This window comes from Vicinamibacterales bacterium, assembly GCA_035699745.1.
Classification (GTDB): domain Bacteria; phylum Acidobacteriota; class Vicinamibacteria; order Vicinamibacterales; family 2-12-FULL-66-21; genus JAICSD01.
Genome location: DASSPH010000110.1, coordinates 57,672 through 112,877, shown reverse-complemented (window position 1 = coordinate 112,877; position 55,206 = coordinate 57,672). Strand labels below are relative to the sequence as shown.

The window sequence follows — 55,206 nt, the reverse complement described above, 5'->3', positions numbered from 1 at the left end:
GTACGCGGACGCGAAGTCCGCGAGCACGCCGTCCAGGTCGAATCCGATGCGCAGGGACATGCGTCAGTGCCGCGGCGCGGCTACGCCGGCGTTGCGGCGCCCGAGACGCGCAGGTGCCCCTGGTTCTCGAGGAACCAGCGGTAGGTGGCGGCGATCCCGTCGCCGAGCGCGATGCGATGGCGCCAGCCCAGGGCGTGAAGGCGCGAAACGTCGAGCAGCTTGCGCGGCATGCCGTCCGGCTTCGAGGTGTCGAAGCGCAGCGTCGCTTCGGGATGGATGATGTCCCGCAGCAGCTCGCTCAGCTCGCGGATGCTGACGTCCTCACCGGTGCCGACGTTGACGTGCCCCTCTTCGTCGTAGCGCTCCATCAGCAGGACGCAGGCGTCGGCGAGGTCGTCGACGTGCAGGAACTCGCGCCGCGGCGTGCCGGTGCCCCACACCACCACCTCGCGCACGCCCGCGGCCCGGGCCTCGTGGAACTTGCGCATCATCGCCGGCAGCACGTGCGCGGTCGCGAGATCGAAGTTGTCGTTGGGCCCGTAGAGGTTGGTGGGCATCGCCGAGATGAAGCGGGACCCGTACTGCCGCCGGTATGCCTGGCACAGCTTGATGCCGGCGATCTTGGCAATCGCGTACGACTCGTTGGTCGGCTCGAGCGCGCCGGTCAGGAGCTGCGCCTCGGTCATCGGCTGCGCGCAGTCTCGGGGGTAGATGCAGGAGCTGCCGAGATACAGCAGCTTCTTCACGCCGAACAGGTGCGCCGCATGCACCACGGTGGCGTGGATCAGCATGTTGTCGTAGATGAATTCCGCGGGACGCGTCGAGTTGGCGAGGATGCCGCCGACCGTGCCGGCCGCCAGATAGACGTACTCCGGGCGATTCGCCTTGAACCAGTAGTTGACCGCGGCCTGATCGCGCAGGTCGAGCTGCTCGCGCGTCGCGGTCAGAATCTCGACCGCACCGGATCCGCGCTCGAGGCGCCGGACGATCGCCGAGCCCGCAAGCCCGCGATGCCCGGCGACGTACACCCTCGGGGGGCCGGACATTACCCTCTGGCGATCTCGTCGTAGAGAAACGCCGACGCGATGATGCCGCCGTGGAAGTTGCCGAGGTCGAGCTTCTCGTTCGGGGCATGCGCGTTCTCGTCCGGCAGACCGACGCCGAACAGCACCGACGGCAGGCCCAGAATCTCCGAGAACGTCGCGACCACCGGAATCGAGCCGCCTTCGCGGTTGAACACCGGCGCCTTCCCGAAGCCCTTCTCGATCGCGCGGCCGGCCGCCTGGACGAACCGGTTGTCGAAGTCGGTCATCCACGGCTTGCCGCCGTGCATGCGCGTGACCTTCACCTCGACCGTCCTGGGGGCGACCTTCCTGACGTAGTCCTCGAACAGCTGCGCGATCTTGTCGGGGTCCTGGTTCGGCACCAGGCGCATGCTGACCTTCGCCATCGCCACGGCCGGGATGACCGTCTTGGCGCCCTCGCCGGTGAAGCCGGCCAGGATGCCGTTGACTTCGAACGTGGGGCGGGCCCAGACGCGCTCGAGCGTCGAGTACCCGGTCTCCCCCCACAGCTTCGGCGCGCCGAGCTCTTTGGCGTAGCGCTTCTCGTTGAACGGCAGCCGCTTCCACTGCTCCCGCTCCTCCTCGCGCAGCTCGCGCACGTCGTCATAGAAGCCGGGAATCTTGATGCGGCCGCTCTTGTCCTTCATCTGGGCGAGGATGCCGGCGAGCACGAAGGCGGGATTGGCGACCGCGCCGCCGAACGATCCGGAGTGGAGATCCGATTTCGTGCCCCGCAGATCCACCTGCATGTACACGAGGCCGCGCAGCCCGTAGCAGATCGACGGAATGCCGCGATCGAACATCGGCGAGTCCGAGATGACGACGACGTCGGCGCCGAGCTCGTCCTTGTGTTCCTTGACGAAGTCGTCGAGGTTCTTGGAGCCGACTTCTTCCTCCCCCTCGAGAATGATCTTGATGTTCACCGGGAGCCGGCCGTTCTGCTTCAAGTGCGCCTCGATTGCCTTGAAGTGCATGAACACCTGCCCCTTGTCGTCGGCCGATCCGCGGGCGTAGATCTCGCCGTCGCGGATCGTCGCCTCGAACGGCGGCGACTCCCAGAGATCGACCGGATCCACCGGCTGCACGTCGTAGTGGCCGTAGAAGAGAATCGTCGGCGCTCCCGCGGCGCCCAGCCAGTCGCCGTACACCACGGGGAAGCCCGGCGTCTCGATCAGCCGCACGTTCTGCATCCCGATGCGCCGCATCTCGTCGGCCGACCACTCCGCGCACCGTTTCACGTCGGCGGCGTGCTGGGGAAGCGCGCTGATGCTGGGAATGGCCAGGTACGCCTTCAGCTCGTCGACGTACTTGTCCCGGTTCGTGTTGATGTAATCAATCACGTTGTTCATGACCTGACGATTCTACTTCTCAACCGGGAGATCCTCGCGATCGCCCCATTCTTTCCACGATCCGGTGTAGTTGCGGACGCGCGGATATCCGAGCAGCCGCAGGGCGAGGTAGCCGTGCGCCGCGCGGTACCCCCCCTGGCAGTAGGTGATGACTTCCTTGTCCGGCGTCACCCCCGCCTGCTCGTACATCGCGCGCAGTTCGGCAGCCGGTTTGAACGCACCGTCGGCGCCCAGGTTGCGCGTCCACTCGACGTGCACCGCGCCGGGGATGCGGCCGCCGCGCTTCGCGCGCACGGCGCTGCCGTCGTACTCCCCGTCGGTGCGCGTGTCGAGCAGGACGACATCCGGATTGCCGAGGCGGGTGTGGACGTCGCGCCACGTGGCAATCGCGTGCGGCTGCGGCGTCCCGGCCCAGGTGCTCTTCGGCGGCGCGGCCGCGTCGCGGGTGACCGGCAGCCCGGCACGGCGCCACGCGCCGAAGCCCCCGTCCAGCACCTGCACGCGCGGATGGCCGAAATACTCGAGGAACCAGAACGCCCGCGCCGCGCGGATCCCCGACTGCTCGTCGTAGACGACCACCGGCGTGTCGCAGGTGACGCCGCGCAGGTTGAACAGGTGGTCGATCATCCACATGAACGCCTTCAGCGGCGCGGGATCCGTGTCGATGAGCGACACGCCCCACAGATCCAGATGCACGGCGCCGGGAATGTGCGCCGCGGCAAAGTCCTCGGGCGGCCGCAGGTCGATCACCAGGGGAGGCGTGGAGCCCTGCTGCGCGCCGGCGAGCGCCGCCGGCGTGGTCAGCAACTCTTCATTGGCATATCCCTTCATGCGTGACAGAGTACAAGAGCCGGCTTGACGGGAGCATCTTTACGCTGCAAAGTAGATCGGTGGACGTCCCCCGCGCGCTGGATCAGATCGCCGCCATCCACGAGCAGATGGCCAAAGGCGAGGTATATCGTGGCTATCGCTCGCTGCCCGTCGCCGCTTCGGGAGCGATCGGCTATCTCGCGGCCTGGCTGCAGCCGGCCACGATCGGGCCGGCGGATCCGGTCGGATTCGTCTGGTACTGGTCGGCGGTCGCGACTGCCGCGGCGCTCGTCGGCTCGAGCGAGATCCTCTACGCCTACGCGATGGAGGACGACACCGCGGCGCGGCGTCAGACCCGCCGCGTGATCGGCCAGTTCATGCCGAGCCTGGCGGGCGGGGCGCTCATCGGCTTCTGCTTCACGCAGCTGAGCGTGTCGCTGGTGCCGCTGCTGCCGGGGTTGTGGGCGTTCTGCTTCGGCCTCGGCGCGTTCGCGTCGCGGCCGTACCTGCCCAAGGCGACCGGCTGGGTCGCGTTGTTCTATTACGCGGCCGGCTTCGTCCTGCTGTGGACGGCCGGCGGCCCCGAGCCTCTGTCGGGCTGGGGGGTCGGCGGCACGTTCGGCACGGGACAGCTCCTGGCCGCGCTGGTACTCTGGTGGAATCTGGAACGGAAGTAACGATGCCCAGGAAACATCCCCCTCGCGACGAACCGGGGCGATTCGCCTACGAAGGTCTCGACCGCGTGCTGCACGAAAAGGCGCGGCTCGGGATCATGACGTCGCTGGTGACGCGCGCCGAAGGCGCCGTGTTCAACGAACTGAAGCGCCTCTGCGCGCTCACCGACGGCAATCTGAGCCGGCACCTCGACGTGCTGCAGGACGCGGGACTGGTCGAGGCATGGCGCGGATCGGAAGGCGGGCGGCCGCAGACGCTCTACCGGCTCACCACCGAGGGACGCGGCCGATTCGTCGCGTACCTCGAAGAGCTCGAGCAGGTAGTCAGAGACGCGCTGCCGAAGGCCGCCAGACGGCCCGAGCGCGCCCCCGATCTCCCGCCGGGCTTCCAGCCCGCTTGAATTTGGAAATTTGGAAATTTGGGAATTTGGAAATCCAGATTTCCAAATTTCCAAATTCCCAGATTTCCAAATCCTACCGGGCCCGGCCGTCGTCTCGGAGCTTCGCGAGGTGGGCGCGGACGCTGTCCGCCGCGGCGTCGCGCAGCGTTTCGGGCAGCGCCGGATACACGCGGCGCACGATCTCGTCCACGGTTCGCGCGCCCTCCAGCATCGCTTTCAGGATCTGCTGCTCGCGCGCCCGGCGATGTGCGACGTACTCGTCGATCAGCGCCAGCGGATCGTCGACGACGGGGCCGTGTCCGGGCAGGAGCCGCCGCGGCGCCAGATCGCGGATGCGCTGCAGCGACGCGAGATACGCGCGGAGGTCCCCTCCCTTGCGTGCCGGAATCACGATCGTGCCCCCCATCCGCGCCAGATCACCGCAGTAGACCTCCCCCGCGTCGCGATCGTAGAAGCACAGATGATCCGGTGAGTGGCCCGGCGTGGGGACGATCTCGAGCTGGCCGTCTCCCGCGGGCACCGGCGGGCCCGGCGCGTCGATCACCAGGAGCTTGCGCCAGCGCTCGCGCAGCGCCGGCAGCCCGCTGACGTGGTCAGGATGCCAGTGCGTGATGAGCACCCGCGCGAGCGGGGCGCCGTCGAGCGCGGCCGCGACCGCCGCGATGTGCTCCGGCCGTCCGGTGCCCGCGTCGACCAGCGCGGGCTCGCCGCCAGGAATGAGCCAGGTGTTGTTCCCCGTCGGCCCGGTCCACTCGGACGCGTTGCCGGCGGGGATCAGAATGGGCACTCAGAAAGAGTACTTCAGGCGGACGTAGGCGAAGTCACTGTCGGCGAAACGGCCGATGTTGTCGGTCCCCTCGCCGGCGAACGCGCCGATCGAGCCCTCGAGCGCCACGTTGTCCCGCAAGTTGGCCCGCGCGATGGCGCGGACGAAGGCCGCGCCGCTGGTCGGATTGTAGACCCCGAACAGCCGTCCTTCGTACTTCTGCCGGGCGAACGTGCGGTCGGCGGAGACGATCAGCGACACGTCCGTGCGCGAGTCGGGTGCCGCGTCGTCGCTCTCGCGGTGCAGGAGCACCTGGCCGCTGATGCGATACTCCCCCGCTTTGCGGTCCACGCCGCCGCCCGCATCGAACGACGAACCGGTCGGCGCAGGGCCCGGGGCCTGCGGCTGGAACGCGTCGCGCGTGAATGCGGCGGCCTCGCCGCGGACCGCCCACGCGCCAAACACCGTCTCGAAATCGCCGCCGAGCATCGTGAAACGGGGATAGACGCGCTCGACCGTCAGCGGGTCGGCGGCGGCATAGATGCCGAACGGGCGGAATCCTCTGTACGCAGACACCGACCAGTCGACGCGGCCGGAAGTGAAGTTCGCACGGACGCCGCCCTGTGCGTTGCCGGCGGTGCGTTCTGGTGCTCGCTCGGTGAAAGGGACCCCAGGTCCGATCGCAAACGGCGACGTCGGTTCGTCGAGCCGATCGAAGCGGCCGCGGCGGAAGAACGGCACGTACACGCCTTCCACCGACGCGCGCTCGCCGGCATACACCGTCGCGCGCACCAGCGGGACGGCGAGGCGCGCCTCGCCGCGCCCCTCGAAGAAAAAGCGCGAGACGTCCAGCGGATTCACCACGTCGGTCGGCTGCAGCTCGTCGAGCCGCCCCCAGACGACACGGCCGAAGCCGGCGGTGACGTCGACCCGACGCGTCCGCAGTGTCGCGGTCAACTCGTGCGCTTCGGCAGCCGCGTCGCGTACCGCCGCGCCATCGCGGCCGGCAAGCAGCCCTTCCACGAACCCTGACGCGACCAGCCGAACTCGCGACCCGGCGTCGACCTTCTCTTCCGCGAAGATCCGGGCGCGCAGCTCGGTGGCATCCCGGTTGGGCAGGCGATCGGCGAACAGCGAGACGTAGCCGGCCGGCGCCGGCTGCGCGTAGACGGCGCTCGTCGCTGCCGACAGGCAGGCGACGATCAGCGGCCACCGAATCATGCGGCCAGCCTGGGGCGGATGCGGCGCAGCGCGTCGGCGCCAAAGACGCGCGGCAGCAGCTTGATCGTCGCCGGCAGGATGAACACCTCGGCGAGGAACGCGACCGCCATCGTCAGCCCCAGCAGCCCGCCGAACCACGCCGTCGGCTTGTATTCCGACAGCAGCAGCACGCCGAACCCGAGGCTGTTGATGATCGCCGTCGTCAGCGACGCCCGTCCTTCGTGAACCGTCGCCGCTTCGATCGCTGCGTCCGTCGAGGCGCCGGCCGCCACCTCACGGCGGTAACGGTTGATGAAGTGAATCGTGTCGTCGTCCACCACGCCGAGCGCGACGCTCGCCACCATGACGGTGGCGATGTTCATCGAGATGCCGAGATAGCCCATCACTCCGAGCACGGCGAGCACCGGCAGCACGTTGGGGGCGATCGTCAGCAGCCCGAACCGCGCCGATCGGAAGACGATGAAGATCACCGCGAACACGGTGAAGAACGCGGTCCCGAAGCTGGAGATCTGCGAGACGACGAGGTAGTGATCCAGCGTGCTGAACAGGCGTCCGGAACCTGTGGTGGTGGCCTTCACGCCGGTGCCGGCGAAGGTACGGGCCGCGAGCGCGTCGCTCTTCTCGATCAGCTCGAGGACGGTGTCGGAGCTCATCGAGCGCAGCTTCACGTCGATTTGGGCGCGCGAGAAATCGGACGCCAGCACGCGGTCCAGCTCGCGGCGTCCTTCGTCGCCGAGCGCGAACACGAAGAGCTCCTGGGCCACCGTCGCCCGGTCGGAGGGAATCACGCTCGCCGCCGCGTCTCCGCCGCGCAGCTCCATGTTGACGCGCTTCACGTAGTCGGCGGCGGATCGGACCTTCTTCACGTTCGGGAACTGCCGCAGCTCCCCGGCGAGCCGGTCCATCCGCTGCAGGTTGGCGGGATCGGACAGCGATTCCGCCGGCCCTTCGAGCAGGATCTGGAAGCTGTAGATGCCCGAGAGCTGATCGTCGATCACCCGCGCCGACTGCCCGAGCGGGTGGTTCCGGCTGAAGAAGTTGATGTGATTCGTGTCGACGCGCAGCTGGCGCATCCCGAGGGAGGCGACGATGAGCAGCACCGCCGTCACGGCCAGCACCCGCCCCGGGTGGGCGGTCGAGAAGCGGGCGATCCCGCGCATCGGTCCGATCAGGTATCGCTCGTGCGGCGTCTCCCGCACTTCCGGCTTCATCAGGCTGAGCACGGTCGGCACGAACACGATCGAGATCATGAAGTCCACCATGATGCCGATCGCGGAGCCGACGCCGAACGAGCGGACCGCGACGACGTTGCTGGTGGCAAGGGAGAGCATCCCGAGCGCGGTGGTGCCGCTCGCGCCGAGAAGCGGCGCGGCGAGGTGCGCGACCGTGGCCTTGAACGCCTCTTCCGCCGATCCGCGCCGCCGCTCCTCGTCCCAGTGCTGCATGATGTGCACGTCGTCGGCAATGGCGAGCACCACGATGAGCGGCACCAGCATGCTGGCGAGGACGTTGTAGGTGTAGCCGAGCAGCGAGTAGAGGCCGAGCGTCCAGAGCACGCTGATGCCGACGGCGACGATCGTCAGCAGCATCTTGCGCCACGAGCGGAACGAGAGGAACACCGCGATCAGCGTGATCAGGAAGATCGGCGGCGTGAAGGTCCGCTGGTTCGCGAGGGTGATGCGGTTGTAGGTTTCGCTGATCTCGAGGCTGCCGTTGTAATACGCGGCCACGCCCGCCGGCAGCCTGGGATCGACCAGCTCGTGAATGCGCTGGATCACGCCGCCGCGGACCTCGTCGATGCGCCGCTCGTCGAAGCTGACGACCAGCGCCGTCACCGTGCCGTCATCCGACACCAGATCGCCGCGGAGCAGATCGTCCTTCATGGCCCGGCGCCGGACGTCGTCAGGCGTCTGCTCGCGGGTGCCGTCGATCAGGCGCCGGACGTCGAGGCCGCTGTCGCCGCCGGCCTCCGTCGCTTCGACGGTGGTCGCGGTGGCGAGGCTGGCGACGCGCTCGACGGTGTCGACGCGCTCGATGTCGCCGGTCACCCGGCGGATGAAGTCGAGGGTGTCGCGCGAGAAGAGGCGATCCGCCGACTCGGCCTTCAGCGCCACGATCAGCGTGCGGCTGCCGCCGAACTCATCGCGGAACCGCTCGTAATCGCGATAGACCGGATCGCTGGCGGCGAACCAGGCGCTGATGTCGTTGTCGATGTGGGTGATGTTCGCGCGCGGCGCGGACGCGATCGCGCCAAGCACGACGACGGCCGAAAGCTGGAACCGCCAGCGCCAGAGGAACTCGGCGAGGCGGCGGCTCATCTGGCGGCGCCTTCCAGCTCGCGGCGGCTGAAGGCGTTCTCGTTCAATCCGGTGTTGTAGGCAATCCTGTCGACGGCGAGCTCGGTGCGGGTCCGGTCGAGATCGTTGGTCATGACGGACGCCAGCACGGTCCAGATGCCCTGGATCTGCTCGAGGCGCCCGACGGCATAGACCTTCTGCTTTTCGTTACGCCGGTTGTAGACGTCGGCCTGGACGACGACGAAGCTGTCCTTCAGGACGAGCGAGACGACGCGCGGGAACTCCACCGAGGCGTCCTTCCGCTTCGATTCCAGGCGATACGCCGGACGCGGAGGGCCGCCGGCAGGCGCCGTCCACGACGCGTGCTCGTCGAGCAGCGCGTAGGTGTAGTCGTCGAACTCGCGTCCGCCGATGTCCTCGTACGAGAAGTCGCTGCCGACGAAGCTTTCCTGTGCCTCGCTGCCGGCGATGCGCCGGACGCGGCCGAGCGACGGCAGATAGAGGAACCGCTCGTCGTCCCCTTGCGGGTGCTCCCAGACGAGGAAGCCGGTGCCGCGAATGTCGTTCGGGTAGGTGAACCGGATCAGCGAGCGGTCCCCTTCAGGGCGCCGCAGCGTGAGCAGGGTGAGCGCGCGCTCGCGCGCGCGGCCGCGCCGATCGAAGAGCTTCATCCGCAGCTCGGCGCGGGAATCGCGCCCGGTGTCGCGGTCCTGCACGCGGCGGGCGATCTGTTCGGCGGTGGGGGCGGGCCTGGGCGGCTGCACGGCGGCGACGAGCAGGCAGACGAGCAGCAGAGAGCGCATGGGCGGCCGAACCGATTATGTGAAACCTTTCACAAGCGGTCAAACTTGATCCGGGGGCGTCGCCCCCGGACCCCCGGCACGCTCTCTCGCGGGGGCCCCGTGCCCCGCTCCGTTCGCGTGGCTCACTCGCGTTGCTCGTTCGCTTGACGGGGGCCTCGCCCCCGGACCCCCGGCACGCTCGGCTCGACACAGAACTGGTCCCCGCTCGAGCGGATTCGGTTGCGGTACGAAAAGGCTCCGGACCGGAGCCGGTCAGACCCCTCAGGTGCCGCCGAAGCCGATCGTCACCTTGCCGGCTTCCACGATGACCGGGACTTCGCGGCGGCCGCGGGTCAGGTCGAGCATCGCGGCCAGCGAAGCCGGGTCCTTCTTGACGTTGCGATACTCGACGGCGACGCCGAGGCTGCGGTAGTGGTCGCGCGCCGCCTGGGTGTACGGGCACGTGTCCTTGCCGAAGATCTCAACCCTGCGATCTGCTTCCACCCTCTCCCGTCTCCTTCTCCGTACCGGCCGTCAACAGCGCGCGGATGTCGTCCGGGATCGGCACGGGTCTGCCGGCCGCATAGTCGTACATGACCTGCACCGTCCTTGCCGTTGCCACGGTGTTGCCCTGCTCGTCGACGATCTCGTACTCGTAGCGGAAGCTCGTGCGTCCGAGCTCCGCGACGGCCATCCTCACTTCGAGCGTCTGGCCGTAGGTCGCCGGACGGCGGTAGTCGCATTCCACCCGCGCGAGGATCACGCCGGGCATGCCGGGCGGCAGCTGCGGCGAGCCGAATCCCCACAACGCCCGCCAGTGGGAGAAGCGGGTCTGCTCGAGGTAGGTGAGGTAGACGGCGTTGTTGACGTGGCCGAGCGGGTCGCAGTCGCGGAATCGCACCTGCAGGCGGTGGACGAAACGGGCCGCCACTATCTCGCCCGCTTCCGCTCGAGCTCGCGCTCCGACTTCAACCGCTCCAGCTCCACCGCCGAGTGGTCGACGAACGCCATCGCGGCGGCAACGGCGGTATGGCCGGCGCGCTCGCCAATGAGGCGGTGCATCTGCTGACACACCCGGCGGTACGCGGGGTGCCCCTGCGGCGCCGTGCGCAGCTCGAGAATGTGCATCGCTTCGCGCGCGTTCATGTCCATGTAGAAGCGCACGCGGTAGGCCATCGCCACGGCATACGGAGCGGCGGCGTCGAGGCCGTCCGAACGAAGCGCCTCGTAGAGGTCCGCCGAGTCGTCCATGACGCGCGTCCAGCTGTCCAGCACGCCCGCTTCGCGGATCGCATCGGGTTCGGTATAGCCGTGGCGCGTCGACAGCGGCTGCCATTCGAGCGAGAGCAGCCGGTGGCGCTGCAGATCGCGGAACGCGCCGTAATCGGTGAGGACGTCGAAGCGATAGGACGTCCGCTCGAACGCGCGGCCAGGGCGGTGGCGACGGTTTCCACGCTCGCCGATGTACGCACGCAGCACGGCCGCGCGCTGATCCGCCGTCATGCCCCGCGCCAGCGCGAGCAGCTGATCGTCCGGCAGATCGGTCACCGCGTACAGCGCGGCCGCCACGATTTTGACCTCGCCGTCGGGATCGAAGTCGCTCAAGGTCACTTCGCCGCGATCCTCCGCGTCGATGCCGGCGAGGAGCTGTTCCGCCGCGCCGCGCACCGCGTGCCGCGTCGAGGCCAGGTACTCGCTCCAGCGCCGTCCGCGTTCGGCCTGATCGACGCGGGTCAGGAACGCCGGGATCAGCTTGCGCAGCTCCTCGAGCATCTGCGCGCCGCAGGTCCGGACCTCCTCGAGCGGGTGTGCCTGCATCCGGAGCAGCAGGGCTTCATAGGCCTGGCCGGTGCCGAACAGCCCGACGTTCGACTGCGTCGCCGCCGGCAGCATGCCGCGAAGCGTGTCGAGCGCCTTGGCGCGGACCGCGGCGCGGTGAACCCCGACCGAATCCTGCGGCGCGCGGGGATACCGCTCCGCGAAGTGCCGCTGCATCGTGTCGATCATCGACGCGTAGGCCTCGAAGGCGCGATCCATGGTCGCGGCGTAGCGCTCGCGAAGCGCCCCCTCGATCTCTACCGGAACGTGGTACCGCCAGCGCCCGTGCAGCTTGTCCGTATAGGCGACGTATCTGGTCGATTGTTCCAGATAGGCCATCAGCCGGCCCCATTCGAGCACCTTGGTGAGCACGTTCGAGACGTACTCGCACGCCACGTGCGCGCCGCCGAGCTGCGCGACCGAGTCGTCGCCGTACTCGTTGAACACCTTCGCGTAGAGCTTCTCCGCCCGGGCCACGCCGACGCCGTCCGCCGAGGCAAGCTCTGCGCCGAGCCCGCCGGCGAACTCGTCGAGGAACAGTCGGCGCAGCGACTTGGCGGACCGCGAGTAGCGCGCGAAGAGCGCGCCTTTGACGGTCTCCGGCAGGTTCGTCAAGGCGAAGACGTGGCGATCGGTGTTGGTGAAGTACGGAGCGAGCGCGCGGCGCTCTTCGTCGGTGAACGTTTCGGGAGGCGCGGAGATCATTCTTCCGGCACGTCCCGGTCGCGAGGGCTCCAGTAGCGGCTGAACTCGTCGAGAAAGGTCAACGTATCGAGCGATTCCATGCGATCCAGGAAGAGCACGCCGTCCAGGTGATCGGTCTCGTGCTGGATGACGCGCGCGGTGAAGCCGCGCGCGTTCATCTGCAGGCGCCGGCCCTTGCGATCGTAGGCCTTGACCGAGATCTCCTGCGCGCGCGGCACCCGGCCGCGGACGTCGGGAATGCTCAGACAGCCTTCCCAGTCCTCCGCGATCTCGCGTCCGACAACGCTGATCTCGGGATTGATCAGCGCCATCAGCGGCACCCCGCTGTCCTCGTCGTCCTCGTCGTCGTCATTGCGCCGGGGCGCGAACCCGGCGACGAAGAGGCGAACGCCTTCGTGCACCTGCGGCGCCGCCAGGCCGACTCCCTGATACTCCTGCATGGTCTCGAACATGTCGTCGATGAGCTGCTGGATGCGCGGCTGCTTGATCTCCGACGGATCGAGCGGCTTGGCGCGGGCGCGCAGGACGGGATGCCCCATTCGCGCCACCTTCAGGATCGACATGCGGGTAGTATTTCACAATGGCGCGAGCGGGCGGCAGAGCCCCGCGGGCCCGCGCGCGGCGATGAGACATGGACTATCGGTACTGCCCGGCGTGCGGCGGAGCGCTCGAAAAGCGCAGCCTCAAGGCGAGCGATCCCGATCGCCTGGTATGCGCCGCCTGCGGCTTCGTCTTCTACCTCGATCCCAAGGTCGCCGTCGGAACCATCATCAGAACCGAAGACGCACGCCTCGTGCTGGTGAGACGCGCCATCGAACCCGGCTACGGCCTCTGGGTGTTCCCGGGCGGCTTCGTCGATCGCGGCGAGGAGCTGGCGAAGGCGGCCGTCCGGGAAGCGCGCGAAGAGTCCGGGCTGGACGTGCGGCTCGACCGCCTCGTGAACATCTACTCCTACCCCGATGCCGCCGTGATCATCGTCGTCTACGCGGCGACGGCGCTCGCCGGCGAGCTCTGCAGCGACGATGAATGCCTGGAGGCGCGGCTGTTTCACGCCGATGAGATCCCATGGGATGAACTCGCGTTCCGGAGCACGAGAGAGGCGCTCAAGGACTACCTCGACGGCGTCCGCGTGGTATAATTCAGTCCCCCGCAACCCAGGGCTTCCCTTCGAACAAAACCGTATGAAGAACTGTTTCCTCGCTACGATTCTGTGTTTCGCTGCGGCCGCGGCCGGGTGCATTGGATATTCGAGCAAGACCACGTCGACCGGGCCGAGCTCGACCGGCGTGGCCGCCCTCATGGGGAACTGGGCGTCCGCCAGCGCCAACGTCATCCCGAGTCCGGCGTCCTGCAGCGACTTCAAGTGGAATCCGACCGAGCAGACGTCGAACTCCGCCAAGGGTTCGTTCAGCGCGAGCTGCGCCGGCGATCTCAAGGTGACCGGCACCGCGACCGGCACCCTCTCGGGGTCGACGATCAACTGGTCGGCGACGGCGAACGCGGCCACCCCGGTGCTGAGCGCCTGCGGGATCACGCTCTCGGGGACGGCTGAACTGGGCGTCGACTCGATCCGGATCCCGTACTCGGGCAATACCTGCCTGGGCGCGGTCTCCGGGGTCGAGATCCTGAACCGGAAGTAACGGCTATCCGGCGAGCTCCTCGGCGGACTTCGCGCCGTAGAACGCGAACCACGGGTGCGCGGTCTTCAGGTGGCTGTTGACGTTGGCGATGTTCTTCACGCCTTCGCTCTCCAGCCACGTCCTGAACGCCTGCGCCCCCTGCTTTCCGTAGATCCCAATCCCGTCCTTCCAGGTGGCGCGGCCGCACAGCACGCCGGAGAAGCGCGTGCCGGCCTCGCCGGCGAGCTCGAGCGTCTCGCTGAACTCCGCGTTGCTGACGCCGGCTGAGAGATAGATGAACGGCCGGCGGGAGACGTCGGCGGTCCTGCGGAAGGCGTCCATCGCCTGCTGCTTGCTGTAGGCGCTGGTCCCGCCGAAGCACGTCATGCCCTCGACGAACTTCATGTTGACGGGCACTTCCACCTTCAGCACGTCGACGCCGTACTGGTCCTTGGAGAACTCCCGCATGTATGCGGCGACCAGCTCGGGCTTCTTGCGGGCGAATTCCAGTCCCTTCTCGTCGAGCCCTTCCTCGTAGGCGATGACCTCCAGGAAGAAGGGGATGTCGAGCGCGCGGCACTCGTCCCCGATGCGCTCGACCCACGCATGCTTGTGGTCGTTGATGGACGACGGATCCGCCGGCGCGTAATAGAGCAGGATCTTGATGCAGTCGGCTCCGGCGGCCTTCAGGCGGCGCACCGACCACAGGTCGAGCAGATCGGGCAGCCGGCCCGGGGTGGTCGCGTCGTAGCCGGTCTTCTCGTAGGCCATCAGCAGGCCCGCGCCTTTCGCGCGACGCTTGCTGGCGGGAATGCCCCACTCCGGGTCGAGCAGGATCGCGCTGGCGTGGCGCGTCAGCACTTCGGTGACATGGATCTTGAAGTCCTCCATGTCCTTGTCGGTGACGTCGCCGCCGCGCTCCTTGGCGAGCGACTTCTTCAACGATCCGCGCTGGTCCATCGCCGCCGCGGCGATCACGCCGCGATCGTCGGAGACCGCCTTCATACCGGCCAGCTTTCCAGGAGTGATTTTCACGCGATTATTTTATATCGGGAAATGAAAAGTGTTCCACGACGGCGGCGGCGACCGCCTGCGTGACGATTTCGTCGACCGGCAGATCTTCCTCGGCGCGTTCGACGTCGCGGCGCTTGGCTTTCGTCGCCGGATGCTTGGGCGTGAACAGCGTGCAGCAATCCTGATCCGGAATGATCGAGACCTGATAGCTGCCGAGCCGCTGGGCCTCCGCGGTGATCTCGTCCTTGTCCATGCCGACGAGCGGCCGCAGCACCGGCAGCGACGCCACGCTGCCGATCGTCGCCATGTTCTCGAGCGTCTGCGACGCGACCTGGCCGACCACTTCACCGGTGACGAGCGCCTGCGCGCGATTGAGCCGCGCCAGCCGCTCGGCGATCCGCATCATGAGCCGCCGGTAGATCACCACGCGCAGCGGCGGCGCCACGGCGAGGACGACGCGCTGCTGGATCTCGCCGAACGGCACGAGCACCAGCCTGGAGTGGTACTGGTAACGCGCCAGCAACTGCGCCAGCTCCCGCGTCTTCTCCTGCGACGCGCGCGAGAGAATCGGGTAGCTGTGGAAGTGGACGAACATCACGCGGCAGCCGCGGCGCATCATCCGCCATGCCGCGACCGGCGAATCGATCCCGCCGGACAGCAGGCACGCCACCTTGCCGCTGGCGCCGACCGGCAATCCGCCCGCGCCCCGTTCCTTGCCGAAGAAATAGAACGCCTCGTTCGACAGCGCCTCCACGTGAATCGTCAGCGCCGGATTGGACAGATCGACGCGCCATCCGCGCGCCTCCTTGATCCGTCCGCCGACCTCTCGCTCGATCTCCGGCGAGGTGAGCGGGAAACGCTTGTCGGAGCGCCGCGCCGAGAGGCGGAACGAGGGCGGATCGCGGGGGCCGAGATCCTTCAGGATCTCCCGGGCGATCGCCTCGACGTCGAGCGGCGCGCGTCCGGCGCGCGCGAAGTTGCCGATCCCGAACACCGTGGCGACGCGGTCGCGCGCCGCCTCCCACGAGAGGGAGTCGCCGAGCACGAGCTCGATGCGCCCTTGGAGCGCGCGCACGTCGCGGACGTCGAGGTCCTTGGTCGCCTCCCTGATGTTCCGCACGAGACGCGCCACGAACCACGGACGGTTCTTCCCTTTGAGCGCGATCTCTTGATAGTGGATGACGACAGATTTCATGGCTGCGCTTGCTCGGAGTCGTGAAGCGCTGCGGCGGCCAGGTGGCCGGCGAGGGCGGCGCTCTCAATTGTGCCCGGTAAGCCGGTGTCGATCCAGTCGCCGGCCAGAACCAGCCCGTCCACCGGTGTTTTCACCGCGGGACGCGCCGGCTGATCGACCGCCAGGGAAAAGGTCGCCCGCCGCTCGCGGACCACGGTGCCGCGGACCAGTGACGCGTCGCGCGCTCCGGGAATCGCCGCGGCCACTTCGCGCGCCGCGAGCGACACCAGGGATGCCGTATCCGTGGCGGCGAGACGATCGGCGCCGCTCGCCACGAGCGAGAGGTGCGACGCGTGCTCGCCGAACGCCTGCCACTTGTCGAACACCCACTGCATCTCGCGCCCCGGCAGGCCGACGAACGGCTGGTCCATCACCGTCCGGTCGTACCAGAGATTCACCGTCACGATCGGCTTCGATTGCATGCTCGAGGCCGCCTCCACGATCGCCCCCATCGGCGCGGTGTCGCCCACCAGCAGCGGGGCGAGCGCGAACCACGGCACGGCGGCGACGGCGCGGCGCACGGCCACCGGCTCCCCGCGGATCTCGACGCCGGCGACGCGTCCCCGCTGGATGCGGATCCGCGACAGCGCGCTGGTCCGCACCTCGCCGCCGCGCGCTTCGATGTACCGCCGCGCCGGCTGCGCATACATCTCGTCGAGCGGAACGGTCGGCAGCACGATCGACGCGCCGCGGGGATCGGGTCCGAACATCAGCGACAGCACGCGCACGAAATACGCCGCCGCGGCTTCGTCGGGCGGCTGGTTCAACGCCGCGACCGCCAGCGGCTCCCACAACCATTCGCGCAGCCGGCCTGCCTGGCCGTGGCGCGTCAGCCACTCGGCCACCGTGCCGGGCGTGCGCTCCGGCTCTCCGCGGGCGAGCGTCGTCCGCGCGCGCAGCATCGGCCACGCCAGCCGCAGCACTCGCAGCCGCTCGAGCCACGGCACCGCGTCCCAGCGCAGCACACCGACGAGCAGATGGAGCGGGGAGGGGCCTGGCGGACAGGCGAGCACCGACGGCTCGCCCGCCGGGCCGATGAAGGGCACTTCCAGCGACGGCTGCGCGCGAACGTTCGCCTCGGCGCCGATGCGGCGCAGCAGCGCGAGCGTCTCGTAGTAGCAGCCGAACAGGACGTGCTGCCCGTTGTCCACGCGCTCGCCGGTCTCGCGATCCACGAACGCGGTGGCGCGTCCGCCGAGCGTGCCCCTGGCTTCGAGCACGAGCACGCGCCGGCCCGCTTCGGCGAGCGCGGTCGCCGCCGCGAGCCCGGCGACACCGGCGCCAACCACCGCGACGTCGAAATCAGCCATCGATCAGCGTCCGGTAATCGCCGTGCGGGCCCAGGTCGCGGCGGCGATCAGGGCGCGGCGCGGGCGCGGGACGCGGATGACCTGGCTGAACACGTCGTAGTCGCTGGCCTCGATCCGCCGCAGGATGCCGAAGTAGATGGCGCCCATGATCCGCGCGGCCACCAGCCGGCGGGCGTCGCGTCGCGGCAGCACCGCGTCCGCCCGGCGGTAATACTCGCGCGCGCGCTGCGCCTGGAACGCCAGCAGCTGCTTGACCGCGGCGGATCGGACGCCATGCCCCGCGTGCATCGCTTCGGCGCCCAGATCCCCCTCGCGGCAGCCGAACCGTGAGAAATCCTCCAGCGGAATGTAGACGCGGCCGCGCTCGAGATCGCCGGGCACGTCGCGCAGGATGTTGGTGAGCTGCAGCGCGACCCCGAGATCGATCGCGTACTGCCGCGAGGCCGGTTCGCGGCACCCGAAGATCTCGACGCAGACGAGCCCGACGGACGAGGCGACGCGGATGCAGTACTCGTAGAGATCCGCGAAGGTCGGGTAGCGCGTGGTGACGAGATCCATTTCCACCCCCTCGATCAGCGCATCGAACGGCGGCCGCGGCAGGTTGAAGGCGCCGATGAGCGGCTGCAGCGCGCGCCCCTGCGGGGTCGCGGGGGGGCCGGCACCGAAGCAGCGCGCCAGTTCCTCACGCCACGACTGCACCTGCGCGATGCGACGGTCCGCCGGCGCCTCGTCCACCGCATCGTCCACCGCGCGGCAGAAGTCCCACACCGCGACGATGGCGCGGCGCTGCTCGGGGGGAAGCACGAGGAACGAGTAATAGAAGCTGGTGTCTCTAGCCACGCGAGTCCTGCGGCCACACGATCGCGCGCCAGACGAGTCCGGGCGCGTCGCGCCACGACAACGCCGGACGCCTGACGTACGGGTCGTAGTGCAACTCTTCCAGCTTATCCAGAATCCGCGCGCCGCCCAGCCACGTGGCGCGCAGCTCGTATTTGAGCCGCCCCGGCACGGCGTCGCACACTTCGCGGCCGCGATCGAACAGCGCCCGCGTGTACTCGATTGCCTCGCGCATGGCGCGCCGCCACTCGTCGGGAAGGCGATCGCCGCGCAGGCCGTCTTCGGTCGCGCCGTGCGCGCGCCAGACGGCGGCGGGCACGTAAAGGCGCCCGCGGTCCCAGTCGATGCGGAGGTCCTGCCAGAAGTTGGTCAACTGCAGCGCCGTGCACACCGCGTCCGAGGCGCCGTCGAGCGCGTCGCGATCCCGGCCCGCGACGCGCAGGACGAGACGGCCGACGGGGTTGGCGGAGCGGCGGCAGTAGTCCAGCACGTCGTCCCAGGTCGCGTAGCGCCTGACGGTGACGTCCTGGGCGAACGCGCTCAGCAGATCGTGGAACAGCGGCACGGGGAGGAGGCAGGCCTCGATCGTGTGGCGGAGCGCGACGAACACTTCGCCGTGCGGCCCGTCGTCGGCGTCGCCGGCGATGGCGCGGTCGAGGCGCGCGCCCCACCGCTCGAGATCCTGGATTCGAGCCGTGTCGGGCCGCCGTCCTTCGTCGGCCATGTCGTCCGCGAGGCGCGCAAACGCGTAGATGGCGGCGATGTGCGGACGCATCGCGGCAGGGAGCAGACGCGAGGCGACGGGAAAATTCTCGTAATGGGCCCGCGCAAGGCGCTCGCAGTACGCATACGCGTGCGCCAGATCCGTACTCGGCGGCCTCGGCGGGCTCACCGGACTCACCACTCGACTTCGGGCGTGCCCGCGCGCTGGTTGGCGGCGCGCGCCATCACGAAGAGCAGATCCGAGAGGCGGTTGACGTAGACCAGCAGCTCGGGCTCGAAAGCATCCGCTTCCGCTTCGATCAGCGCGACCATCGCGCGCTCCGCCCGCCGGCACACCGTCCGCGCCAGGTGCAGCGCCGCCCCGGCGGGGGCGCCGCCGGCGAGAATGAAGCGGCGGAGCGGCGGGAGCGACGCGTCGAGCGAATCGATCCAGCCTTCGAGGCGGGTCACGTGCCCGGCCGCGATCACCGCTTTGCCGACGCGATCGGCGATCCGGTGCGACGGATCGGCGAGCCGCGCGCCGAGGGCGAACAGGTCGCGCTGAATCTGCTCGAGCATTGCGGCGAGGTCCGCGGCGCCGACCGACCCGCCCAGCGTCGCGCGGGCGAGCCCCAGCGCGGCGTTCAGCTCGTCCACGTCGCCGTAGGCGGCGACGCGGCCATGCGCCTTCGAGACGCGCACGCCGCCGTAAAGACCGGTTTCTCCACTGTCGCCGGTCTTGGTATAAATTTTCACCGCTTGGGGATTATAGAAGATGGTGCACGAAGCGCCCGCCGGGGGCGCCGGGCCAGGGGATCGAGCGCGCTCGCGGTTCCGGAGCCGCCGGACCGCAGGCGCTTCCGCCGGCGGCTCCTCGAGTGGTACCGCCAGAACGGACGCGACCTGCCGTGGCGCAGGACCAGCGATCCCTATCACATCCTCGTCTCGGAGGTGATGCTGCAGCAGACGCAGGTGGATCGCGTACTGCCGAAGTATCACGAATGGCTGGCGAAGTACCCCAGCCTGGAGGCCCTCGCCGGGGCGCCGGAGTCGGACGTCACCGCGACCTGGCGTCCGCTCGGCTACAACATCCGGCCGCGGCGGCTGCACGCCATCGCGCGCGAATCGGTCGAGCGCTACGGCGGACAGCTTCCCTCCGACGAAGCCACGCTGCGTTCGTTCAAGGGCATTGGTGAATACACTGCCGGCGCGGTGATGAGCTTCGCGTTCCGCCAGCGCGCCGCCATCCTGGACACCAACGTCGCCCGCGTCCTCTTCCGCGTGTTCGTCGGACGCGGCGAGCCGAAGGCGCACGCGATGAGGAAACATCTCTGGGAGGTCTCGCGCACGGTGCTGCCGCACCGGCACGTGTTCGACTTCAACCAGGCGCTGATGGATTTCGGCGCGACGTTGTGCACGGCGCGGAAGCCGAAGTGCCTGGTGTGCCCGATGCGTCCGTCGTGCCGCGCGTATCCGTTCAATCCCGACAACGAGCATCCGTCGCCGAGGTCCGGGACGCGGGCGTGACCATCGTCGTCACCGCGGCGGTCATCCGTCGCGGCGATCGGTTTCTCGTCACCCGGCGCCAGCAGGGCGTGCACCTGGAAGGGCTGTGGGAGTTTCCGGGCGGCAAGTGCGACCCCGGCGAGTCGCTCGCCGAATGCCTGCGGCGCGAGTTGAGGGAGGAGCTTGGCGCGGACGGCGTGATCGGCGGCGAGCTGCTCGCCGTGACGCACCACTATCCCGAGCGGAGCGTCGAGCTGCACTTTCTCGCCTGCGAGCTGACGCAGGATCCGGTTCCGCTCCTCGGCCAGGAGATGCGCTGGGTACCGCGAGAGGCGCTGCGATCGCTGCACTTCCCGCCGGCAGACGACGAACTGATCGCGCTACTCGAGCGGGACGAGCGGTAGCGCCGCGACCACGGCGTCGCCGGCGCCGTCGACCTGCACGCGGGTGCCGGGCTCGCTGAAGTCCCGGTGCACGTATGCGAGCGCGATCGGCCGCGCGAGCGCGGGGGAGAAGACCGCGCTGGTCACGCGCCCGGCGTCCTTCTCCGCACTGCGGATCTTCGCGTCCGCGGCGGGCACCGGCGCGTCTGCCGCCAGCGTGAGACCGACGAGGCGCCGGGCGACACGCCCGTGGCCGCGATCGAGCACACGCACGATCACTTCCTGGCCCACGTAACAGCCCTTGGTCCTCGAGATCGCGCGATCCTCGAGCCCGGCTTCGAGAGGGATCGTGTCGCTGTCCATGTCGGCGCCGAACCGCGGGCGGCCGCTTTCGATCCGGACGGTCTCGACGTCGGCGTCGGTCGCGGGGATCGCGCCGGCCGCGAACAGTGCCTCTTCGACGGCGGGCGCCCCGGCGGCGGAGGCGATCAGGTCGAAACCGCGCACGCCTGTGGCATCGCTGCGCACGATCAGCACGTCCACCCCGGCGATTCGTCCGCGCGTGCTGGCGTACAGCGCGGCGGGCGCCCCGCCTTGCGTGCCGGCGGCGGCAAGCACCTCGATGGCGCGAGGACCGTAGAGTCCCATCTCGGCGCGGGACGCAGTCACCTCCTGGACCGTCACGTCCTCGGCGATCACGAAGCGATCGAGATGATCGCGGATCGCAGCCGCGACCTCGGCCGGAACGTCGAGCATGACGGCGTCCCCCAGCTCGAGCACGCGCATGTCGGCGATCATCCGCCCCTGCGCCGTCAGCATCGCGGCGTAGCAACCCGTTCCCGGCCGCAGCGCCTCGATGTCGTTGGTCAACAGCCCCTGCAGATACGAGCGGCGATCCGCGCCGGTCAGCAGGATACGTCCGGTGCGCCCGACGCGCACCAGTGCGGCGCCGTCGCGCAGCGCCGCATATCCTCTGCTGTTATCCTGTTCTAATGCCACTTCGATTCGCTCGCCGCAGGTGCTTTCATTGTACCGCCGTGGCGCTGACGGCAGCGGTGCTCGCCACTGGCGCCGCCGCGCAGACGCCGGAACTGCCGGCCACGGGCGACGCGAGCTTCGCGATTTACCTGCAGGGAGTCCAGATCGGCCGCGAACAGACGAACGTCGCGCGCGGACCGTCCGGCTGGATCGTCACGTCGAGCGGACGCAGCGAAGCGCCGATCGACTTCACCGTCGCACGCTTCGAAGCGAAGTACGCCCCCGACTGGCAGCCGCTCGAGCTGACGCTGGAAGCGCGGCTGCGCAATGCGGTGGCGACGATCAGGACGTCGTTCGCGCTCACCACTGCGATCAACGAGGTGACGCAGAACAGCAAGACCGTCGGCAAAGAGGACCAGATCAGCGCCAAGACGATCGTGCTCCCCAACAACGTGTTCGGCGCCTACGAAGCGCTGGCGGCGCGGCTGCACGGCACCGCGGCGGGCACCGAGCTGCCCGTCTACGTCGTCCCCCAGGGGGAAGTGAGGCTGCGCGTGCGCGCCGTGAGCGAGCAGGCGCTGACCGGTGCCGGCGCCGGCCTGCGCACGCGCCGCTACGACGTGACCTTCGCCAACCCGGATCGGCCGGTCGACGCGGTCGTCCTCGTGGACGATCGAGCGCGGCTGGTGCGCTTCGAGCTGCCGGCGCTGGGACTCCTGGTGGTGCGGGAGGACGCGGCCAGTGTGGCTCTCCGCCCGGAAACGGCGCGCAATCCGACCGACACCGACGTCTCGGTCGCGGCGAACGGGTTCAACCTTGCCGGCACGTTGACGACGCCGCCGGGCGTGGCCGGCAGGCTGCGACACCCCGCGATCGTGCTGGTCGGCGGCGTGACTCCGGGCGATCGCGACCAGGTCGTCAGCGGCGTGGCGGTGTTCGCGCAGCTGGCAAAGGGGCTCGCCGACGCCGGCCATGTCGTGCTGCGCTACGACCGCCGCGGCGCCGGCCAGAGCGGCGGCCGCACCGAGAGCGCCACCCTCGGCGACTACGCGGACGACGTGGTTTCCGCCGTACGGTGGCTGGCCAGGCGCGGCGACGTCGACAAGAAGCGCATCGTCGTCGCCGGCTACGGCGACGGCGCGGCGGCGGCGCTGATTGCCGCGTCACGCCACAAGGAAATCGACGGGGTGATCACGATCGACGCAGCGGGCACGCGAGGCGCGGATCTGATTCTCGAACAGCAGCAGCAGGTGCTGAACGCGCTGAAGCTGTCGCCGGAGGAGCGGCAGAACCGGATCGAGATGCAGAAGCGGATCCAGGCGGCGGTGATCAGCGGAACCGGCTGGGAGGGGGTGCCGCCGGCGATGCGGCGTCAGGCCGATACGCCGTGGTTCAGGAGCGTGCTGACGTTCGATCCGGCGCAGGCGGTGGCGCGCGTGAAGCAGCCGCTGCTCATCCTGCACGCCGAGCTCGATCCCAACATCCCGGCGTCGGAGGCGGATCGGCTGGCGGCGCTCGCCTCCGCGCGCAAGAAAGTGGCGGCGCCCGACGTCGTCAAGGTGCCGGGCGCGGGGAACACGCTCGCCGCGCCCGGCAGCAACGCCGTGAATCCGGCGTTCGTCACCGCGATCGCCGAGTGGGTGAAAAAGCTCTAGCCGGCGACGTGATGGACGAGCAGCTCCACGCGGCCGACCCCCAGCCGGTCGCCGGCCTTGAGGCGGCCGCGGTCCGTCCGCTCGCCGTTCACGAAGGTGCCGTTGGTGCTCTCGAGATCGACGACCTCGAGCTCCGCGGCGCCCGCGGTGAGCCGGCAATGCAGCCGTGAGACGAGCGCGGCGTCGACGACGAAGTCGGCGCGCGGCGCGCGGCCGATCGTCTTGATGCTGCCGGGCAGAATTCGGAAGGTCAGAGGCAGTTCAGCCTGTTCGGCGGTCCGCAGCACCCACATCTACGCTCGCGCTCCCGTTGCAAGCAGGTCCTTCACCCTCGCGTGCACGACCTCGCCGTCGCGCGTCAGCAGCGTCTCCCGGGTAATCTCGTCCGCCGGATCGATCTCGAGCGCCGCTCTCTGCGCGCCGTCCTTGCCGAGCAGATGGGTGAGGAAGGTGACGATGTTCTTCGCGTACATCTGGCTGGCGTGATTCGGCACCAGCGACGGCGGGTTCGACGGTCCGAGCACCGTCACCCCCTTGTGGACGACGACTTCGTCGGGACGGGTCAGCTCGCAGTTGCCGCCGCGCTCGGCGGCAAGGTCGACGACCACCGATCCGGGCGCCATCCCTTCCACCATCTCGGTGGTGACCAGAATCGGGGCGCGCTTTCCGGGGATCAACGCCGTGGTGATGACGACGTCGCTGAGCGAGACCACTTTCAGCATCATCTCGCGCTGACGGCGGTAGAACGATTCGTCCTGCGCCTTGGCGTAGCCGCCGCGGTCTTCGGCGTCGCCGGTGTCGAGCGCCATCTCGACGAACCGCGCCCCGAGACTCTGCACCTGCTCCTTGACCGCGGGACGAACGTCGTAGGCCTCCACCTTCGCGCCGAGCCGGCGCGCGGTCGCAATCGCCTGCAGGCCGGCGACGCCGGCGCCGACGATGAAGACGCGCGCCGCGGTCAGCGTCCCGGCGGCGGTCATCAGCATCGGGAACATGCGCGGCAGATGATCCGCCGCCATCAGCACGCCCTTGTAGCCGGCGATCGTCGCCATCGACGAGAGCGCGTCCATGCTCTGGGCGCGCGTGATGCGCGGCATCAGCTCCATGGAGAAGGCCGTGACGCCGGTCTCCGCCAGAGCGCGGATCGCGTCCGGCGCGCCGAGCGGATCGGCAAACCCGATCACCGCCTGTCCCCGGCGCAGGCGCGTCAGCTCCGCCGGAACGGCGCGCACCTGCAGCAGAATGTCGCCCGACGAGAACACGCCGTCGCGCGCGGCGATCGACGCGCCCGCCTGCTCGTAGGCCGCGTCGGTAAACCCGGCGGCGGCACCGGCGCCCTGCTCGACCACGACGTCCAGACCCGATTTCTTCAGCGCCGCGGCCGCCGACGGAATCAGCGATACCCGGTTCTCGCCGGCCCACGTTTCGCGCGGAACACCAACTCTCATCCTGGGTGAGTCTAGCAGGAGATCAGAAACGGGTTGGTCCGTTTCTCGCGGCCGATGGTCGTGGCCTCGCCGTGCCCGGACCAGACGACGGTCTCGTCGGGGAACTGGAACAGGACGTCCCGGATCGATCGGAGCAGCGTCGGCGCGTCTCCCCCGGGGAGATCCGTCCGGCCGATCGATCCGGCGAACAGCGTGTCGCCAACGAAGAGCGTCGCCGCGCTGTCGCCGTCCCGGCTGACCGCGAGGCAGACGCCGCCGGGACAGTGGCCCGGCGTGTGAAGGACGCGCACGCGGTAGCGTCCGAAGCGAAGCGGCCCCTCCCCGTCATAGAAGCGATCGACGGGAGGCTGCGGCTCGACGCGAAGCCCGAACATCCGCCCCTGCTCGACCACCTGTTCGTAGAGGAAGTTGTCGTCGCGATGCAGCCAGACGGGCACGTCGAGCGCGCGCTTCGCGGCGCCGACGCCCGTGACGTGATCGAGGTGCGCGTGCGTGAGCAGGATGCCGACGATCGAGAGCCGGTGGTGCGCCGCGGCGGCCAGGAGCGCCTCGACTTCGTCTCCCGGGTCGATGACGACCCCTTCGCGCGTGTCCTCGCAGCCGAGGACGAACCCGTTCTTGTAGAACGGCTCGGCGGCGCGGCGTTCGACGATCACGATTGCCGCCCTCTACCGCTCATGCGCATGGCTCTAGGCTATCGCATGAGCCCCCGGCCCCCTGTTCTGCGCCTTTCCGGGCATGGGAGCACATGCCGTGGAATTCCGAATGGTCAGGGAGCACAACAGCGTGCTGGCGGCGTCCGAGAAGCGCCTGCTGATACGGATGGCGGGACGCCTGCCGGGCTGGGTGAACTCGGACCACCTGACCTTCACCGGGGCCGCGGCCATGCTCGGTATCGGCGCCTGCTTCTGGGCGGGCGGCGGAGCGCTCTGGCTGGTGATTCCGCTGCTCGCCCTGAACTGGTTCGGCGACAGCCTGGACGGCACCCTGGCGCGAGTGCGCCGCCACGAACGCCCGCGATACGGCTACTACGTCGACCACGTGCTGGATGCCGTCGGGTTCGCCTGCCTGTTCGGCGGGCTGATGCTCGGCGGCCGGATCAGCCTCACCCTCGGGCTCGGGTTCCTCGCCGCCTACTACCTGCTGGTCGCGGAGATCTCGATGGCGACCCACGCGCGCGGCACCTTCCGGATGGCGTTCATGAAGGTCGGCCCGACGGAGCTGCGCATCCTGCTCGCCGCCGGCACGATCCAGTTGATGCGGTCGGATGTCGTGACCATTCTCGGCCGGCAGTGGCTGCTGTTCGACGCCGGCGCCGCGGTCGCCATCGCCGGCCTGCTCATCGCCTTCGCCGCGTCCGCCGTCCGCAACGGCGCCGCGCTCTATCGCGAGGAACGACTGCCGGCGGCGAACGGCTGACGGCAAACTGATAGGATCGGCTCGTGCCGATCCTCGCCGCCGTCGACGACTTCCTGTTCCGTTCCAAGATCCGCGCGACGGCGAAGCACGTCAACGCGGAGATCGTCTTCGCGCAGACGCCGGAGGACATCGTCGCGCAGGCGCGGGCGCTGAAGCCGTCGCTGGTCATCATCGACCTCAACAGCACGAAAGCCGATCCGGTCGTCGCGATCGCGGCGCTGAAGCAGGATCCGGCGCTCGCCGGCACCCGCACCATCGGGTTCGCCTCGCACGTGCACGTCGCGCTGATCCAGGCGGCGCGCGGCGCCGGCGCCGATGAAGTGATGCCGCGCTCCGCGTTCGCCGGCAACCTCGCGGCGATCCTCGCGTCCGGCGCCGCACAGTAGTGGTCGCGCTCGACGACATCGCCGCCGCGCGCACGCGGATCGCCGGCGTCGTGCAGACCACGCCGCTGCGCGTCTCGGAGTGGCTGTCCTCGCCCCGCGCCGCGGTTCTCCTGAAGATCGAGACCGTTCAGCCGACCGCGTCCTACAAAATCCGGGGAGCGGTGAACGCCGCACAGCGCGTCCGCGACACGGCCACGGGGACTGCGCCGGCGATCGTCGACGGGCCGCGGCTCGTGACCGCGTCCGCGGGAAACCACGGCAAGGCGCTCGCCCACGCGGCGAAGATGCTCGGCCTGCCGCTGGTCGTCTTCATTGCCGCCGACGCTCCCCGCGCCAAGATCGACGCGATCCGGCAGGCCGGGGCCGAGCTGCGCGAATGCGCCGATTACGACGCGGCGGAGCGCGCGGCCAAGGCTCATGCCGCAACCGGCGGCGCGGTGTACATCTCTCCGTACTCGCATCCGGACGTGATCGCCGGCGCCGGGACGATCGGGCTGGAACTGCTCGAGCAGGAGCCCGGGCTCGACGCGGTCGTGGTGCCGATCGGCGGCGGCGGATTGATCAGCGGCGTCGGCATCGCGCTCAAAGCGCTCAATCCGAAGGTCCGCGTGATCGGCGTCGAAGTCGAAGCGTCCTGTCCGTTCACGAAGAGCCTGGCGGCGGGACGTCTGGTCGCCGTCGACGTGAGCCCCTCGCTGGCCGACGGGCTGACCGGCAACCTCGATCCCGACACGATCACGCTCGACATCGTTCGAGACGTGGTCGACGAGATCGCCGTGGTGGACGAGCCGCTGCTGCGGCGCGCGCTCGCGGGCGTCGTGCGGCACGAGCACTTGCTGATCGAAGGGGCCGCGGCCGCGGGCGTGGCGGCGGTGCTGGGCGGGAAGATTCAGCTGCGCGGGAAGGTCGCGGTGATCCTCACCGGTGCAAACATCGACGTCGACCGCCTGCTCTCCGTGTTCACCGAGTAGATTTCCAAATTCCCAAATTTCCAGATTTCCAGATTATCGCGTGAGGAGCCACCAGACGAGGCCGGCGGCGGCCGCCGCGGCAATCAGGGCGCCGGCAAGCAGTCCCGATGCCCGGCGGTCCGGCGATTCGTCGATCGGAAGCAGCGCGGACCGCTCGTCCTGGACGTCGCCGCTTCGAACGTCGAGCACGGCCGCGACGCTGCGCAGCTCCGCGGCGAGCGCCGCGGCGCTCTGCTGACGCTGGCCGAGATCCCGCGTCAGCGCCCGAGCGATCACCGCGTCCAGATCTTTCGGGACCGCGCCGTTGGCCTGCGACGGCGGCGGAATGGATCCCTGGATGACGTTCACGATCGTGTCCGACGCGGTCGCCGCGGCAAACGGGTTGCGCCCGGTCACCAGCTCGTAGGTCAGCGTCCCCAGCGAAAAGACGTCGGTCCGTTGATCGACGGTGTCGCCGAGCGCCTGCTCCGGCGACAGGTACCCGATCACCGAGACGGTCTCCGCCGGCAGATCGTCGGCGGCGCGTGCCGCGCGGCTGCGCAGCGCGCCGCCGTTGGTCCACGGCGCAAGCCCGAAATCGAGAATCTTCGCGCTGCCCTTGGTGGTGACGACGATCGTGTCGGGGCGAAGGTCGCCGTGGATGATGCCGTGGGCGTGGCCGTCGGCCACACCGTCGGCGATCTGGATGGCGAGATCCAGCGCGCGTCTCGGGTTCATCGGCACGCCGGCGGACTCGTCGCGGAGGCGTCGCCCGGCGGCGAACTCGTAGGCGAGGTAGTGCACGCCGTCGGCCTCGCCGACGTCCCATAACGTGGCGATGTTCGGGTGCGAGAGGGTCGCGGCCGCGGACGCGGCGTCGAGCAGGCGGGTGAGACGCGCCGGATCTCCGGCCAGCGCCGGTGAGACGACCTTGAGCGCCACCGTGCGCCCCACCTTGGTGTCGCGCGCGCGATAGACCTCGCCGATCCCCCCCTCGCCGATGCGCTCGAGGACGTTGTAGTGGGCGATGCGTGCCGGCAGGGTCATCGAGCGCGCCGCGCCTCAGCCCTTGCGAGGGCGGGAGGGGCGCAACTCCACGCGGCTGGCGAGGCTGCGCGCCTCGTGCGACAGCAGATCGACGACCACACGGGCGACGTCATCGGCGGTGAGCTTCCAGTCGTCCGTGCCTTGCGGCTGGACGCCATCGGGATGGCTGAACGCCGTCGCCACCGAGCCGGGCATGACGTAGCTGACGCGAATGTTGTCGTAGCGGACTTCCTGCATGAGCGCTTCGCTGAACGCGTTCAGCCCGGCCTTCGACGCGCAGTACGCCGCGCCGCCGGTGAACGCGTTCTTGCCGGCGAGGCTGCTGATGTTGACGATGTAGCCGCCGCCGGCACGGCGCATCTCGGGCAGCGCCGCGCGGGTGCAGTAGAACACACCGCTCAGGTTCGTGTCGACCACTTCCCGCCAGGTGTCGATGGACATGTCGGCGACGTGGGCGAAGCGTCCGACGCCGGCGTTGTTCACCAGGATGTCGAGACGGCCGAAGCGCGCCACCGTCTCGTCCACCGTGCGCTGCGCGTCGGCCGGATTGCGCACGTCGGCGGCAATCGGCAGGACGCCGGCGCCGCCGCCGAGCCGTTCGTGCGCGCGTGCGAGATCCTTCTCGTTCCGCCCCGTGATCGCGACCTGGGTGCCGCGCTCGAGCAGCGCGCGTGCGACCGCCAGGCCGATTCCCTTCGATCCGCCAGTGACAATGCCAACCATGGTGTCCCAGCATAAACTAGGCACGAACGCATGAGCATCGTCGCGATCATCGGGGCCGGGCCGCTCGGCGGCGCGCTGGCGCAGGCGCTGGCGGAGCGCGACCGGGTGAACGAAGTCCGCCTGATCGATCCCGAAGGACGGATTGCCGATGGAAAGGCGCTCGACCTGCTGCAGTCGGCGCCGGTCGAAGGATTCACCACGCGGCTCACCTCGGCGCAGTCGTACGCCGCGGCCGCGGGGGCCGATGCCATCGTCTTCGCCGATCCGATCGCCAGCGGAGAGATCGCCGGTGAACCGGGACTGCCGATCGTGCGGCAGCTTGCCCGGCTCGACGCCGAGGCGCCGCTGCTCTTCGCCGCCGGTGCCGCGCGCCAGCTCATGGCGATGACGATCGGCGAGCTGCACGTGGCGCCGCGGCGGGTCGTCGGATCGGCGCCGCTCGCACTCGAATCCAGCGTTCGCGCGATCACCGCCGCGCTGATCGACGTCAGCCCCGCGGATCTGTCGATCGGCGTCGCGGGCGTCCCGCCCCGGCACGCCGTGATCGGGTGGGATGCGGCAACCGCGTTCCATCAACCGATCGGCGCGATCCTGCCGGCTCATCTGATGGCTGCGGTGTCGGCGCGCGTGCCGGCGATGTGGCCGCCTGCGCCATACGCGCTGGCCAGCGCGGCGGCGCGCGTGGCGGAAGCGCTCGCCGGCGGCTCGCGCCGCCGTTACACGTGCTTCGCAGCGGCGGACGCGGCCGACGTCGGCCGCAACGTGATCGCCGCGGTGCCCGTGGAGATCCGGAAGGGCGGGATCGCCCGGACGCTCACGCCGGCGTTGAGCCGGCATGAACGAACGGCGTTCGAGAATGGACTGGCGCGGGCGGGTGCTTAGTTGACCGACTCGCGGGCGTGCAGCTCGAGCCCGCCCGCGAAATCGTCGAGGTGCCTGCGCAGAATGAGGCGGCCGCGGTGCAGCCGCGACTTCAGCGTCTGCGGCTTCACCCGCAGGATCGCGCTGGCTTCTTCGGTCGACAGCCCGTGGATGTCGCGCAGCAGGACCGGGACGCGATACACCTCCGGCAGATGGCGCAGGGCGCCGACGAGCCGGTCGCGCATCTGGGCGCGCATCACCTGATCGTCGGCCAGCGCGCTCCAGTCGGCCGGTTCCGCCTGGGCGTACTCGGGCGAGTCACCGGTGAAGTCCGGCGTCTGCAGCTCGACCGTGCGCATCGGGCGGATCGAGCGCAGCCGCGACATCGCGGTGTTGAACGTGATTCGATAGATCCAGGACGACAGGGCGGCGTCGCCGCGGAAGGCTTCGATCTTCCGGTACACCTTCAGCAGGACGTCCTGTGCGACCTCCTCGGCATCTTCCCAATTCTTCAGGTACCGGAACGCAAGCTGCTGGATTCTCGGGCCGTAGAGGGACGCCAGTTCCGCGACGGCCGAGCCGTCTCTGGCGCGCATGCGGCCTACCAGATCGCGTTCCGATTCGTGCTGACGCATTCTGTGGCCTCCGTGTGAGAAGAGAACACCGGGGCCGCCAGTCTTATTCCCGCGGGTAAGGGACTTACAATGAGTAAGTTATCGGGGCGAATACGGCCGAGAAGGCCGCCTCAACCGCGCCGGCTACCTCATCCATTGGCACCCGCCGGCCGAGGAGCTGCGCCATCGACGTGACCCCCTTGTCCGTGATGCCGCAAGGGACGATCAGGCCAAAGCGGGAAAGGTCGGTGTTCACGTTCAGCGCGAACCCGTGGCTCGTCACCCAGCGGGAGATGCGCACGCCGATCGCGGCGAGCTTCGCCTCCCGCTCCGCCGGTCCGACCCAGATTCCGGTCAGGCCGGGCACGCGCCGCGCCGCAATTCCGAACCCCGCGACGGCCTGGATCAGCACCTCCTCGAGGTCGCGGACGTAGCGGTGCACGTCGCAGCGATCCGGTTTGAGGTCGATGATCGGATAGCCGACGAGCTGCCCGGGACCATGAAAAGTGACGTCGCCGCCGCGGCCGGTCTCGAATAGCGCGACCCCCTTGTCGGCGAGCGACGCCTCGCTCTCGAGAACGTGCGTGCGATCGTTCCGCGCCTTGACGCCGAGCGTAATGACGTCGGGATGTTCGAGCAGCAGCAGTTGATCGGGGATCTCGCCGCGCTTCCGCTGCTCGACCAGCTCGCGCTGCAGATCGAGCGCGCGCTCGTAGCCGGTGAGTCCGAGCCGCTTCAGGACTACATCCACGCTTCGTCGAACTTCTCGAGACGTTCCTTCAGGTAGGAGAGGAAACGGCCCGCGTCCGCGCCGTCGATCAGGCGATGGTCGTAGCCGAGCGACAGGTGGCACGTCGGGTGGACCGCAATGGCGTCGCCGTCCGGTGTCGAGACGACCACCGCGCGCTTCTCGATCGCGCCGACGCCAAGGATCGCCACCTGCGGCTGATTGATCAGCGGCAGGCCGTAGACGGCGCCGAAGATCCCCGGATTGGTGATGGTGAACGTCCCGCCCTGAACTTCCTCGGGGTTGAGCTTCTTCGAGCGTGCCCGCACCGCGAGATCGTCGATCGCGCGGCTCAGCCCGAGCAGGTTCTTCTCGTCTGCGTTGCGGATCACCGGGACGATCAGCCCCTGTTCGAGGGCGACGGCAATGCCGAGATTGATGTCCTTCTTGTAGACGATGTTGTCGCCGTCGATCGAGGCGTTCACCACGGGAAACGCGCGGACCGCGTCCACGACCGCCTTGGCGATCAGCGCGGTGAACGACAGCTTGGCGCCGTTGCGCTCGTACTCCCCCTTCTTCTTCTCGCGGAGCCGCGACAGGCGATGGAAGTCCACCTCGTACACCGAGTAGACGTGCGGCGACGTGCGCGCGCTGATCACCATGTGCTCGGCGATCTTCTTGCGCATGATCGACATCGGCACGATCTCGACCTTGTCGCCTCCCTTGAACGCCGGGATGTGCCCGGCGGACGGGCGCTGCGCCTTGCCCTCCGCAGCGCCGCCAGCCGCCGGGGAGGGGGAGGAGGCGATGTAGCCGAGGATGTCGTTCTTGGTGACCCGCCCGCTGACGCCGGTGCCGTTGATCTGGCGGATGTCGACATTGTGCTCGCGCGCGATCTTGCGCACGAGCGGCGACGACTTCTGCCGGCGCAGATCTTCGGCTGACTCAGGCGTGTGGTGGTCTCCAGCCTGAAGGCCGGGATCTCCTGCCTGAACGCTGGAGCCGCCTGCAGGCGGTTGTCCCACCGCCGCTTCAGGAAGTTCGGACGTCGCTGGCGCCGCCGCCGCCGGCGCCGATCCCGCCGCGGCTGCGTCAGCAGCGGAGCCGGAACCGATTACCGCCACCACCGAATTGACGGGGACGGTCTCCCCTTCCTTCACCTTGATCTCGGTGAGAACGCCCGCGCTGGGCGACGGAATCTCGGCGTCCACCTTGTCGGTCGAGATCTCGAACAGCGGCTCGTCGCGGTCGACGTTGTCGCCGACTTTCTTGATCCACCGGACGATGGTCCCCTCGGCGATCGATTCGCCCATCTGGGGCATGACGACGTTCATGGGCATAGCTTACCGCCAACCGCGCGCCGCCGGCGTCAACTGTGGATCGCCGCCCCGTGGGTCGCATGCGCCGCCTCGCCCACCGCCTCCGACATCGTCGGATGGGCGTGAATGGTGCGAATCAGCTCTTCGACCGTGCACTCCAGGCGCAGCGCGAGCGTGGCCTCGGCGACCAGCTCGGTGGAGCGCGGGCCGATCATGTGAACGCCGAGCACTTCGTCGTACTTCTTCTCGGCGACGATCTTCACGAACCCCTCGGTCTCGTTGGCCATCCGGGCGCGGCCGAGCACGCTGAACTTGAACGTGCCGACGCGGACGTCGAAGCCGCGCTCCTTCGCCTTCGCCTCCGTCAGGCCGACGCTGCCGATTTCCGGGTCGCAGTAGGTGCAGCCCGGTACGTGCTCGTAGTTGATCGGGCGGAACTCGCGGCCGGCGATCCGCTCCGCCAGCGCGATCCCCTCCGCCGACGACAGGTGCGCGAGCTGCGGATGGCCGGGCTGCTCGAACGTAATCACGTCGCCGATCGCGGAAATGCCCTGCACGCCGGTCCGGTACTGCGGGTCGACGCGGATGTAGCCGCGGTCCATCCGCAGCCCGGCCTCCTCCGCGCCGAGCCCGCCGGTCACCGGCCCGCGGCCGGTGGCGACCAGCAGATACTCCGCGCTCAGCTTCTGCGACTTGCCGTCGGGCGTCTGCGCCTCCAGATCGACGCCGTTCGCGCCGGCTTTCGCACCGGTCACCTTGGTGCCGGTGAGCACCTTGATCCCCTGCTTCTTGAACGAGCGCTCCAGCTCGGTGGAGACCGCCTCGTCTTCGACCGGCACGATCCGCGGCAGCAGCTCGATCAGCGTGACGTCGCTGCCGAAGCGGCGGAAGATCGACGCGAACTCGACGCCGACCGCGCCGCTGCCCATGATGACGATCGACCTGGGGATCGTCTTCATGTTGATCGCTTCGTCGCTGGTGATGATGCGCTTGCGATCGATCTCGATGCCGGGCACGCTGCGCGGCTGCGACCCGGTGGCGACGACGATCTCCTTGCGCGCCGCCAGCGTCTGCTGGTCCCCCTCGGTGATCTCGACCTGGCCCCTGCCGGCGAGCCGGCCCGAGCCTTTGATCCAGTCGATCTTGTTCTTCTTGAACAGGAACTCGATCCCGCCGGTGAGTCCCTTGACGATCTTGTCCTTCCGCGCGTGGACCTGGGTCATGTCGATGCCGATCGCCTGCGCCGGGTCCTGTCGGGCGGCGGCCTGCCCGATCGTCAGCCCCCACTCCTTCCAGTCCTGCGCGATCTTCAGCGCGTGCGCGTGCTCGAGCAGCGCCTTCGTCGGGATGCAGCCCCAGTTGAGGCAGGTGCCGCCGAGCACGGGGGCGCGCTCGACCACGGCGGTCTTCAGTCCGAGCTGCGCGGCGCGTATCGCGGCGACGTAGCCGCCGGTGCCCGAGCCGATGACGACGACGTCGTACTCGTTGGCCATTAACCCTTCTTCTTGATCGAATTGAGCGGCACGAAGGCGATCGTCTCGCCGGACGCGGGGGCCGCCGGCGGCTCGGCCGGCTCGCTTTCGGGGTCGAGGCGGTGCACCTGCGAGCGCAGCCGCGTGAAGTCGTAGCGCAGCTCCCAGTAGGACTGGGTCAGCGCTTCCAACTTGCGCGCGAGCCGGCCGGCGCGGATCCACGCCGCCGCCGCGAGCAGCAGCGCCACGACGGCGGTCCCCCACAGGAGCATATCCGGTCATATTACAATGCCCGCACCCACCATGAGCCGCGCGATGAAGACGATCCTGATCTGCGACGACGATCAGGGCATGCGGGACACGCTGACGGCGATTCTCAAGCGCGACTACCGCGTGCTGACGGTCTCGAGCGGCGAGGCGGCGCTGGCGCTGCTGAAGAACGAGGACGTCGACCTGATCCTGCAGGACATCCGCCTGCCGGGCATCAGCGGCTTCGACGTGCTCCGCATCGTCAAGGAGAACTACAGCCTCATCGAGTGCATCATGATCTCGGCGATCAACGAGGTCGAGACCGCCGTGCAGGCGATGAAGCACGGGGCGTATCACTACATCACCAAGGACTTCGACTACGACGAGCTGCGCTCGCTGGTGCGCAACGCGTGCGAGCGGCAGGACCTGAACCGCCAGGTGATCACGCTCAGCGCGCAGGTCGCCGAGCAGAGCGAGCGCGAGTTCCTGATCGGCCCGTCGCGCCAGATCCGCGACATCGTCGATCTCGTGCAGCGGGTGGCCAAGCTGTCGGCGACGGTGCTGATTCTCGGCGAGAGCGGCACCGGCAAGGAGCTGCTGGCGCGGCTGCTGCACAAGGAGTCGGGGCGCGGCGACGCGCCGTTCATCGCCGTCAACATGTCGGCCATTCCCCATGAGCTGGTCGAGAGCACGCTGTTCGGCCACGAGCGCGGCGCGTTCACCGGCGCCGTGAAGCAGCAGCTCGGCAAGTTCGAGCTCGCGGCCGGCGGCACGCTGTTCCTCGACGAAATCGGCGACCTGCGCTTCGACCTCCAGGCGAAGCTGCTGCGGGCGATTCAGGAGGGGGAGATCGAGCGCGTCGGCGGAACCAAGCCGATCCGCACCGACTTCCGCCTGGTGGCGGCGACCAACATCGATCTCGAGCGGGCGGTGAAGGACGGCCGCTTCCGCGAAGACCTGTACTACCGGATCAACGTGATCCCGATCCGCATGCCGCCGCTCCGCGATCGCATCGAGGATCTGCCGGAGCTGGCGCGGCTGTTCCTCGATCGCTACAAGGGGAAGTTCCGCAAGCCGGTGAAAGGGGTCGCCGATTCAGCGCTGAAGATCCTGGCGTCGTACTGGTGGCCGGGGAACATCCGGGAGCTCGAGAACCTGATCGAGCGGCTCGTCGCGGTGAGCGACAAGGAATGGATCACGGACGAGGACCTGCCGCTGGAGTATCACTTCGCCAAGCTGGACGCCTCCAGCGTCGCCAGCGAGACGCGGTTCCAGGAAGCCTGCGACACGTTCGAGCGCAACTTCATCCTGCGCGCGCTGGAGAAGTCCGACTGGAACGTCACCGCCACGGCGCGGTACCTGGGGATCCCGCTGAGTACCTTGAAGCACAAGATGCAGCGGCTGGATCTGCGGGATCTGGCCCGGAAGCTGCGCGGGGCCTGACCCACCGTTCCCGCGGCTGACGGCCGGCCGGCGGGACAAATCCGTCTGCGCCGGTGGGGCCGCCTGCCCACACGTCGGCCAATCGGTTGGCCGCCCGGGTCAATCGATTGGCCGTTTTGGCCGGTCAAAATCGTCATCGTGCGCGCCTGCCGCGCACGGAACCCTGATCCAAAGAGTCAGATCGACAAAGCTGCAATTCGCCGCCGAAGTGACTACTCCGCGTACGGCATAGGACTCTTCCGACAGCCCGATGCGCGCCGGAACACCCGTTGCTGTTTCAGGTGCCGCGCGCCCGATCGCGCGTGCAGTTCGCCCCCACAGCAAGAGTCTTTCCGGGTTCGGCGGCAGGAGTACGCATGCAGGCCTCGATGTTCAACGTTCGGGTCCCCCTCGATCAGGGAGACGCCGTGTTCCTGATGAACACGTTCACCGACGCGCAGCTGATCGTCAGCCGCGACGTGGTCGACCTCCTCGACCGCGTGCACGCGCGCGAGGTGTTCTCCGACGAGGAGCGCGACACCGTCGAGCAGCTCGTCGAGCAGGGCTTCCTCGTCCGCGATCGCGAGAGCGAGCGCGAGGAGCTCAGGGGGTTCTTCCGCGACGTGCGCGAAGGCACCGACACGCTCAAGGTCACCGTGCTGACGACGCTGCAGTGCAACTTCGCCTGCGACTACTGCGTGCAGGGGGATCACGGGGACTACAACAGGACGGCGGGGCGGATGTCGTCCGACATGGCGGCGCGCGTGGCGTCGTGGGTCGAGGGGCGGATGGAGGCTATCGCGCCCAGGCGGCTGGTGCTCACGTTCTTCGGCGGCGAGCCGCTGTTGAACCTGCCGGTGCTGTATTACCTGGCCGAGCGGCTGCACGACGCCTGCCGCGCGCGCGGCGTCGAGATACTCATCAACATCATCACCAACGGCCTGCTGCTGACGCGAGCGATGGTCGAGCGGCTGAACCCGCTCGGTCTCAACGGCGTCAAGATCACGCTGGACGGCGACCGCGACGCGCACAACCGTTCGCGTCCGCTGCGCGGCGGCCAGGGGACGTTCGACAGGATCATCGCCAACACCCGCGCCGTGGCGGACCTGACGCGCATCGCCGTCGGCGGCAACTTCGAGGTGGACACCGCCGAGACCTATCCGGCGCTGCTCGATTTCCTCGCCGCGCAGGACTTCGCGCCGCGGCTCTCCAAGGTGACGTTCAAGCCGGTGATCCGGCCGTCGACAGGCGCCGGCCGCGGCGTGATTCCGCTCACCGTCGTCGGCGCCGACAGCAAGCCGCTCAACGGCGCGTGCATGACTTCCGCCGGAACCGGCGTGAGCCGCGTCTGCGATTCGTGCAACTTCGTCGACGAGAAGATGGCGTACCTCCGCGAGGAGACGAAGAAGCGCGGCTTCTCGACCGCCGACGGCGTGCACATGGGGCCGTGCGAGATCCACAAGGAGCACGCCTACACGATCGGTCCGGACGGGTCGCTCTTCGCGTGTCCGGGGTTCGCCGGCGAAGCGCGGCAGTCCACCGGGCACATCGACGGCCGCGACGAGGACGTCCGCAGCCAGGCGCTGCGGAATTTCGAGCGGCTCGCCGCGTGGGAGCAATGCCACGACTGCGCGTTCATCCCGGTCTGTGCCGGCGGCTGCACCGTGGCGGCGCACAACGAGCTGGGAGACATGCACGCCCCCAACTGCCACAAGTCGAGCTTCGAGGCGGGCGTGATCGCGCTCGCGCGCGAGGCGGCGGCGCAGGCACCGGACGCGATGGCCGCCCGCTAGCAACCAGGGTCATTCAGACAAAGGAGAGAGAGCGATGAAAGGCAAGAAGACGAACAACCCGAAGAAGAACGGCACGCTGCGCCCCTGGCTGGTGGATGTCGTCGTCGACAACCTGCGCTGAGTGGAGAGTGCATTCATGAAGATCACCGTCATCAAGAAGACGAACGGCAAGGTCAAGACCATGGCCGGCTGCCCCTGGATTCTCGACGAGCCGCCCGCCGCCAAGAACTAGGTGTCGTTTCGCGAATCGGCTTATTCACCGGACAGGAGAGCGATCATGAAAATCACGGTTATCAAGAAGACGAACGGCAAGGTCAAGACCATGGCGGGCTGCCCCTGGATTCTCGACGAGCCGCCCGCGTCCAAGCAGTAGGCGGCGGCACGGCGACTGGCGCCGTAGGTTCGTTCCGTCGATAATCGTAGTGTCATCTCCGTGCTGACACTACGGCGTCGTCCCTTCGCTTTGATGGCCATCGTCGCCGCAGCCGGCGTGTGCGCGCCGGGCTGTGCGCGGCAGCCGCCGGGCGACCCGCCGCTCGCGGTGCGCATCGGGATCGGGGCGCCGATCGGGACGCCGGGATCGGGCGCGGGTACGGTGGTCGCCAGCCTCGTGAGCGATCCGTGGGTGACCAACAAGCCGGACGGCCGGCAGGCCGAGCGAATCGCCAAGAGTTGGGAATGGGATTCGACCGGCACCAGACTGCGGCTCAAGCTCCGCGACGACGTCCTGTTCCACGACGGAACCAGGCTGACGCCGGAAATCGGCGCCGAGGCGCTCCGCCTGACGAAGGCGCGCCGCGACGCGGTCAGCTTCGTGAACATCACGTCGATCGAGCCGGTCGGGCCCGACACGATCGAGATCACGCTGCCCGCGCCGAATTCCTTCATCCTGCCCGATCTGACTGCAGTGCTCGTGGTCAAGCCCGGACAGCCGGAGATCGGCACCGGCCCCTTCAAATTCGCGAGCCAGACGGACCAGGAAACGAACCTCGTCGCCTTCCCGAAGTACTACCGCGGGCATCCCGCGATCACGACCGTCAAGGTCACGAACTACCCGACGCAGCGCAACGCCTGGGCGGCCCTGATGCGCGGCGAGCTCGACATGCTTCACGAAGTGCGGCGCGAGGCCGCCGACTTCGTCGAGCGCGAAACCACGGTCAAGACCTACAAGTTCCCCCGTCCCTACTACATTCCCCTGGTCTTCAACGTTCGGCATCCGGTTCTGAAGCGCGCCGACGTCCGCCAGGCGATCAACGAAGCCGTCGATCGCGCGGCGCTCGTGCGCGACGGGATGAGCGGCCGCGGACGCCCGGCCGATGGTCCGATCCCGCCGGAACACTGGGCCTACTCTCCTCCCGCCACGCCGTTCCTGTTCAACCCGGACAGCGCCCGGCAGCGGCTGGACTCGGCGGGGCTGAAGATCCAGCAGTCGGCGGCCGGGACGCCCGTGCGCTTCTCGTTCGAATGCCTGGTGTTCGCGAATGACTCGAGGTTCGAGCGCGTCGCCCTGCTCGTTCAGAAGCAGCTCGCGGAGGTCGGCGTCGACATGCGCATACACCCGGTGCCGCAGGACGAGCTCGTGCCCCGTCTGGCGAGCGGCCGGTTCGATGCCTTCCTGTTCGAGATGGCCGGGCGGAACCTGAGCTGGGTGTACGAATTCTGGCGATCGAAACCGGTGTCGATGAACAACTCCGGATATCGCGGGGCGGACGCCGTCCTCGACCGCATCCAGAGCGCGCGCACCGACGACGAGATCCGGTCGGCGGTGGCTGAACTCGAGCGCGTCCTGCACGACGATCCACCGGCGGCGTTTCTCGCCTGGCAGGAGACGTCGCGTGCCGTCTCCGCCAAGATCGACGTGCTGGCCGAACCGAATCGGGATGTCATGACGAACATCTGGATGTGGCGGCCGGCAACGGCGGCCGGAACGCAGGCCTCGCGGTGAGGCGCATCACCTCCCGGTTCGTTCTGCTGATCGCCACGGCGGCGATCCTGCCGTTGGTCGTCTACGGCATCGTCTCGATCGGCTCGCTGCGCAGCGGCACCGCCGCATCCGTCGTCGACGGCAATCAGAAGGTCGCGAAGCAGGTCGCCGAGCAGGTCGGCATGTACATGCAGCACAACACCCGCGTGCTGCAGTCGGTGGGCTCGGAACTCACCGCCACCGGGCTGACGCCGTGGCAGCAGGAGCGGATTCTCAAGGACTACGTGCTCCAGTTCCCCGAGTTCAGGGAAATCACGCTGTTCGACAGTCTCGCGAAACCGCTCTCGACCAGCGCGCTCGCGGCCACTCGTCTCGCGGTCGCGGAAGAGGCGCGGCGCCGGCCGGATCGCGCGCACATCTCACCTCTGAAGTTCGACGACGACGGCCTGCCGACGACGACCATTGCCGTCCATCTGGGGCGGGTGGACCGGGGCGCCGGCTGGATCGTCGGCGAGATCGCCCTCGAAGAGCTGTGGCGGACCGTCGACCGCATCCGCGTCGGTCAGCAGGGCTACGCGCTGCTCGTCAGCGAAGAGGGGCGGCTCATCGCCCACGGGAACCCGGACGAGAAGCGGACGATCGCCGATCCCGATCAGGTGCGATCGGCGGCGGAGCTGACGTTTGCCGCGGATTATCTCGCCGGACGCAAGGTCTTCGACAGCTACGAGCAGAACGGCCAGACGATCATCGCGGTCGCGGCATCGGTATCCGATCCGAAGTGGCTCGTCATCGTCGAGCAGCCGGAAACCGAGGCGATGGCCACGGCGAAGCGGATCGAGCGCCAGCTGTTCGCCGCGATTCTGCTCGCCCTCGCGGGCACCATCATTCTCGGGTGGCTGTGGGGACGCAGCTTCATCCAGCGCATCTTCGCGCTGACCCGCGTCACCCGGGCGCTCGCCGAGGGGAAGCTCGAGACCCGCGTGGCGCTGAGCGGGCAGGACGAGATCCGCGAACTCGGCGACGCGTTCAACTCGATGGCCGACCGCCTGGTCGAGCTGCAGGAAGACATCCGCAAACAGGAACGTCAGGTGATGTTCGGGCGCATCGCCGCCGGGCTGGTCCACGATCTCTCGCACCCCATCCAGAACATCGGCAACAGCTGCAAGCTGATCCTCAAGATGTGGGAGGACGCGGAGTACCGCGACACCTTCCGGCGGATGGTCGAGCGCGAGATGCAGATCGTCAAGCGGGTGCTCGAGGACCTGCAGAACATCGCCAAGCCCATCCCGCTCGAGCGCTTCCCGATCGAGTTGAACCGCTCGGTCGGCGACGCGATCGAATCGATGCAGCCGCTGGCCGAGACGGCCGGCATCACGCTGCGCGCCGAGCTGTCCGCCGAGCCGCTCTACGTCGAGGGGGACGTGTTCGCGCTCGGCCGGGTCTACCGCAACCTCGTCGTCAACGCCATCCAGGCGACCGCCCCCGGCGGGCTCGTGGTCGCCGCGGTGGAAGGGCAGGACGACCGCGTCCAGGTGCGCGTCTACGACACCGGCTGCGGCATTCCCGCGGATCGGCTGCAGGCGGTGTTCGAGGACTTCGTCACGACCAAACGGCGCGGGCTCGGCCTCGGGCTGGCCATCACGCGAAAGATCGTGGAGCAGCTCGGCGGACGAATCAGCGTCGCGAGCGAAGTGGGCAAGGGAACCACCTTCGTCATCGACTTCCCGCGCACCAGCGCGAGGCCGATGGCGCAGGCGGCGGGATAGGCAGGGAGACACCATGTTCCGCAAGCTCGTGCAGACGGCGCAGGTCGAAGTCGACGGGCAGTCGTACGTCGTGCACTACTTCGAACACCGCACCGCGCGCGGCGCGCGGCGGTTCAGCGGCGAAGTCATCCTCGACGCCGAGGACCGCATCATCCTGGACGACGACTCGCTGCCGAGCCTGCAGGCCCGGGTGGCGCGGCTGGCGCCGGCGACGATCTACAGCCGGGCCCTCGCCTCGAAGGCGCCGTCGGTGGCGGCGTAGCGGTACGTGCGACAGGCCGGACGTACGTCCGGCCTGTCAGTGTTCGTCCGACGCGCCGAGGCCGTGCGCTACTTCTTCGGAAGGACGGCGTCCTTCAGCTGCTTCGCAATCCGCGCCTTGACCACGGTCTTCGCGGGGATCTTGATCTGCTCGCCGGTCGCGGGGTTGCGCCCCATCCGCGCCTTGCGCTTCTGGACGACGAGCTTCACCATCCCGGGCAGCACGAACTCGCCGGAGCGCTTCAGCTCCTTTTCGGCGAGCACGTTCAGCTCGTCGAAGAACTCGCGGGCCTGCGTCCGCTTGACCTCGAAGCGATCCGCGAAGTGCGAGAACAGTTCGGATTTGCCCATCCTGCGGGCCTCTGCCATCGGCTATTCCCCTTGCTTGGGCGCGCTCCTCGAAATCCCGCCTGAGCCGCGCGCGCGTTGCGGAGGCAGCGGAGGAAAATTCAAAAAATCAGGCTCGTATCCTATAGCGCGCGGTTTTGCGGTGTCAATCGCCGACCCGCGAAATACCCGCATGAATGCTACACTTTTTTGATGTCGTTGGAGACGTTCCCCAACCCGCAGCCCGGCCGCGACTACGAGATTTCCATCCGCTGTCCCGAATTCACCTCGGTGTGTCCCAAGACCGGCCTGCCCGATTTCGGCGAGATCCGGATCGCGTATACCCCCGACCGTCTCTGCATCGAGTTGAAAGCATTGAAGTACTACCTGCTGGAGTTCCGCAGCAAGGGCATCTTCTACGAGGCGGTCACCAACCAGATCCTCGACGATCTGGTCGCCGCCTGCGCCCCCCGGAAGATGACGGTCGTCGGCGACTTCACCGCGCGCGGCGGGATTTCGACCTCGGTCACCGCGACCTACGAGAAGGGGGGATCTCCCGCCTGACGGCCGGAGATCTCGGCGTGGGCGTCCATCGAATCCCGATCGAGAGCAGCCTCGATCTGCACGCGTTCCACCCCAGGGATATCCCCTCGGTGGTCGAGGAATACATCCGGGCCGCGCACGAGGCCGGCTTGCGCGAGGTCCGTCTCGTTCACGGCCGCGGCGCCGGCATCCAGCGCGGGATCGTGCAATCGGTGCTGGAGCGCCATCCGATGGTGGCGGCGTTCCACGACGCGCCCGAATCACATCTCGGGGCGACGGTGGCGATGCTGCGATTGGAGAAGGGGGATTAGAACACGCCCGGGACGATCCGCCAGCGCACCCGATCCATGTAGGCGCGATACTCGGGATCGAGCGCCAGCGTCTTCTCTTCGCACATGGCGCGGAGCATCAACGCCACGTCGGCGACCACCAGCACGGAGAGGTTCCAGCCCGCGGGGTTCGCGATGATGAAACCCAGGTGGGTGATCAGGTAGCCGAGATAGATCGGGTGGCGGACGACGCGGTACATCCCGGTGCTGACCACGCCGCGGTTTGCCGGCGTCAGGCCGAAGCTGCGGCCCAGCGAGAGCTTGCCGAAGACGACGATCATCAGGCCGCAGGCCGAGATCGCGATGGTGAGGAACTCCGGCGCGACGGCGACGCCGGCCGGCCGGACCAGCGGCGGTCCGAACGTGGCGAAGGCCGTCAGGATCCGCGCCTTCCAGCTGCGATCGACGACGGCGGCGGTGCGGCGGATCAGCGTCAGCGCGACGACCAGCGCTTCGCTCACGAGCAGCAGCAGCCCGGTGACGTGGCCGGTCTGCGCGAAATCCTGCGCGATGGCGGTGGCCATCGCCGAGAAGAGCGTCAGGATGAAGACCTTTGCCGCGAGCTCGCCGTAGTCGCGGCGCGCGGCGCGCGGGCGGGAGCGCTCCGGCTCCACCCGGTAGGCGGTCTGGGTGCGCGTGAGCGCCAGGCTCATGACAGGGCGGTCTCTTTGCTCTGCGACGCGCTCTCTTCGAGGAAATAGTTCCCGCAGGCGGCGTCGAGCATGTCGCGCGTAATCACCGGCTCGCGGTTCTGGTAGCGGCACATGTCGACGACCTGCTCGATCAGATCGCGCGGGTGGCAGGCGCGCATCTGGATCTTGCGGCGCTCGTAGTAGGCGCGCTGCAGGTACTCGACCATCACCGCGTCGAAGGGCAGGCCGCGCTTGCGGCAGTTCAGCTCGAAGATCTTGCCGTATTCCTCGACCGTCGGGTTCTGCGCCCGGATCTTGTAGGGGATGCGGCGGAGGAACGCCTCGTCGGCCAGCGACTCGGGCTGCAGGTTGGTCGCGAAGATGATGAACACGTTGAACGGGATCTCGAACTTGCGCCCGGTGTGCAGCGTCAGGTAGTCGACCCGGCTCTCGAGCGGGACGATCCAGCGGTTCAGCAGGTCGCGCGGCGGGATGCGCTGGCGGCCGAAGTCGTCGACGACGAACACGCCGCAGTTCGCCTTCATCTGGATCGGCGCTTCGTAGAACTTCGCAATCGGGTTGAAGGTCAGGTCGAGCATCTCGAGCGTGAGCTCGCCGCCGACCACCACCACCGGCCGCCGGATCTGCTCCCAGCGGCGATCGTAGACGGCGACGGAGATGACGCTGGATGCCGCCGACGGCACACCGGTCCGGGTGTGGCTGACCGGATCGAACATCGTGATCGTCTGGCCGTCGACGTCGATCGCGTGCGGGATGTGCATGTCGGTGCCGAGCGCCCGGCCGATCCCTTCCGCGACGACGGTCTTGCCGTTGCCCGGGGCGCCGTAGAGGAACAGCGACTTGCCCGAATTGACCGCCGGCCCGAGCCGCTCGTACATCGCCTGGTTCACCACCAGGCTCTCGAACCCGCGCGACAGGCGGTCCTTGTCGATCCACGGGCGCGCCGCCATGCTGGCGCGGACGTAGGCGTTGTAGTCCGCCAGCGACACCGGCGCGGGCCCGACGTAGCGGTTGATGTCGAGGAACTGCATCGCGCGCTCGCGCCCGAGATCGGTGAGCACGTAGCGGTAGCCTGCCGTGCCGGCGCCGCTGGCGCCGCGCACCTCGACGAGCTTCTCGACGCGCGCGTGCTGCAGCATCGCGTCGAGCACCGAGTACGGCAGGCGCATGCTCTCGGCGAGCAGCGTGCCGCTCATCTCCCCGGCGATCAGCGTCTTCAGCATCAGCTGCGCGAGCGTGTCGGGGTGCAGTCCGGTGTCGCCGATCGACGCCGGCGGCGCCGGGGGCATCGGCGGCGCGGGACTCGCCGGGGTCGAATCGATCGCCGCGGTCGCTGCGAGGGGGGTCATGCGCGGGCCTCCGCCATTTCGAGCCGCACCTGATGGCCGACCGCGGTACCGGAGGCGGCCAGGGTTCCGGCGGGCAGCTCGAGGACGCCGGCGGTGCCGCGGCGCGGCAGACGCAGGCGCCACGGCTTCAGGTTCGAGACGCAGTCGATCACCGTGCCCGCTTCGTCGAGCGCGAGGACGTCGATCGCGAAGCGCATTCCCCAGGTGTGCACGCCGCGGCTCGGCACGATCCACAGCGCTTCGCCGGGCTCGAGGCCGCTCCGCGAGAGCAGGCCGACCGCCCGGGTCGCACGCGTGTCGGCGACGCCGACGCGATCCGCCAGCACCTTGCCGACGCTGGTGTTGCGCGCCACCATCCGCCTCATCGCGCCTTCTCCACCATCGGGAACAGCACGGTGACGAACTTGATCGCGGCCGGGCCGATGGTGATGACCCAGATCGCCGGGAAGATGCAGACGACCAGCGGGAACACCATCTTGACGCCGGTCTTGGCCGCCGCTTCCTCGGCGCGCTGCCGGCGCTTGGTGCGCAGCGTCTCCGAGTAGACGCGCAGCGACTGCGCCACGCTGGTGCCGAACTTGTCGGTCTGGATCAGCATCGTGACGAGCGACGAGAGGTCGTCGACGCCGGTGCGATCCGCCAGGTTCCGCAGCGCCTCGGCGCGCGGCTTGCCGGCGCGCAGCTCGAGGTTGATCAACCGCAGCTCGTCGGCGAGCTCGGGATAGGCGAACGCCAGCTCCTGGCCGACGCGCTGCAGCGCCGCATCGAGACCGAGGCCGGCCTCGACGCTGACCACGAGCAGGTCGAGCATGTCGGCGAGCGACAGGCGGATGCGGTGGGCGCGGCGCTTCGCCATGCGCGCCAGCACCATGCCGGGCAGGATGTAGCCGAGGCCGAGCGCGCCGAGCGCCATCGTGATGTTCGGCCGCGCGAAGATGCCGCCGGCGAACAGCGAGAACAGTCCGAGCGCGAACGTCACGCGCATGCCGAAGAAGATCGTCAGCGCCTCGTCGCGGCGGAACCCGGCCTGCACCAGGCGGAGCCGCAGGCTGCCCATCTCCTTCGGCGACTTCGGCGCCCGCTCCCCGAGCCGCTTGAACATCGCGATCAGCGACTGGAAGCGCGGCCTCTGCTCCTCGTCCCGCGCCATCGTCAGCTCTTCGAGCCGGCGATCGATCGCCGCGGCGCGCGACGGCGCCAGCGCGTACGCCAGGGCGAGGACCAGCCCCGTGCCGAACGCGAACCACAACACCGGAATGATGGACGACACGGCTACACCTCGATCTTGACGACTTGCTTAATCCAGAAGTACCCGACGGTCTGCATGATGACCGTCGCGCCGAGCATCATGTGACCGAGCCGTTCGGTGAACAGCAGCTGCATGTGCTCGGGGTTGATGAACGCCAGCGCAATCGCCAGGAACACCGGCAGCCCGAGCAGCACGTAGCCGGTCAGACGGCCGTGCGCGGTGTAGACGCGGACCTGGCGCAGAATCTTGAACCGCTCGCGGACCACGTGCGCCAGGTTCTCGAGAATCTCCGAGAGGTTGCCGCCGGTCTCGCGCTGGATCAGCACCGCGGTCGAGAAGAACCGCACGTCGAGCAGCGGGATCCGCACCGTGAGGTTCGCCAGCGCGTCCTTGAGCGGCAGACCGAAGTTCTGCTCGTCGAACGTCTTGCGGAACTCCGGACCGATCGGCTCCGGCATCTCGTCGGCGACCATCTTCAACCCGGTGGCGAACGCGTGGCCGGCCTTCAGCGCCCGGGAGATGAGGTCGAGCGCCTCGGGGAAGGCCTCTTCGAACGCGCGCAGACGGCGCGTGCGCTTCACCCGCAGGTACACGAACGGGATGGCGAACCCGAGCGCGCCGCCGCCGAGCCAGCCAATCGCCATCCGCAGGGCCGCCGAGGCGATGAAGCCGAAGACCAGCGCCGACGCGAACGCAATCAGCAGCAGCCCGCTGATGCTGACCCGCACCCCCGACTGCTCGATCCACGTCGCGAGCGCGGAGCCGCGCGTCGTCCCGGCCGCCATGCGGTCGAGACCCGGCAGCAGCCCCTCGTGCTTCTCCTTGACGAGCTGCCCGCCGGCCTCCTCGGGGGTGGACTCGGGCGCGGTCGTCAGCTGCTCGAGGCGCGCGTTCAGCTTCCGCTGCGCCAGATAGCCGGGCAGCTTGGTGATGAGCAGGTAGACGCCGAACACGACGCCGGCGCCGAGGATGAAGGTCGAGAGTACCGCAACCATTACCGCACCTCGACGACGCCTTCGAACATGTCAGGCGGCAGATGAATACCGGAGGCCTTCAGGCGCTCGCACGCCTTCGGGCGGACGCCGGTGGCGCGGAACCGGCCGAGGACCTTGCCGTCCTGGTTCACGCCGAGCTTCTCGAACAGGAAGATCTCCTGCATGGTGATGGTGTCCCCTTCCATGCCGGTGATCTCGGAAATGCTGGTCACCTTGCGGGTGCCGTCGCTCATGCGCGACTGCTGGATCACGATCTGGATCGCGGCGGCGATCTGCTGGCGCATCGCCCGCTCGGGCAGATTGGTCGCCCCCATCGCGATCATCGTCTCGATTCTCGACAGCGCGTCGCGCGGCGTGTTGGCGTGGACGGTGGTCAGCGATCCGTCGTGGCCGGTGTTCATCGCCTGCAGCATGTCGAGCGCTTCCTCGCCTCGGGTCTCGCCGACGACGATGCGGTCGGGACGCATACGCAGGGCGTTGACCAGCAGCTGCCGCTGCTTGATCGCGCCCTTGCCTTCGACGTTCGGCGGACGCGTCTCGAGCCGGGCGACGTGCTCCTGGTGCAGCTGAAGCTCCGCCGCGTCCTCGATGGTGACGATGCGCTCGCGCTCGGAGATGAACGCCGACAGCACGTTCAGCAGCGTGGTCTTGCCGGCGCCGGTGCCGCCGCTGATCAGCATGTTCAGCCGCGCCCGCACGCAGTGCTCGAGGAACTCGAGCATCGGCCGGGTCATCGAGCGGATGTTCACCAGGTCGTGCGCCTTCAGCCGCTCGGCCGGGAACCGGCGAATCGAGAGGAGCGGGCCGTCGACCGCCAGCGGCGGGATGATGGCGTTGACGCGCGAGCCGTCGGCCAGACGGGCGTCGACCATCGGCGAGCTGTCGTCGACGCGGCGCCCGACGCCGCTGACGATGCGGTCGATGACGCGCATCAGGTGCCGATCGTCCTGGAAGGTCGTCGGCAGCCGTTCGAGCTTGCCCTGCCGCTCGACGTAGACGTTCTTGTAGGTGTTGACCAGGATGTCGCTGACCGACGCGTCGCGCAGCAGCGGCTCGAGCGGGCCGAGGCCGAACACCTCGTCGATGACGTCGGCGAAGAACGCCTCGCGCTCGCTCATGCTGAGCGGCGTCCCCTCCTCCGCGATCAGCTCGAAGAGCAGGGTGCGGATCTCCGACTCGGCGCGCGAGCGGTCCGCCGAGGCGAGCGCCTCGAGATTCAGCCGGTTCAGCAGCTTGCGGTGAACGTTGGCCTTCAGCTCGAGGTAGCCGGGCCGCGGTGCGATGTTCGAGGTCGATGCCGTCGCGATCATTTAGAACATCCCCAGGAAAGACGCGCGTTTGCGCTCCGGTTCGACCTTGGATTCCTCGGCCATGCCGACCAGCTGGCGGGTGAAGCTGTCGAACTGGCTGGCGAGGTCGGTGCTGTTGGTCAGGGCCAGCGGCACGCCCGAGTTCAGCGCCGTCGAGACCGTGCGGTAGTCGCTCGAGAACGTGTGGTGAATGCCGTAGCCGAGCGCCGTCTCGATCTGCTTCGGCGCGATGAGATTGTTCTCGGACACGCGATTGAGCAGGATCTTCACCCGCTCGCTCCCCGCCCCGAGCTGCCGGACCCGATCCACCAGCCGCTGGGCGTTGCGGATCGAGGGCACGTCGGGATTGGTGACGAGGAAGATCGTGTCCGCGGCGTAGAGCGCGGCGGCGCTGGTCGAGTTGATCACGTTGCCGGCGTCGATCACGACGTAGTCGTAGGCCTTGCCGACGACGCGGAGCAGCTCCTCGAGCGCGCCGGCGTCCTGCGCGTTGGGACGATCGAACTGCTCGGAACCGGCCAGGATGTCGAGGCCGGACTTGTGCTTCGCGACCAGCTCCGCCAGGAAGTTCTTGTCCAGACGGTGCAGGTTCTCGATCGCGTCGAGCACGGTGAACCGCGGCCGCACGCCGAGGAAGAGCGCGACCTCGCCGAGACAACTCTTCAGGTCCACCACGATGGTGGGCCGCTTGGTGAGACGGGCCAGCTCGACGCCGCAGTTCACCGCGACGGTCGTCGTGCCAGCACCGCCTTTCGCTCCAAGGAACACGTGAGTGACGCAGGGCGGCTTCGCGCCGGCCGACGCCGCCTCACGACGTGCCGCGGCCTTCCGGACGGCACCGTGAAACGTCTCTTCGGTGGCGCGTGCCTGCTGCGATCCCTCGGGCGCATTCCAGGGAAAGAACTCGTTGGCCCCGGCGCGCATCGACTGAAGAATCAGGTCGGGCTCGGCCGAGGCGGCGACCGCGAAAATGGCCAGGCTGGCGCTGCTCGCGCGCAGCCGCTCGATGGCGGCAAGGCCGCTGGAGGAGTCCGAACGGATGTCGACCACGACCAGGTCCGGACCGATACCCTCCGCCGACCGCCCTTCGACGATGCCGACGGGAACGCCGCAGGCGCGGATCAACCGCGCCACCTGGCGTTTGAACTCTTCGTCGTAGCTGATGACCTGCGCCGTGAGTTGAGCCATGAGTTACTGAACCAGCCGAATCGCCTTGGGCATGTCGGCCGTGCCGGTGGTCATCGTCCGGTCCCGGATGCCGCCGATGGGAATGATCCGTCCGTGAATCTCGCTGCCGGCGCCGACGTACTCGACGAAGAACCCGATCCAGTTCGCCGTGCGCAGCGAGGCGACGCGGCCGGTCTGGTGCCCTTCGTCGTAGTAGTCGGGGTCGTAGAGCGGGATCGGGAAGATGCGCGGGCTCTGGCGCCCCTCGCCGTACTTGCTGTTCTTCACCGACTTCGTGCCTTCGTCCCAGACCGCGTCGGGATCCTTCGCGATCAGCGCTTCGATACCCTGCACGGTCGGGCCTTCCTTGGCGCCCGGCTCCTGGACCAGCGGATCGTTCCAGCGATAGATCTTCTTGTTGCAGTTGGCGATGTTCCACTCGTAGTCGTCGCCGCCGGTGTCGTCGGTCATCGCCAGCGAGAAGTAGAAGCTCGACTGAATCTTCGTGCCGTTGCTGGCGCGGAGCACCAGCTTCTCGCCGCGGAACTTCTCCGAGTTGTACCCGGAGTAGTTCGGGTTCTTGACCTTGTAGTCCGGCGGCAGATACGCCGGCTCGTACACGTCGGCCGGCGTGAGCACGTTCCCCTTCTTGTCGTAGCGGCTGAAGTCGTCGGACGACTGCCACTCCTTGGTGACCGGGTTCTTCTCGATCCACCGATCCGGAATGGTGAACGGCTTCACGCAGGTCATGGCGTTCGCGGGTGAGGCTTCGCCGGTCGCCACGGCGTTGATGTTCGCCGTCTCGATGCCGAAGTACTTCGCGATCAGCGTATTGACCGTGCGGTGCACCGTGACCTGCACGCGATTCGGCTCGCCCGCGGGATCGTTGAGGAACACGATGTCGGCGTCTTCGACCGTGGGCACGCCGCCCTGGACCAGGTTGGCCTTGGCGGTGGCCTTGGCGTTCACGACCGCCGGTCCGCTGGGCGTGCGATCGTACCAGTCGTCGAAGGCCAGCGAGGTCGCGCCGGCGAGCGCGCCGGCATCCGCGGAGTTCTGCGCCTGGCTGCGCGCCGACATCAGCATGCCGACGTCGATCGCCAGCATGCTGGCGGCCATGAATCCCATGAAGCCGAGCCCGACGAACACCAGGGAGAACCCGGATTCGTCGGCGGCAAACTTCCGGACGCGATTGACTCGCATGGTTCTCCTCCCGGGAGGCGTCTTACTGGTTGCCCTTTTTCTTGGCTTCGGCCTGGTAGGCTTCCTGCGCCTGCTTCAGGCGGGCGGCGGCCTCGGCGAGCGTCTTCTCGTGCTTCCGCAGCTCGGCCTGACGCTTCCGCTCCTCCTCCTGGTTCTTCTTGGCGACGGCGGCCTCGCGCTTCGCGCGCTCGTCGTCGAGCTTCTTCTGGCGCTCGCGCTGCTGCGCCGCCTTCTTCTCGGCGGCCGCCCGATCCTCGGCGGCCTTCCTCTGCGCCTCCGCGGCCTTCTTCTGCTCGTCGCGGAGACGCGCCGGATCGACCTTCGGCGCCGGCGCGGTCTCGACCTGCATCGGCATCGCGGCCGCGGGGGACGCCTCGCGCACGGCGGCGCCGTTCGCCGCCGGGGCGGCGTTCATCGGCGCCGGGCTCGCCGGCTTCGGCGCGGCGTACTGCGGCACGGGCGCCTGCGGCGCCATCGCCGCGTCGCCGCCGGTGCGCGGCGGCTGCTGTCCGGCCGCCGGGTAGCGCGGCGAGCCGATGTACGCATCAGGCTGCGGCAGACGCTTCGACGGCGCGCCGAGATACGGCTCGACCGCGGTCGGCAGCCCCTGCGACACGCCCGCCGACCCGCGGCGGATGATCGACGGCGTGATCATCACGACCAGCTCGGTCTGCTGCTTCTGATACGCGCGGCTCTTGAACAGATAGCCGAGCACGGGGATGTCGCCGATGCCGGGAATCTTCGACATCGTCGAGGAGACGGTGTTGTTCATCAGACCGGCGATGGCGAACGTCTGGCCGTCCTGGAGCTCCACTTCGGTGTCGGTGCGGCGCGTCGACAGCGCCGGCACGCGGAAGCCCGAGATGTTGACGCCGTTGCCGAAGTCGAGCGAGCTGACCTCGGGCCGGACCTTGAGGTTGATGAGATCGCCGCCGAGCACGGTCGGCGTGAAGGTCAGGCGGACGCCGAACTCCTTGAACATGATCGTGACGGCGTTGCTGTTGCCGCCCGACTGCACCACCGGGTAGGGATACTCACCGCCGGCGAGGAAGCTGGCTTCCTTGCCGTTCAGCGCAATCAGGTTCGGCTCGGCGAGGCTCTGGAACAGCCCCTTCGACTGCAGCGCCTTCATCACGGCGCCGACGCCGTGCTTGGTGTTGAACAGGAACACGTTCAGGTAGTCGCTGAACGTCAGCCCGCCGGGACGATCGGAGTCGAAATCCGGGGCGGGGAACTGCTGCGTCGAGGTGCGGCCGTACCAGTCGTTCTTGAAGCCGTTGGCGACGAACGACGCGCCGAGCTCCTGCAGCGCGCTGCGGCTCACTTCCGCGAAGCGCACGCGCAGCATGACCTGGTTGGAGGCCACGCCTTCCTGCTGCTTCAGCAGGTTGACGACGTATTCCTTCTTCTCGACGTAGCCGCCGGCGACTTCCGCGGCCTTGTCGATGACGTACTTGCTCGAGACCGTGCCGGACAGCACGATGTCCTTGCCGCTGCCCATCACCGTCAGCGGCTCACCGGGGAACAGCTCCTTGAGCTGGGCGATGAGGTGGGTCAGGTCGCGGCGGACGCTGACCTCGTAGGTCTTGATCCCGCCGGCGCGGTCCCACACGAACAGCGAGATCGTGCCGGGCGTCTTGCCGTGGATCAGGAGCTGCGACGGCGCGGTCACCATCGCGTCGGCGACGTCGGGCACCGTCAGCGAGACGCGCGCGATCGCCGAGCCGACGTTCAGGATCGTCGATCGCCCGACCAGCAGATCGACGGCAGTCGCGCTCGTGGTCGTCGCTTCGGGCCCGGCGGCGATGACGCCGGAGCCGCTCGCGAACGCCACCGGCTGCTGCGCCTGCGGCGTCGCCACGAGCACGACGATGATGTAGATGACCAGCGCGGCGACTCTCGCGGCGCGGCGACGGGATGTCATGGGTCCTCCAGGCTGCTGCTGTGATTGGCGCGTCGTCATTTGATCACCTCGGACGAGCGCTTGTCGCCGCGAATGATTTCAACGGTCGGGAGCGGAGCCGCTACCGGGACGTCGTTCGTCACCGGTCCAGGCGTCTTGCGCGCGGTCTTGGTCGTCGGGCCCGCCGAACGGGCCGCCGGCTTGGTCATGCCGAGCAGCACGGCGGGCTTGATGCCGGGGGTCTCGGGGGCGCTGGTATCGAGCGGATTGCGCAGCGCGAGCTGAATCTTGCCTTCCGTGCTGGCCAGCGCGAGCCGCTCGGACTGCTCGGGATAGACGAGCAGCGTCACCACGGTGACCTGCATCGGCTTGCCCTTCTCCTGGTCCTGCTCCATCCGGGTGCCGGCGGTGAGCACCTGCACGTTGGAGAGGATCACCTTGGAGGTCGCATCCTGCGGCGAGCCGTTCGGGCTGGCGGTCGCGAGCACGTCGACGCGCGTGCCCGGCAGCACGTAGCCGGCGACGCCGATGACCTCGTTGACCCGCACCGACACCGCGCGCATGCCGTCGGGGATGACCGGCGGCAGCCCGGCGCCCGCTTCCTTCGAGGCGAGCTTGGCGTTCAGCACGATCTCGTTCTTGACCATCGACACGATCAGCCCGCGGCCGAGCACGTCGGCCGGCTTGGCGAACGCGCCTTCGGGCGCGGCGCCGACCGGGAAGTTGACGACGGTCAGGTCTTCCTTCTTCAACTCGGCGCCGAGGGGCAGATCCGCCGCCGCCACGACCACGGGCTGGGTCGGCGCGGTGACCGTCTTGACCGGCTGCGTGTTGATCGCGTTGTAGGTCCCGTAAGCGAGACCTCCGCCGGCGATTACTGCCAGCGCGAGAACGGCAAAGATTCGGTTGCGCATATGTCCCTCGGTTACTCGTTCCGCATCACTGTGGCGGCCTTCATCGTGATCGGCGCGCCGGTTTTGGTGTCGGTGGGGGCGATCAGCTTCACCACCGGATTGAGGACCATGAACTCGAACGGATAGAGGACCTCGACCGACGAACCGGTCGTCCCGGTGCCGGTCACCGCGGTCGTCCGGTTGATGGGGATCTTGTCGTCGCCCAGCGTCTTCAGGCCGGCGAGGCTCAGGTAGTCGTTGACGCGGGCCCGCACCTGGGCGTCGGTCGACCCCTCGATGACCGCGAGTCTCGCCCCTTCGCGGGCGGCATTCACCAGCACCTGCTGCGTCTGGTAGGCGCGGCCGAACTCGAAGATGCCTACCGAGATGAGCAGGATGATCGGAACGGTGATTGCCGCCTCGATCAGCGCCGCGCCCTTTTCACTGCGGATGCGTTTCATTTGGCCACCATCAGGGAGATCAGTGTTCCCGTCGCGATTGCCGGTCCGTAGGCGAAGCGATTGGCGCGGGCCGGCGACTCGATCGCCTTCCGCACGCCTGCCGGAGAGGTCACCAGGCGGCCGGCGTCCTGCAGCGTCGTCGCCAGGATGCCGCGCTGCGTCGCCACGGCCAGGGCGAACAGGCCGCCCGCCACCGCCGAATACAGGAAGGCGCGGAAGGTGAGGTCGGGTCCGAGCATCGTGCCGACCGCGGCCATCAGCTTCACGTCGCCGGCGCCGGTCGCACCAATCAGGTGCCCCGGCATCATGAGCAGCAGTCCCGTCAGCAGCCCGAGCGCGGCCTGCATCGGCGTCACCACGCCGCCGCCGAACGCGAGACCGAATCCGGCGCCGGCGATCGAGCCGGTCAGCCAGTTCGGAATCCGCCGCGTACGGACGTCCGTGTAGACGGCGGTCGCGAGCCCGAGCGTGAGGACGAGGACTGGCACCATGACTCTAGAAATTGGCTCCGATGCTCTGCCAGAACACGTTGTAGATGGTCTGGCCGAGCGTGCCGACCGCGCCGACCGCGACGATCGCGATCAAGGCCGCCAGCAATCCGTACTCGAGCAGGTCCTGCCCCTCTTCCGAGGTCGGGAACTTCTCGTTGGCGATTCGCAGCAGCGTGTCAACGGCGTTGGGTGACGGCATCGGCTGACTCCTCGAAAAATGAGGCCGGGAGCGTGACGCTCCCGGCCTCGCTGCGTGGTGCGCTATTACGCGCCCGCCGCTCCACCCAGCTTGTCGGCGATGGTCTGGAAGATGGTCTTCACGGAACCGCCGGCCGCCGTGACCGCCGCGATCGCCACGAGGGCGATGAGCGCCACGAGCAGCGCGTACTCGAGCAGGTCCTGACCCTCTTCGTTACGAACGAACGACTTCGCAAAGTTAACGAGCTGCATGAGTCCTCCTGGGACGTTGTGCACCGCGGGGGCGGTGCGATGTGCGGCGCGGGCCGCATTACGCGTTGGTTGAACTGCGCGGCACCACGCCGCGTCGCAGCCCCCCTAATCGCAACCGACGTGCCACGGGCGGTGCCGCGCCGGTGCGATGTGCCTGCAACATCCTTCACGTCCGTGAGTTGCGGCGATCCCCACCGGCCGGTTCGTGCGCCGGGCGGCGCCCGCCGGCGGCCCGCCGCCACGCCAGTTTCGTATCCGCCGACGCGAATTTCGTGGTTCGCCGGGCGCGGCGCCGGGCCCCAATCGCGCACATGTGCGGATTTCCGCCGGATCTCGCGCGATCCGCCGACGGCACGTCACTTGCGATTAAAGGATGC

Annotated in this window: 61 protein-coding genes; 18 read left to right on the top strand and 43 right to left on the bottom strand. The window is 68.6% G+C overall.

Going from position 1 to position 55,206, the window contains the following annotated elements; translation table 11 throughout:
* Positions 1–80 precede the first annotated feature (80 nt).
* Genes VFK57_26150 through VFK57_26140 form a run of 3 tightly spaced genes read right to left on the bottom strand, consistent with a single transcriptional unit; the run spans position 81 to position 3,244 of the window.
* Entirely contained in the window at positions 81–1,046 is a 966-nt protein-coding gene (locus VFK57_26150) for a GDP-L-fucose synthase (protein HET7699230.1), read from the bottom strand.
* Positions 1,046–2,413, bottom strand: a complete 1,368-nt coding sequence (locus VFK57_26145) for a dipeptidase (GenBank protein ID HET7699229.1) — start codon at positions 2,411–2,413, stop codon at positions 1,046–1,048. The genes VFK57_26150 and VFK57_26145 overlap by 1 nt, the downstream gene beginning before the upstream one ends.
* 12 nt (positions 2,414–2,425) lie before the next feature.
* Positions 2,426–3,244 carry a sulfurtransferase gene (locus VFK57_26140; GenBank protein HET7699228.1) on the bottom strand — a complete coding sequence of 273 codons (819 nt, stop codon included), beginning with the start codon at positions 3,242–3,244 and terminating at the stop codon, positions 2,426–2,428.
* A 59-nt stretch (positions 3,245–3,303) separates the two neighbouring features.
* On the opposite strand from VFK57_26140, the gene VFK57_26135 reads away from it, so the two are divergent.
* Both VFK57_26135 and VFK57_26130 read left to right on the top strand, forming a co-directional pair.
* Complete coding sequence (locus VFK57_26135) at positions 3,304–3,900, top strand: hypothetical protein (protein HET7699227.1); 597 nt, start codon at positions 3,304–3,306, stop codon at positions 3,898–3,900.
* Between the two features lie 2 nt (positions 3,901–3,902).
* A complete protein-coding gene (locus VFK57_26130) occupies positions 3,903–4,298 on the top strand; it encodes a transcriptional regulator (GenBank protein ID HET7699226.1) in 396 nt (131 codons plus the stop codon).
* Positions 4,299–4,371: 73 nt separating this feature from the next.
* On the opposite strand, the gene VFK57_26125 is transcribed toward VFK57_26130, so the two are convergent.
* The 8 genes from VFK57_26125 to def form a co-directional block, all read right to left on the bottom strand.
* Positions 4,372–5,085, bottom strand: coding sequence for an MBL fold metallo-hydrolase (locus VFK57_26125; GenBank protein HET7699225.1), 714 nt, complete (start codon positions 5,083–5,085; stop codon positions 4,372–4,374).
* Complete coding sequence (locus VFK57_26120; protein HET7699224.1) at positions 5,086–6,285, bottom strand: DUF1302 family protein; 1,200 nt, start codon at positions 6,283–6,285, stop codon at positions 5,086–5,088.
* Positions 6,282–8,603 (bottom strand): MMPL family transporter, encoded by a 2,322-nt coding sequence (locus VFK57_26115; protein ID HET7699223.1) that lies wholly within the window; start codon positions 8,601–8,603, stop codon positions 6,282–6,284. Before VFK57_26115 ends, VFK57_26120 begins: the two co-directional genes overlap by 4 nt.
* Positions 8,600–9,385, bottom strand: coding sequence for an outer membrane lipoprotein-sorting protein (locus VFK57_26110; protein HET7699222.1), 786 nt, complete (start codon positions 9,383–9,385; stop codon positions 8,600–8,602). Before VFK57_26110 ends, VFK57_26115 begins: the two co-directional genes overlap by 4 nt.
* Before the next feature lie 261 nt (positions 9,386–9,646).
* Positions 9,647–9,868 carry a UXX-star (seleno)protein family 1 gene (locus VFK57_26105; GenBank protein HET7699221.1) on the bottom strand — a complete coding sequence of 74 codons (222 nt, stop codon included), beginning with the start codon at positions 9,866–9,868 and terminating at the stop codon, positions 9,647–9,649.
* Positions 9,846–10,295, bottom strand: coding sequence for a thioesterase family protein (locus VFK57_26100; GenBank protein ID HET7699220.1), 450 nt, complete (start codon positions 10,293–10,295; stop codon positions 9,846–9,848). The genes VFK57_26105 and VFK57_26100 overlap by 23 nt, the downstream gene beginning before the upstream one ends.
* Positions 10,295–11,887, bottom strand: a complete 1,593-nt coding sequence (locus VFK57_26095; protein ID HET7699219.1) for an FAD-dependent thymidylate synthase — start codon at positions 11,885–11,887, stop codon at positions 10,295–10,297. Before VFK57_26095 ends, VFK57_26100 begins: the two co-directional genes overlap by 1 nt.
* The gene (gene def / locus VFK57_26090) at positions 11,884–12,450 is read right to left on the bottom strand and encodes a peptide deformylase (GenBank protein HET7699218.1); all 567 of its coding nucleotides are present in this window, start codon (positions 12,448–12,450) and stop codon (positions 11,884–11,886) included. The genes VFK57_26095 and def overlap by 4 nt, the downstream gene beginning before the upstream one ends.
* A gap of 68 nt (positions 12,451–12,518) precedes the next feature.
* Here def and VFK57_26085 point away from each other — a divergent pair, with 68 nt between their 5' ends.
* On the top strand, positions 12,519–13,025 hold the full coding sequence (locus VFK57_26085) for an NUDIX hydrolase (GenBank protein HET7699217.1): 507 nt from the start codon (positions 12,519–12,521) through the stop codon (positions 13,023–13,025).
* 148 nt (positions 13,026–13,173) lie between these two features.
* On the top strand, positions 13,174–13,527 hold the full coding sequence (locus tag VFK57_26080; protein HET7699216.1) for a hypothetical protein: 354 nt from the start codon (positions 13,174–13,176) through the stop codon (positions 13,525–13,527).
* A gap of 3 nt (positions 13,528–13,530) precedes the next feature.
* On the opposite strand, the gene VFK57_26075 is transcribed toward VFK57_26080, so the two are convergent.
* Genes VFK57_26075 through VFK57_26050 form a run of 6 tightly spaced genes read right to left on the bottom strand, consistent with a single transcriptional unit; the run spans position 13,531 to position 19,359 of the window.
* The gene (locus VFK57_26075; GenBank protein HET7699215.1) at positions 13,531–14,541 is read right to left on the bottom strand and encodes a tagatose 1,6-diphosphate aldolase; all 1,011 of its coding nucleotides are present in this window, start codon (positions 14,539–14,541) and stop codon (positions 13,531–13,533) included.
* Between the two features lie 4 nt (positions 14,542–14,545).
* Complete coding sequence (thiI, locus tag VFK57_26070; protein ID HET7699214.1) at positions 14,546–15,715, bottom strand: tRNA uracil 4-sulfurtransferase ThiI; 1,170 nt, start codon at positions 15,713–15,715, stop codon at positions 14,546–14,548.
* A complete protein-coding gene (gene hpnE, locus VFK57_26065; GenBank protein ID HET7699213.1) occupies positions 15,712–17,064 on the bottom strand; it encodes a hydroxysqualene dehydroxylase HpnE in 1,353 nt (450 codons plus the stop codon). The genes thiI and hpnE overlap by 4 nt, the downstream gene beginning before the upstream one ends.
* Positions 17,065–17,067: 3 nt before the next feature.
* On the bottom strand, positions 17,068–17,904 hold the full coding sequence (gene hpnD, locus VFK57_26060; protein HET7699212.1) for a presqualene diphosphate synthase HpnD: 837 nt from the start codon (positions 17,902–17,904) through the stop codon (positions 17,068–17,070).
* Complete coding sequence (gene hpnC, locus VFK57_26055; GenBank protein HET7699211.1) at positions 17,897–18,793, bottom strand: squalene synthase HpnC; 897 nt, start codon at positions 18,791–18,793, stop codon at positions 17,897–17,899. The genes hpnD and hpnC overlap by 8 nt, the downstream gene beginning before the upstream one ends.
* A 5-nt stretch (positions 18,794–18,798) precedes the next feature.
* Complete coding sequence (locus tag VFK57_26050) at positions 18,799–19,359, bottom strand: cob(I)yrinic acid a,c-diamide adenosyltransferase (protein HET7699210.1); 561 nt, start codon at positions 19,357–19,359, stop codon at positions 18,799–18,801.
* Positions 19,360–19,362: 3 nt separating this feature from the next.
* Here VFK57_26050 and VFK57_26045 point away from each other — a divergent pair, with 3 nt between their 5' ends.
* Together VFK57_26045 and VFK57_26040 are read left to right on the top strand one after the other, a co-directional pair.
* Positions 19,363–20,130 (top strand): A/G-specific adenine glycosylase, encoded by a 768-nt coding sequence (locus VFK57_26045; protein ID HET7699209.1) that lies wholly within the window; start codon positions 19,363–19,365, stop codon positions 20,128–20,130.
* Positions 20,127–20,513: a (deoxy)nucleoside triphosphate pyrophosphohydrolase gene (locus VFK57_26040; GenBank protein ID HET7699208.1), complete on the top strand. Its 387-nt coding sequence runs from the start codon at positions 20,127–20,129 to the stop codon at positions 20,511–20,513. Before VFK57_26045 ends, VFK57_26040 begins: the two co-directional genes overlap by 4 nt.
* Here the strand turns inward: VFK57_26040 and VFK57_26035 are convergent.
* A complete protein-coding gene (locus tag VFK57_26035) occupies positions 20,490–21,491 on the bottom strand; it encodes a glycine cleavage T C-terminal barrel domain-containing protein (GenBank protein HET7699207.1) in 1,002 nt (333 codons plus the stop codon). The genes VFK57_26040 and VFK57_26035 overlap by 24 nt on opposite strands.
* Before the next feature lie 38 nt (positions 21,492–21,529).
* On the opposite strand from VFK57_26035, the gene VFK57_26030 reads away from it, so the two are divergent.
* Complete coding sequence (locus VFK57_26030) at positions 21,530–23,125, top strand: alpha/beta fold hydrolase (protein ID HET7699206.1); 1,596 nt, start codon at positions 21,530–21,532, stop codon at positions 23,123–23,125.
* Here VFK57_26030 and VFK57_26025 read toward each other — a convergent pair.
* From VFK57_26025 to VFK57_26015, 3 genes are read right to left on the bottom strand one after another with little or no spacing between them, the layout of a single operon-like run.
* On the bottom strand, positions 23,122–23,418 hold the full coding sequence (locus VFK57_26025; GenBank protein ID HET7699205.1) for an FHA domain-containing protein: 297 nt from the start codon (positions 23,416–23,418) through the stop codon (positions 23,122–23,124). The genes VFK57_26030 and VFK57_26025 overlap by 4 nt on opposite strands.
* On the bottom strand, positions 23,419–24,573 hold the full coding sequence (locus tag VFK57_26020; protein HET7699204.1) for a Re/Si-specific NAD(P)(+) transhydrogenase subunit alpha: 1,155 nt from the start codon (positions 24,571–24,573) through the stop codon (positions 23,419–23,421). It lies immediately after the preceding gene.
* A gap of 11 nt (positions 24,574–24,584) precedes the next feature.
* The gene (locus tag VFK57_26015; GenBank protein HET7699203.1) at positions 24,585–25,229 is read right to left on the bottom strand and encodes an MBL fold metallo-hydrolase; all 645 of its coding nucleotides are present in this window, start codon (positions 25,227–25,229) and stop codon (positions 24,585–24,587) included.
* Between the two features lie 97 nt (positions 25,230–25,326).
* On the opposite strand from VFK57_26015, the gene VFK57_26010 reads away from it, so the two are divergent.
* From VFK57_26010 to VFK57_26000, 3 genes are read left to right on the top strand one after another with little or no spacing between them, the layout of a single operon-like run.
* Positions 25,327–25,992 carry a CDP-alcohol phosphatidyltransferase family protein gene (locus tag VFK57_26010; protein ID HET7699202.1) on the top strand — a complete coding sequence of 222 codons (666 nt, stop codon included), beginning with the start codon at positions 25,327–25,329 and terminating at the stop codon, positions 25,990–25,992.
* A gap of 23 nt (positions 25,993–26,015) precedes the next feature.
* The gene (locus VFK57_26005) at positions 26,016–26,378 is read left to right on the top strand and encodes a hypothetical protein (protein ID HET7699201.1); all 363 of its coding nucleotides are present in this window, start codon (positions 26,016–26,018) and stop codon (positions 26,376–26,378) included.
* Positions 26,378–27,349, top strand: coding sequence for a pyridoxal-phosphate dependent enzyme (locus VFK57_26000; GenBank protein ID HET7699200.1), 972 nt, complete (start codon positions 26,378–26,380; stop codon positions 27,347–27,349). Before VFK57_26005 ends, VFK57_26000 begins: the two co-directional genes overlap by 1 nt.
* Positions 27,350–27,382: 33 nt before the next feature.
* Here the strand turns inward: VFK57_26000 and VFK57_25995 are convergent, their stop codons facing one another.
* Together VFK57_25995 and VFK57_25990 are read right to left on the bottom strand one after the other, a co-directional pair.
* Positions 27,383–28,375 carry a serine/threonine-protein kinase gene (locus tag VFK57_25995; GenBank protein HET7699199.1) on the bottom strand — a complete coding sequence of 331 codons (993 nt, stop codon included), beginning with the start codon at positions 28,373–28,375 and terminating at the stop codon, positions 27,383–27,385.
* 15 nt (positions 28,376–28,390) lie between these two features.
* Positions 28,391–29,098: an SDR family oxidoreductase gene (locus tag VFK57_25990; protein HET7699198.1), complete on the bottom strand. Its 708-nt coding sequence runs from the start codon at positions 29,096–29,098 to the stop codon at positions 28,391–28,393.
* A 30-nt stretch (positions 29,099–29,128) separates the two neighbouring features.
* Here VFK57_25990 and VFK57_25985 point away from each other — a divergent pair, with 30 nt between their 5' ends.
* Complete coding sequence (locus tag VFK57_25985; protein HET7699197.1) at positions 29,129–29,980, top strand: hypothetical protein; 852 nt, start codon at positions 29,129–29,131, stop codon at positions 29,978–29,980.
* On the opposite strand, the gene VFK57_25980 is transcribed toward VFK57_25985, so the two are convergent.
* The 5 genes from VFK57_25980 to VFK57_25960 all read right to left on the bottom strand — a co-directional run bounded on the left by VFK57_25980 (position 29,977) and on the right by VFK57_25960 (position 34,363).
* Positions 29,977–30,555, bottom strand: coding sequence for a sigma-70 family RNA polymerase sigma factor (locus tag VFK57_25980; protein HET7699196.1), 579 nt, complete (start codon positions 30,553–30,555; stop codon positions 29,977–29,979). The two genes, VFK57_25985 and VFK57_25980, sit on opposite strands and share 4 nt — an antisense overlap.
* A gap of 103 nt (positions 30,556–30,658) precedes the next feature.
* Positions 30,659–31,324: a lipoyl(octanoyl) transferase LipB gene (gene lipB, locus VFK57_25975; protein HET7699195.1), complete on the bottom strand. Its 666-nt coding sequence runs from the start codon at positions 31,322–31,324 to the stop codon at positions 30,659–30,661.
* Positions 31,315–32,634, bottom strand: a complete 1,320-nt coding sequence (locus VFK57_25970) for a dihydrolipoamide acetyltransferase family protein (protein HET7699194.1) — start codon at positions 32,632–32,634, stop codon at positions 31,315–31,317. Before VFK57_25970 ends, lipB begins: the two co-directional genes overlap by 10 nt.
* A gap of 35 nt (positions 32,635–32,669) precedes the next feature.
* Positions 32,670–34,112, bottom strand: coding sequence for a dihydrolipoyl dehydrogenase (gene lpdA, locus VFK57_25965; GenBank protein HET7699193.1), 1,443 nt, complete (start codon positions 34,110–34,112; stop codon positions 32,670–32,672).
* The gene (locus VFK57_25960; GenBank protein ID HET7699192.1) at positions 34,112–34,363 is read right to left on the bottom strand and encodes a hypothetical protein; all 252 of its coding nucleotides are present in this window, start codon (positions 34,361–34,363) and stop codon (positions 34,112–34,114) included. The genes lpdA and VFK57_25960 overlap by 1 nt, the downstream gene beginning before the upstream one ends.
* A 16-nt stretch (positions 34,364–34,379) precedes the next feature.
* Here VFK57_25960 and VFK57_25955 point away from each other — a divergent pair, with 16 nt between their 5' ends.
* The 5 genes from VFK57_25955 to VFK57_25935 all read left to right on the top strand — a co-directional run bounded on the left by VFK57_25955 (position 34,380) and on the right by VFK57_25935 (position 41,507).
* Positions 34,380–35,783 carry a sigma-54 dependent transcriptional regulator gene (locus VFK57_25955; protein HET7699191.1) on the top strand — a complete coding sequence of 468 codons (1,404 nt, stop codon included), beginning with the start codon at positions 34,380–34,382 and terminating at the stop codon, positions 35,781–35,783.
* 356 nt (positions 35,784–36,139) lie between these two features.
* Positions 36,140–37,555 carry a radical SAM protein gene (locus VFK57_25950; protein HET7699190.1) on the top strand — a complete coding sequence of 472 codons (1,416 nt, stop codon included), beginning with the start codon at positions 36,140–36,142 and terminating at the stop codon, positions 37,553–37,555.
* Between the two features lie 466 nt (positions 37,556–38,021).
* The gene (locus tag VFK57_25945; protein ID HET7699189.1) at positions 38,022–39,500 is read left to right on the top strand and encodes an ABC transporter substrate-binding protein; all 1,479 of its coding nucleotides are present in this window, start codon (positions 38,022–38,024) and stop codon (positions 39,498–39,500) included.
* Positions 39,497–41,245 (top strand): sensor histidine kinase, encoded by a 1,749-nt coding sequence (locus VFK57_25940; protein ID HET7699188.1) that lies wholly within the window; start codon positions 39,497–39,499, stop codon positions 41,243–41,245. The genes VFK57_25945 and VFK57_25940 overlap by 4 nt, the downstream gene beginning before the upstream one ends.
* Positions 41,246–41,258: 13 nt before the next feature.
* Positions 41,259–41,507, top strand: coding sequence for a hypothetical protein (locus VFK57_25935; GenBank protein ID HET7699187.1), 249 nt, complete (start codon positions 41,259–41,261; stop codon positions 41,505–41,507).
* 68 nt (positions 41,508–41,575) lie between these two features.
* On the opposite strand, the gene VFK57_25930 is transcribed toward VFK57_25935, so the two are convergent.
* The gene (locus tag VFK57_25930) at positions 41,576–41,875 is read right to left on the bottom strand and encodes an HU family DNA-binding protein (protein ID HET7699186.1); all 300 of its coding nucleotides are present in this window, start codon (positions 41,873–41,875) and stop codon (positions 41,576–41,578) included.
* Positions 41,876–42,046: 171 nt separating this feature from the next.
* Between VFK57_25930 and queF the strand changes: the two genes are divergently transcribed.
* Positions 42,047–42,397 carry a preQ(1) synthase gene (gene queF, locus VFK57_25925; protein HET7699185.1) on the top strand — a complete coding sequence of 117 codons (351 nt, stop codon included), beginning with the start codon at positions 42,047–42,049 and terminating at the stop codon, positions 42,395–42,397.
* A gap of 17 nt (positions 42,398–42,414) precedes the next feature.
* Entirely contained in the window at positions 42,415–42,687 is a 273-nt protein-coding gene (locus tag VFK57_25920) for a Smr/MutS family protein (GenBank protein HET7699184.1), read from the top strand.
* Here VFK57_25920 and VFK57_25915 read toward each other — a convergent pair.
* The 14 genes from VFK57_25915 to VFK57_25850 all read right to left on the bottom strand — a co-directional run bounded on the left by VFK57_25915 (position 42,684) and on the right by VFK57_25850 (position 54,829).
* The gene (locus VFK57_25915; protein HET7699183.1) at positions 42,684–43,358 is read right to left on the bottom strand and encodes a methyltransferase; all 675 of its coding nucleotides are present in this window, start codon (positions 43,356–43,358) and stop codon (positions 42,684–42,686) included. The genes VFK57_25920 and VFK57_25915 overlap by 4 nt on opposite strands.
* Positions 43,355–44,707, bottom strand: coding sequence for a hypothetical protein (locus VFK57_25910; protein ID HET7699182.1), 1,353 nt, complete (start codon positions 44,705–44,707; stop codon positions 43,355–43,357). Before VFK57_25910 ends, VFK57_25915 begins: the two co-directional genes overlap by 4 nt.
* Positions 44,704–45,072, bottom strand: a complete 369-nt coding sequence (locus VFK57_25905; protein HET7699181.1) for a DUF192 domain-containing protein — start codon at positions 45,070–45,072, stop codon at positions 44,704–44,706. Before VFK57_25905 ends, VFK57_25910 begins: the two co-directional genes overlap by 4 nt.
* Complete coding sequence (locus tag VFK57_25900) at positions 45,069–45,977, bottom strand: type II secretion system F family protein (GenBank protein HET7699180.1); 909 nt, start codon at positions 45,975–45,977, stop codon at positions 45,069–45,071. Before VFK57_25900 ends, VFK57_25905 begins: the two co-directional genes overlap by 4 nt.
* Before the next feature lie 2 nt (positions 45,978–45,979).
* Entirely contained in the window at positions 45,980–46,951 is a 972-nt protein-coding gene (locus tag VFK57_25895; GenBank protein ID HET7699179.1) for a type II secretion system F family protein, read from the bottom strand.
* Positions 46,951–48,261 (bottom strand): CpaF family protein, encoded by a 1,311-nt coding sequence (locus VFK57_25890; GenBank protein ID HET7699178.1) that lies wholly within the window; start codon positions 48,259–48,261, stop codon positions 46,951–46,953. The genes VFK57_25895 and VFK57_25890 overlap by 1 nt, the downstream gene beginning before the upstream one ends.
* The gene (locus VFK57_25885) at positions 48,262–49,449 is read right to left on the bottom strand and encodes an AAA family ATPase (GenBank protein HET7699177.1); all 1,188 of its coding nucleotides are present in this window, start codon (positions 49,447–49,449) and stop codon (positions 48,262–48,264) included. It lies immediately after the preceding gene.
* 3 nt (positions 49,450–49,452) lie between these two features.
* Complete coding sequence (locus tag VFK57_25880) at positions 49,453–50,631, bottom strand: pilus assembly protein TadG-related protein (protein HET7699176.1); 1,179 nt, start codon at positions 50,629–50,631, stop codon at positions 49,453–49,455.
* Positions 50,632–50,653: 22 nt separating this feature from the next.
* The gene (locus VFK57_25875) at positions 50,654–52,555 is read right to left on the bottom strand and encodes a pilus assembly protein N-terminal domain-containing protein (protein HET7699175.1); all 1,902 of its coding nucleotides are present in this window, start codon (positions 52,553–52,555) and stop codon (positions 50,654–50,656) included.
* Between the two features lie 35 nt (positions 52,556–52,590).
* Complete coding sequence (gene cpaB / locus VFK57_25870; protein ID HET7699174.1) at positions 52,591–53,448, bottom strand: Flp pilus assembly protein CpaB; 858 nt, start codon at positions 53,446–53,448, stop codon at positions 52,591–52,593.
* Between the two features lie 11 nt (positions 53,449–53,459).
* On the bottom strand, positions 53,460–53,888 hold the full coding sequence (locus VFK57_25865) for a TadE family protein (GenBank protein ID HET7699173.1): 429 nt from the start codon (positions 53,886–53,888) through the stop codon (positions 53,460–53,462).
* Entirely contained in the window at positions 53,885–54,376 is a 492-nt protein-coding gene (locus VFK57_25860) for an A24 family peptidase (GenBank protein ID HET7699172.1), read from the bottom strand. The genes VFK57_25865 and VFK57_25860 overlap by 4 nt, the downstream gene beginning before the upstream one ends.
* A gap of 7 nt (positions 54,377–54,383) precedes the next feature.
* Positions 54,384–54,578 (bottom strand): Flp family type IVb pilin, encoded by a 195-nt coding sequence (locus tag VFK57_25855; protein ID HET7699171.1) that lies wholly within the window; start codon positions 54,576–54,578, stop codon positions 54,384–54,386.
* Positions 54,579–54,643: 65 nt separating this feature from the next.
* Entirely contained in the window at positions 54,644–54,829 is a 186-nt protein-coding gene (locus tag VFK57_25850) for a Flp family type IVb pilin (protein HET7699170.1), read from the bottom strand.
* Between the last annotated feature and the right edge of the window lie 377 nt (positions 54,830–55,206).

Bases quoted from the DNA above. Each gene is read 5' to 3' on its own strand.
- VFK57_26150 (HET7699230.1), bottom strand. From the start codon at position 1,046: ATGTCCGGCCCCCCGAGGGTGTACGTCGCCGGGCATCGCGGGCTTGCG.
- VFK57_26145 (HET7699229.1), bottom strand. From the start codon at position 2,413: ATGAACAACGTGATTGATTACATCAACACGAACCGGGACAAGTACGTC.
- VFK57_26140 (HET7699228.1), bottom strand. From the start codon at position 3,244: ATGAAGGGATATGCCAATGAAGAGTTGCTGACCACGCCGGCGGCGCTC.
- VFK57_26130 (HET7699226.1), top strand. From the start codon at position 3,903: ATGCCCAGGAAACATCCCCCTCGCGACGAACCGGGGCGATTCGCCTAC.
- VFK57_26120 (HET7699224.1), bottom strand. From the start codon at position 6,285: ATGATTCGGTGGCCGCTGATCGTCGCCTGCCTGTCGGCAGCGACGAGC.
- VFK57_26115 (HET7699223.1), bottom strand. From the start codon at position 8,603: ATGAGCCGCCGCCTCGCCGAGTTCCTCTGGCGCTGGCGGTTCCAGCTT.
- VFK57_26110 (HET7699222.1), bottom strand. From the start codon at position 9,385: ATGCGCTCTCTGCTGCTCGTCTGCCTGCTCGTCGCCGCCGTGCAGCCG.
- VFK57_26095 (HET7699219.1), bottom strand. From the start codon at position 11,887: ATGATCTCCGCGCCTCCCGAAACGTTCACCGACGAAGAGCGCCGCGCG.
- def (HET7699218.1), bottom strand. From the start codon at position 12,450: ATGTCGATCCTGAAGGTGGCGCGAATGGGGCATCCCGTCCTGCGCGCC.
- VFK57_26085 (HET7699217.1), top strand. From the start codon at position 12,519: ATGGACTATCGGTACTGCCCGGCGTGCGGCGGAGCGCTCGAAAAGCGC.
- thiI (HET7699214.1), bottom strand. From the start codon at position 15,715: ATGAAATCTGTCGTCATCCACTATCAAGAGATCGCGCTCAAAGGGAAG.
- hpnE (HET7699213.1), bottom strand. From the start codon at position 17,064: ATGGCTGATTTCGACGTCGCGGTGGTTGGCGCCGGTGTCGCCGGGCTC.
- VFK57_26025 (HET7699205.1), bottom strand. From the start codon at position 23,418: ATGTGGGTGCTGCGGACCGCCGAACAGGCTGAACTGCCTCTGACCTTC.
- VFK57_26020 (HET7699204.1), bottom strand. From the start codon at position 24,573: ATGAGAGTTGGTGTTCCGCGCGAAACGTGGGCCGGCGAGAACCGGGTA.
- VFK57_25995 (HET7699199.1), bottom strand. From the start codon at position 28,375: ATGACCCTGCCGGCACGCATCGCCCACTACAACGTCCTCGAGCGCATC.
- VFK57_25990 (HET7699198.1), bottom strand. From the start codon at position 29,098: ATGGTTGGCATTGTCACTGGCGGATCGAAGGGAATCGGCCTGGCGGTC.
- VFK57_25985 (HET7699197.1), top strand. From the start codon at position 29,129: ATGAGCATCGTCGCGATCATCGGGGCCGGGCCGCTCGGCGGCGCGCTG.
- VFK57_25980 (HET7699196.1), bottom strand. From the start codon at position 30,555: ATGCGCGCCAGAGACGGCTCGGCCGTCGCGGAACTGGCGTCCCTCTAC.
- VFK57_25970 (HET7699194.1), bottom strand. From the start codon at position 32,634: ATGAACGTCGTCATGCCCCAGATGGGCGAATCGATCGCCGAGGGGACC.
- lpdA (HET7699193.1), bottom strand. From the start codon at position 34,112: ATGGCCAACGAGTACGACGTCGTCGTCATCGGCTCGGGCACCGGCGGC.
- VFK57_25960 (HET7699192.1), bottom strand. From the start codon at position 34,363: ATGCTCCTGTGGGGGACCGCCGTCGTGGCGCTGCTGCTCGCGGCGGCG.
- VFK57_25955 (HET7699191.1), top strand. From the start codon at position 34,380: ATGCCCGCACCCACCATGAGCCGCGCGATGAAGACGATCCTGATCTGC.
- VFK57_25950 (HET7699190.1), top strand. From the start codon at position 36,140: ATGCAGGCCTCGATGTTCAACGTTCGGGTCCCCCTCGATCAGGGAGAC.
- VFK57_25945 (HET7699189.1), top strand. From the start codon at position 38,022: ATGGCCATCGTCGCCGCAGCCGGCGTGTGCGCGCCGGGCTGTGCGCGG.
- VFK57_25935 (HET7699187.1), top strand. From the start codon at position 41,259: ATGTTCCGCAAGCTCGTGCAGACGGCGCAGGTCGAAGTCGACGGGCAG.
- VFK57_25930 (HET7699186.1), bottom strand. From the start codon at position 41,875: ATGGCAGAGGCCCGCAGGATGGGCAAATCCGAACTGTTCTCGCACTTC.
- queF (HET7699185.1), top strand. From the start codon at position 42,047: ATGTCGTTGGAGACGTTCCCCAACCCGCAGCCCGGCCGCGACTACGAG.
- VFK57_25915 (HET7699183.1), bottom strand. From the start codon at position 43,358: ATGAGCCTGGCGCTCACGCGCACCCAGACCGCCTACCGGGTGGAGCCG.
- VFK57_25910 (HET7699182.1), bottom strand. From the start codon at position 44,707: ATGACCCCCCTCGCAGCGACCGCGGCGATCGATTCGACCCCGGCGAGT.
- VFK57_25905 (HET7699181.1), bottom strand. From the start codon at position 45,072: ATGAGGCGGATGGTGGCGCGCAACACCAGCGTCGGCAAGGTGCTGGCG.
- VFK57_25895 (HET7699179.1), bottom strand. From the start codon at position 46,951: ATGGTTGCGGTACTCTCGACCTTCATCCTCGGCGCCGGCGTCGTGTTC.
- VFK57_25890 (HET7699178.1), bottom strand. From the start codon at position 48,261: ATGATCGCGACGGCATCGACCTCGAACATCGCACCGCGGCCCGGCTAC.
- VFK57_25885 (HET7699177.1), bottom strand. From the start codon at position 49,449: ATGGCTCAACTCACGGCGCAGGTCATCAGCTACGACGAAGAGTTCAAA.
- VFK57_25880 (HET7699176.1), bottom strand. From the start codon at position 50,631: ATGCGAGTCAATCGCGTCCGGAAGTTTGCCGCCGACGAATCCGGGTTC.
- VFK57_25875 (HET7699175.1), bottom strand. From the start codon at position 52,555: ATGACATCCCGTCGCCGCGCCGCGAGAGTCGCCGCGCTGGTCATCTAC.
- cpaB (HET7699174.1), bottom strand. From the start codon at position 53,448: ATGCGCAACCGAATCTTTGCCGTTCTCGCGCTGGCAGTAATCGCCGGC.
- VFK57_25865 (HET7699173.1), bottom strand. From the start codon at position 53,888: ATGAAACGCATCCGCAGTGAAAAGGGCGCGGCGCTGATCGAGGCGGCA.
- VFK57_25855 (HET7699171.1), bottom strand. From the start codon at position 54,578: ATGCCGTCACCCAACGCCGTTGACACGCTGCTGCGAATCGCCAACGAG.
- VFK57_25850 (HET7699170.1), bottom strand. From the start codon at position 54,829: ATGCAGCTCGTTAACTTTGCGAAGTCGTTCGTTCGTAACGAAGAGGGT.